The sequence below is a fragment of the Enterobacter sp. BIDMC92 genome (genome assembly GCF_001030225.1).
GTDB classification, from domain to species: domain Bacteria; phylum Pseudomonadota; class Gammaproteobacteria; order Enterobacterales; family Enterobacteriaceae; genus Enterobacter; species Enterobacter sichuanensis.
Genome location: NZ_KQ087598.1, coordinates 3,972,792 through 4,029,140, shown reverse-complemented (window position 1 = coordinate 4,029,140; position 56,349 = coordinate 3,972,792). Strand labels below are relative to the sequence as shown.

Annotated in this window: 53 protein-coding genes and 1 tRNA gene (2 of these 54 running past the window's edge); 30 read left to right on the top strand and 24 right to left on the bottom strand. The window is 56.2% G+C overall.

What is annotated here, in order from left to right; translation table 11 throughout:
• Positions 1-1,076: the 5' portion of a cystathionine beta-lyase gene (gene metC / locus SP99_RS18805; protein ID WP_025758478.1), read on the bottom strand. It extends 112 nt beyond the left edge of the window; only the first 1,076 of its 1,188 coding nucleotides appear in the window; its start codon is at positions 1,074-1,076; the stop codon falls past the left edge of the window.
• 251 nt (positions 1,077-1,327) lie between these two features.
• Between metC and exbB the strand changes: the two genes are divergently transcribed.
• From exbB to SP99_RS18790, 3 genes are all read left to right on the top strand, one after another.
• Positions 1,328-2,059, top strand: a complete 732-nt coding sequence (gene exbB / locus SP99_RS18800; protein WP_025758477.1) for a tol-pal system-associated acyl-CoA thioesterase — start codon at positions 1,328-1,330, stop codon at positions 2,057-2,059.
• Positions 2,060-2,063: 4 nt separating this feature from the next.
• Positions 2,064-2,489: a TonB system transport protein ExbD gene (gene exbD, locus SP99_RS18795; protein ID WP_025758475.1), complete on the top strand. Its 426-nt coding sequence runs from the start codon at positions 2,064-2,066 to the stop codon at positions 2,487-2,489.
• A gap of 178 nt (positions 2,490-2,667) precedes the next feature.
• Positions 2,668-3,861, top strand: a complete 1,194-nt coding sequence (locus SP99_RS18790) for a methyl-accepting chemotaxis protein (RefSeq protein ID WP_231584292.1) — start codon at positions 2,668-2,670, stop codon at positions 3,859-3,861.
• Here the strand turns inward: SP99_RS18790 and SP99_RS18785 are convergent.
• Together SP99_RS18785 and SP99_RS18780 are read right to left on the bottom strand one after the other, a co-directional pair.
• The gene (locus tag SP99_RS18785; RefSeq protein WP_045285891.1) at positions 3,858-4,304 is read right to left on the bottom strand and encodes a hypothetical protein; all 447 of its coding nucleotides are present in this window, start codon (positions 4,302-4,304) and stop codon (positions 3,858-3,860) included. The two genes, SP99_RS18790 and SP99_RS18785, sit on opposite strands and share 4 nt — an antisense overlap.
• Position 4,305: 1 nt before the next feature.
• Positions 4,306-4,710: a hypothetical protein gene (locus tag SP99_RS18780; RefSeq protein ID WP_025758471.1), complete on the bottom strand. Its 405-nt coding sequence runs from the start codon at positions 4,708-4,710 to the stop codon at positions 4,306-4,308.
• Positions 4,711-4,813: 103 nt separating this feature from the next.
• On the opposite strand from SP99_RS18780, the gene SP99_RS18775 reads away from it, so the two are divergent.
• Positions 4,814-5,317 (top strand): ESA_00282 family adhesion-associated protein, encoded by a 504-nt coding sequence (locus SP99_RS18775; protein ID WP_025758470.1) that lies wholly within the window; start codon positions 4,814-4,816, stop codon positions 5,315-5,317.
• 81 nt (positions 5,318-5,398) lie between these two features.
• On the top strand, positions 5,399-5,887 hold the full coding sequence (locus SP99_RS18770) for a TIGR00645 family protein (protein WP_014171606.1): 489 nt from the start codon (positions 5,399-5,401) through the stop codon (positions 5,885-5,887).
• A 93-nt stretch (positions 5,888-5,980) separates the two neighbouring features.
• Here SP99_RS18770 and SP99_RS18765 read toward each other — a convergent pair whose 3' ends face one another.
• Entirely contained in the window at positions 5,981-7,021 is a 1,041-nt protein-coding gene (locus SP99_RS18765) for an aldo/keto reductase (protein WP_047959468.1), read from the bottom strand.
• Between the two features lie 220 nt (positions 7,022-7,241).
• On the opposite strand from SP99_RS18765, the gene SP99_RS18760 reads away from it, so the two are divergent.
• Entirely contained in the window at positions 7,242-8,789 is a 1,548-nt protein-coding gene (locus SP99_RS18760) for a methyl-accepting chemotaxis protein (protein ID WP_025759773.1), read from the top strand.
• Positions 8,790-8,821: 32 nt separating this feature from the next.
• Here SP99_RS18760 and SP99_RS18755 read toward each other — a convergent pair whose 3' ends face one another.
• The 3 genes from SP99_RS18755 to SP99_RS18745 form a co-directional block, all read right to left on the bottom strand.
• Positions 8,822-9,148, bottom strand: a complete 327-nt coding sequence (locus SP99_RS18755; protein WP_032672665.1) for a helix-turn-helix domain-containing transcriptional regulator — start codon at positions 9,146-9,148, stop codon at positions 8,822-8,824.
• A gap of 12 nt (positions 9,149-9,160) precedes the next feature.
• Positions 9,161-9,493, bottom strand: coding sequence for a type II toxin-antitoxin system RelE/ParE family toxin (locus SP99_RS18750; protein ID WP_025759776.1), 333 nt, complete (start codon positions 9,491-9,493; stop codon positions 9,161-9,163).
• Positions 9,494-9,650: 157 nt separating this feature from the next.
• Positions 9,651-10,241 (bottom strand): TetR/AcrR family transcriptional regulator, encoded by a 591-nt coding sequence (locus SP99_RS18745; RefSeq protein WP_047959467.1) that lies wholly within the window; start codon positions 10,239-10,241, stop codon positions 9,651-9,653.
• 141 nt (positions 10,242-10,382) lie between these two features.
• Between SP99_RS18745 and SP99_RS18740 the strand changes: the two genes are divergently transcribed.
• Genes SP99_RS18740 through SP99_RS18730 form a run of 3 tightly spaced genes read left to right on the top strand, consistent with a single transcriptional unit; the run spans position 10,383 to position 13,251 of the window.
• On the top strand, positions 10,383-11,438 hold the full coding sequence (locus SP99_RS18740) for a sugar phosphate isomerase/epimerase family protein (RefSeq protein ID WP_047959466.1): 1,056 nt from the start codon (positions 10,383-10,385) through the stop codon (positions 11,436-11,438).
• Between the two features lie 24 nt (positions 11,439-11,462).
• A complete protein-coding gene (locus SP99_RS18735) occupies positions 11,463-12,359 on the top strand; it encodes an alpha/beta fold hydrolase (RefSeq protein WP_025759780.1) in 897 nt (298 codons plus the stop codon).
• Positions 12,349-13,251, top strand: coding sequence for an alpha/beta hydrolase (locus SP99_RS18730; protein WP_047959465.1), 903 nt, complete (start codon positions 12,349-12,351; stop codon positions 13,249-13,251). Before SP99_RS18735 ends, SP99_RS18730 begins: the two co-directional genes overlap by 11 nt.
• A gap of 46 nt (positions 13,252-13,297) precedes the next feature.
• On the opposite strand, the gene SP99_RS18725 is transcribed toward SP99_RS18730, so the two are convergent.
• The 3 genes from SP99_RS18725 to yghU all read right to left on the bottom strand — a co-directional run bounded on the left by SP99_RS18725 (position 13,298) and on the right by yghU (position 15,106).
• On the bottom strand, positions 13,298-13,621 hold the full coding sequence (locus SP99_RS18725; protein ID WP_047959856.1) for a hypothetical protein: 324 nt from the start codon (positions 13,619-13,621) through the stop codon (positions 13,298-13,300).
• 125 nt (positions 13,622-13,746) lie between these two features.
• The gene (locus tag SP99_RS18720) at positions 13,747-14,079 is read right to left on the bottom strand and encodes a glycine zipper domain-containing protein (RefSeq protein ID WP_045286656.1); all 333 of its coding nucleotides are present in this window, start codon (positions 14,077-14,079) and stop codon (positions 13,747-13,749) included.
• 160 nt (positions 14,080-14,239) lie between these two features.
• Positions 14,240-15,106: a glutathione-dependent disulfide-bond oxidoreductase gene (yghU, locus tag SP99_RS18715; RefSeq protein ID WP_047959464.1), complete on the bottom strand. Its 867-nt coding sequence runs from the start codon at positions 15,104-15,106 to the stop codon at positions 14,240-14,242.
• Between the two features lie 245 nt (positions 15,107-15,351).
• Between yghU and SP99_RS18710 the strand changes: the two genes are divergently transcribed.
• The 6 genes from SP99_RS18710 (at position 15,352) to gss (ending at position 22,711) form a co-directional block, all read left to right on the top strand.
• Positions 15,352-16,941 carry an ABC transporter substrate-binding protein gene (locus SP99_RS18710; protein ID WP_047959463.1) on the top strand — a complete coding sequence of 530 codons (1,590 nt, stop codon included), beginning with the start codon at positions 15,352-15,354 and terminating at the stop codon, positions 16,939-16,941.
• A 45-nt stretch (positions 16,942-16,986) separates the two neighbouring features.
• On the top strand, positions 16,987-17,940 hold the full coding sequence (locus SP99_RS18705) for an ABC transporter permease (protein WP_082137921.1): 954 nt from the start codon (positions 16,987-16,989) through the stop codon (positions 17,938-17,940).
• 5 nt (positions 17,941-17,945) lie between these two features.
• Positions 17,946-18,791 carry an ABC transporter permease gene (locus SP99_RS18700; protein ID WP_025759790.1) on the top strand — a complete coding sequence of 282 codons (846 nt, stop codon included), beginning with the start codon at positions 17,946-17,948 and terminating at the stop codon, positions 18,789-18,791.
• Positions 18,784-19,761, top strand: coding sequence for an ABC transporter ATP-binding protein (locus tag SP99_RS18695; RefSeq protein ID WP_047959462.1), 978 nt, complete (start codon positions 18,784-18,786; stop codon positions 19,759-19,761). The genes SP99_RS18700 and SP99_RS18695 overlap by 8 nt, the downstream gene beginning before the upstream one ends.
• On the top strand, positions 19,758-20,735 hold the full coding sequence (locus SP99_RS18690) for an ABC transporter ATP-binding protein (protein ID WP_047959461.1): 978 nt from the start codon (positions 19,758-19,760) through the stop codon (positions 20,733-20,735). The genes SP99_RS18695 and SP99_RS18690 overlap by 4 nt, the downstream gene beginning before the upstream one ends.
• 110 nt (positions 20,736-20,845) lie before the next feature.
• Entirely contained in the window at positions 20,846-22,711 is a 1,866-nt protein-coding gene (gene gss / locus SP99_RS18685) for a bifunctional glutathionylspermidine amidase/synthase (protein ID WP_047959460.1), read from the top strand.
• 178 nt (positions 22,712-22,889) lie between these two features.
• On the opposite strand, the gene pgaD is transcribed toward gss, so the two are convergent.
• Genes pgaD through pgaA form a run of 4 tightly spaced genes read right to left on the bottom strand, consistent with a single transcriptional unit; the run spans position 22,890 to position 29,038 of the window.
• A complete protein-coding gene (gene pgaD / locus SP99_RS18680; RefSeq protein WP_047959459.1) occupies positions 22,890-23,321 on the bottom strand; it encodes a poly-beta-1,6-N-acetyl-D-glucosamine biosynthesis protein PgaD in 432 nt (143 codons plus the stop codon).
• Complete coding sequence (gene pgaC / locus SP99_RS18675) at positions 23,318-24,649, bottom strand: poly-beta-1,6-N-acetyl-D-glucosamine synthase (RefSeq protein ID WP_047959458.1); 1,332 nt, start codon at positions 24,647-24,649, stop codon at positions 23,318-23,320. The genes pgaD and pgaC overlap by 4 nt, the downstream gene beginning before the upstream one ends.
• Complete coding sequence (gene pgaB / locus SP99_RS18670; RefSeq protein WP_047959457.1) at positions 24,642-26,591, bottom strand: poly-beta-1,6-N-acetyl-D-glucosamine N-deacetylase PgaB; 1,950 nt, start codon at positions 26,589-26,591, stop codon at positions 24,642-24,644. The genes pgaC and pgaB overlap by 8 nt, the downstream gene beginning before the upstream one ends.
• A gap of 8 nt (positions 26,592-26,599) precedes the next feature.
• The gene (pgaA, locus tag SP99_RS18665) at positions 26,600-29,038 is read right to left on the bottom strand and encodes a poly-beta-1,6 N-acetyl-D-glucosamine export porin PgaA (protein ID WP_047959456.1); all 2,439 of its coding nucleotides are present in this window, start codon (positions 29,036-29,038) and stop codon (positions 26,600-26,602) included.
• A 672-nt stretch (positions 29,039-29,710) separates the two neighbouring features.
• Between pgaA and SP99_RS25255 the strand changes: the two genes are divergently transcribed.
• Positions 29,711-30,238, top strand: a complete 528-nt coding sequence (locus SP99_RS25255) for a helix-turn-helix transcriptional regulator (RefSeq protein WP_047959455.1) — start codon at positions 29,711-29,713, stop codon at positions 30,236-30,238.
• Positions 30,239-30,299: 61 nt separating this feature from the next.
• Here the strand turns inward: SP99_RS25255 and SP99_RS18655 are convergent, their stop codons facing one another.
• Together SP99_RS18655 and SP99_RS18650 are read right to left on the bottom strand one after the other, a co-directional pair.
• The gene (locus tag SP99_RS18655) at positions 30,300-33,347 is read right to left on the bottom strand and encodes an autotransporter outer membrane beta-barrel domain-containing protein (RefSeq protein WP_047959454.1); all 3,048 of its coding nucleotides are present in this window, start codon (positions 33,345-33,347) and stop codon (positions 30,300-30,302) included.
• A 116-nt stretch (positions 33,348-33,463) separates the two neighbouring features.
• Positions 33,464-33,778 (bottom strand): lipoprotein, encoded by a 315-nt coding sequence (locus SP99_RS18650; RefSeq protein WP_045286548.1) that lies wholly within the window; start codon positions 33,776-33,778, stop codon positions 33,464-33,466.
• 175 nt (positions 33,779-33,953) lie between these two features.
• Between SP99_RS18650 and SP99_RS18645 the strand changes: the two genes are divergently transcribed.
• From SP99_RS18645 to SP99_RS18635, 3 genes are all read left to right on the top strand, one after another.
• Positions 33,954-34,586, top strand: coding sequence for a response regulator transcription factor (locus SP99_RS18645; RefSeq protein ID WP_047959453.1), 633 nt, complete (start codon positions 33,954-33,956; stop codon positions 34,584-34,586).
• Positions 34,583-36,382, top strand: coding sequence for a hybrid sensor histidine kinase/response regulator (locus SP99_RS18640; RefSeq protein WP_047959452.1), 1,800 nt, complete (start codon positions 34,583-34,585; stop codon positions 36,380-36,382). Before SP99_RS18645 ends, SP99_RS18640 begins: the two co-directional genes overlap by 4 nt.
• 124 nt (positions 36,383-36,506) lie before the next feature.
• Positions 36,507-36,833 (top strand): hypothetical protein, encoded by a 327-nt coding sequence (locus SP99_RS18635; protein ID WP_047959451.1) that lies wholly within the window; start codon positions 36,507-36,509, stop codon positions 36,831-36,833.
• Between the two features lie 226 nt (positions 36,834-37,059).
• Here SP99_RS18635 and SP99_RS18630 read toward each other — a convergent pair.
• Both SP99_RS18630 and SP99_RS18625 read right to left on the bottom strand, forming a co-directional pair.
• Positions 37,060-37,135: transfer RNA gene (locus SP99_RS18630), tRNA-Phe, on the bottom strand.
• A 95-nt stretch (positions 37,136-37,230) separates the two neighbouring features.
• Entirely contained in the window at positions 37,231-37,944 is a 714-nt protein-coding gene (locus tag SP99_RS18625; protein WP_047959450.1) for a DUF554 domain-containing protein, read from the bottom strand.
• 180 nt (positions 37,945-38,124) lie between these two features.
• Between SP99_RS18625 and speF the strand changes: the two genes are divergently transcribed.
• Both speF and SP99_RS18615 read left to right on the top strand, forming a co-directional pair.
• Complete coding sequence (gene speF / locus SP99_RS18620; RefSeq protein ID WP_047959449.1) at positions 38,125-40,260, top strand: ornithine decarboxylase SpeF; 2,136 nt, start codon at positions 38,125-38,127, stop codon at positions 40,258-40,260.
• Between the two features lie 167 nt (positions 40,261-40,427).
• Positions 40,428-41,570, top strand: a complete 1,143-nt coding sequence (locus SP99_RS18615; protein WP_047959448.1) for an IS481 family transposase — start codon at positions 40,428-40,430, stop codon at positions 41,568-41,570.
• A gap of 79 nt (positions 41,571-41,649) precedes the next feature.
• Here SP99_RS18615 and SP99_RS18610 read toward each other — a convergent pair whose 3' ends face one another.
• The gene (locus SP99_RS18610; RefSeq protein ID WP_047959447.1) at positions 41,650-42,342 is read right to left on the bottom strand and encodes a response regulator; all 693 of its coding nucleotides are present in this window, start codon (positions 42,340-42,342) and stop codon (positions 41,650-41,652) included.
• Entirely contained in the window at positions 42,332-43,957 is a 1,626-nt protein-coding gene (locus SP99_RS18605; RefSeq protein WP_047959446.1) for an ATP-binding protein, read from the bottom strand. The genes SP99_RS18610 and SP99_RS18605 overlap by 11 nt, the downstream gene beginning before the upstream one ends.
• A 345-nt stretch (positions 43,958-44,302) precedes the next feature.
• Between SP99_RS18605 and SP99_RS18600 the strand changes: the two genes are divergently transcribed.
• From SP99_RS18600 to citG, 8 genes are read left to right on the top strand one after another with little or no spacing between them, the layout of a single operon-like run.
• Complete coding sequence (locus SP99_RS18600) at positions 44,303-45,664, top strand: 2-hydroxycarboxylate transporter family protein (protein ID WP_047959445.1); 1,362 nt, start codon at positions 44,303-44,305, stop codon at positions 45,662-45,664.
• A gap of 17 nt (positions 45,665-45,681) precedes the next feature.
• Complete coding sequence (locus SP99_RS18595) at positions 45,682-46,545, top strand: fumarylacetoacetate hydrolase family protein (RefSeq protein WP_047959444.1); 864 nt, start codon at positions 45,682-45,684, stop codon at positions 46,543-46,545.
• A 13-nt stretch (positions 46,546-46,558) separates the two neighbouring features.
• On the top strand, positions 46,559-47,581 hold the full coding sequence (citC, locus tag SP99_RS18590) for a [citrate (pro-3S)-lyase] ligase (protein ID WP_047959443.1): 1,023 nt from the start codon (positions 46,559-46,561) through the stop codon (positions 47,579-47,581).
• Between the two features lie 16 nt (positions 47,582-47,597).
• The gene (citD, locus tag SP99_RS18585; protein ID WP_045286752.1) at positions 47,598-47,891 is read left to right on the top strand and encodes a citrate lyase acyl carrier protein; all 294 of its coding nucleotides are present in this window, start codon (positions 47,598-47,600) and stop codon (positions 47,889-47,891) included.
• Positions 47,888-48,763, top strand: a complete 876-nt coding sequence (citE, locus tag SP99_RS18580; protein ID WP_047959442.1) for a citrate (pro-3S)-lyase subunit beta — start codon at positions 47,888-47,890, stop codon at positions 48,761-48,763. The genes citD and citE overlap by 4 nt, the downstream gene beginning before the upstream one ends.
• 10 nt (positions 48,764-48,773) lie before the next feature.
• Positions 48,774-50,297, top strand: coding sequence for a citrate lyase subunit alpha (citF, locus tag SP99_RS18575; protein WP_047959441.1), 1,524 nt, complete (start codon positions 48,774-48,776; stop codon positions 50,295-50,297).
• On the top strand, positions 50,294-50,833 hold the full coding sequence (gene citX / locus SP99_RS18570; protein WP_047959440.1) for a citrate lyase holo-[acyl-carrier protein] synthase: 540 nt from the start codon (positions 50,294-50,296) through the stop codon (positions 50,831-50,833). The genes citF and citX overlap by 4 nt, the downstream gene beginning before the upstream one ends.
• Positions 50,811-51,614, top strand: coding sequence for a triphosphoribosyl-dephospho-CoA synthase CitG (gene citG, locus SP99_RS18565; protein ID WP_047959439.1), 804 nt, complete (start codon positions 50,811-50,813; stop codon positions 51,612-51,614). The genes citX and citG overlap by 23 nt, the downstream gene beginning before the upstream one ends.
• Before the next feature lie 82 nt (positions 51,615-51,696).
• On the opposite strand, the gene SP99_RS18560 is transcribed toward citG, so the two are convergent.
• The 4 genes from SP99_RS18560 to mutY form a co-directional block, all read right to left on the bottom strand.
• Positions 51,697-52,953, bottom strand: a complete 1,257-nt coding sequence (locus SP99_RS18560) for a nucleoside permease (RefSeq protein WP_025760238.1) — start codon at positions 52,951-52,953, stop codon at positions 51,697-51,699.
• A gap of 285 nt (positions 52,954-53,238) precedes the next feature.
• Positions 53,239-54,315 (bottom strand): membrane-bound lytic murein transglycosylase MltC, encoded by a 1,077-nt coding sequence (gene mltC / locus SP99_RS18555; protein ID WP_045286756.1) that lies wholly within the window; start codon positions 54,313-54,315, stop codon positions 53,239-53,241.
• Between the two features lie 124 nt (positions 54,316-54,439).
• The gene (locus SP99_RS18550) at positions 54,440-54,712 is read right to left on the bottom strand and encodes an oxidative damage protection protein (protein ID WP_023309138.1); all 273 of its coding nucleotides are present in this window, start codon (positions 54,710-54,712) and stop codon (positions 54,440-54,442) included.
• A 25-nt stretch (positions 54,713-54,737) separates the two neighbouring features.
• The gene (gene mutY, locus SP99_RS18545) at positions 54,738-55,790 is read right to left on the bottom strand and encodes an A/G-specific adenine glycosylase (protein WP_141237272.1); all 1,053 of its coding nucleotides are present in this window, start codon (positions 55,788-55,790) and stop codon (positions 54,738-54,740) included.
• A gap of 144 nt (positions 55,791-55,934) precedes the next feature.
• On the opposite strand from mutY, the gene trmB reads away from it, so the two are divergent.
• Positions 55,935-56,349: the 5' portion of a tRNA (guanosine(46)-N7)-methyltransferase TrmB gene (gene trmB, locus SP99_RS18540; RefSeq protein WP_047959438.1), read on the top strand. It continues 305 nt past the right edge of the window; only the first 415 of its 720 coding nucleotides appear in the window; it begins with the start codon at positions 55,935-55,937; its stop codon lies beyond the right edge, outside the window.

The following is a 56,349-nucleotide window of genomic DNA, read 5'->3' as shown; positions in this document are numbered from 1 at the left end:
CGCAGCGCCGCAATCTGTTCCGGCTGGTTAGGCAGGATCAGGGACTCAAATCCGCCCCAGGAGTAGGCCATGCTGAAGAGGGTAAAGTTATCCAGATAGTTTGCCAGCTCGTCATGGGTCAGGCGTTTTTTCAGAACGAACGAGAACAAACCGCTGCTGCCCGTAAAGTCACGTTGCCAGAATTCATGTCCCTTACTGCCTGGTAGCGCCGGATGATTAACGCGCTCAACCTGCGGGTGCTGTGCCAGCCATTCGGCCACTTTCAGGCTGCTTTCATGGTGCTGGCGCAGACGAACCCCCAGCGTGCGAATACCACGGCTGGTCATATAGGCCGTGTCGGCATCCACCATCTGACCCATCAGGTAGGCATTTTCACGCAGCTGATCCCAGCAGCGGGCGTTAGAGACCGCCGTGCCAATCATGCCATCAGAGTGGCCAATCAGGTACTTGGTTGCCGCCTGAATCGAGATATCAATGTCGAATTCCAGCGCCTTAAACAGCACACCAGCCGCCCAGGTGTTGTCGATCATGATAATCGCTTCTGGCGCTTTACTGCGCACGGCTTTCACGATGGCCGGCACGTCGTGCACTTCCATGGTGAGCGATCCTGGTGATTCCAGGAACACAATGCGCGTGTTTGGCTGAATAAGCTCGGCAATGCCTTCACCAATTAGCGGATCGAACCAGCCGGTGGTGACGCCGAGCTTGCTGAGGATTTTGGTGCAGAAGTCCTGGCTGGGTTCATAGGCGGTGTTGGTCATCAGGATATGGTCGCCCTGTTCCACAAACGCCAGAATGGTATTGGCGACCGCCGCGGCGCCGCACGGGAACAGCGCGCAGCCGGCACCGCCTTCCAGCTCGCACATCGCTTCCTGCAGAGAAAAATGGGTTAGCGTGCCACGACGGCCATAAAACAGCCCGCCTTTCGCGCGGTTACGCGTGGCGTTTTTTTTCTCCTCCACGGTATCAAACACCAGCGAGGAGGCGCGTTGAATCACGCTGTTGACCGAGCCCTGGGTATATTTCTTGCTGCGTCCTGCCTGTACCAGCGTGGTATCAAGATGCTTCTTAGTCATGTTCGCTAACCCTGTTTTTATACGTCTGGACGTCCAGACTACCACGATTGTAAAAATCTGCACCCTGAGGCTTATCGAATAAGCAGAAAATATTAGCAAAAAACCGCATAAGAAATTTTTACTGCGTAAGCGCAAAGAAAGTGAGCAAAAATTGCGGCACTATGTAAATAGTAATGAGAACGACTATCAATTCGACGACGTTTTGATATTATTATGCTCAGATTTTGTGATTTGCGTCCTGGAGATACAGAGTGGGTAATAATTTGATGCAGACGGATCTCTCCGTTTGGGGCATGTATCAACATGCTGACATCGTGGTTAAGATTGTGATGATCGGCCTGATTCTGGCGTCCGTGATCACGTGGGCTATCTTCTTTAGCAAGAGCGCCGAACTCATTTCTCAGAAGCGTCGCCTCAAGCGGGAGCAGCTGCAGTTAGCCGAAGCCCGCTCGCTGGATCAGGCTTCTGACATGACCTCATCCTTCCACGCGAAAAGCCTGACCACCCTGTTAGTTAACGAAGCGCAAAACGAGCTGGAACTCTCCGCTGGCAGTGAAGATAACGAAGGCATCAAAGAGCGTACCGGCTTCCGTCTGGAGCGTCGCGTTGCGGCCGTTGGCCGACATATGGGACGTGGTAACGGGTATCTGGCGACCATCGGCGCAATTTCGCCGTTCATCGGTCTTTTCGGTACGGTCTGGGGCATCATGAACAGCTTCATCGGTATCGCCCAGACCCAAACCACCAACCTGGCGGTGGTGGCACCGGGTATCGCAGAAGCGCTGCTGGCGACGGCAATCGGTCTGGTAGCGGCCATCCCGGCGGTGGTTATCTACAACATCTTCGCGCGGATGATTGGCAGCTACAAAGCCACGCTTGGTGACGTTGCCGCGCAGGTTCTGCTGCTGCAAAGCCGCGATCTCGACCTTAATGCCAGCTCGGTTAAGCCGGTGCATGCGGCGTCCAAACTGCGCGTAGGTTAATGCGATGGCGATGCGTCTAAACGAAAACCTGGACGATAACGGCGAAATGCATGAAATCAACGTGACGCCGTTTATCGACGTTATGCTGGTTCTGCTGATTATCTTCATGGTGGCTGCGCCGCTGGCGACGGTTGACGTGAAGGTCAATCTGCCGGCCTCTTCCAGCCAGCCACAGCCGCGTCCGGAGAAGCCTGTTTATCTGTCCGTGAAGGCGGATAAATCGATGTTCCTCGGTAACGACCCGGTAACGACTGACTCTGTCATCCCGGCGCTGGAGCAGCTTACTGGCGGTAAGAAAGATACCACGGTCTTCTTCAGGGCGGATAAAACCGTTGATTATGAAACCATGATGAAGGTAATGGACACGCTGCATCAGGCGGGTTACCTGAAGATTGGACTGGTCGGCGAAGAAAAAGCGGCTAAAAAATAAGATAAAAGCTGGCGAAAGCCGGCTTTTTTGTTTTCTCTAAGGCCAAATCGTTATTATTTTCTGCTGTATCTCCTCACACATCATATTTATTTATCAATAAAGCCATCATTAATAATCTCTTGATTGTTAAGCAAATATCAATATTCGGCTGCGTCATTTAACGCTATCTTTTGTTGTGATGGCCTTTTCCGCGCTGCTGATCCATCTGGGGCACGGGGAAACCGAATATCACTTCTCTGTTTTTGTCCTCCTCTCCGCGCTGCTTACCTGGCGCGACTGGCGACCGCTGTTGATGGGGGCTGCGGTCATCGCCATACACCATCTGGTCTTTAACTATTTGCAGGAACACGACCTGTATGGCGTGGTGGTGTTTATGCACACCGGTTTTCATATGGTGGTTTTTCACGCCCTGTTTGTGGTAGTCCAGACGGCGATCCTGATCCTGCTGGCGGTGCGCATGGAGCAGGACGCCCGCTCGGCGAGCGAGGTGGCCGCACTCGCCGGGGTCATTAACCGCGAGCCGGGTTATCTGACGCTCGCCGTCGATGCCGCGCCCACCGGGTCGCCCTTCGCCCGTACCTTTAGCCTGACGCTGGGCACCATGCGCGCCACGCTTGAGCAGGTCAGCGCCAATATTGGCCAGTTGCTGGAAGCTTCCCGCACATTAGGCCAGCGTAACAGTGCGCTGTCAGAGCGTACCGATCACCAGGCAAACTCGCTGGCAACGGCGGCCAGCGCGATGGAACAGCTACGGGCTGTCGCCACCCTGACCAGTGAAAAAGCCAGCCAGGTCAGAGAGGTGGCATTCAGCACCAGCCACGTGGCGGAGCAGGGGGGAAATAACGTACGGCAGGCGATGGCGGCAATGGAGCAGATTCGCGAGGAGTCGCAGCGTATTTACGCCATTCTGGAACTGATCGACGGCATTGCCTTCCAGACCAATATTTTGTCGCTTAACGCCTCGGTCGAGGCTGCCAGAGCGGGCGAGCATGGCAAAGGTTTCGCGGTGGTCGCCTCCGAAGTGCGCGTCCTGGCGCAACGTAGCGAAGAGGCCGCAAAAGAGATCCGCCAGCTGCTGACGGCGGCGCAGGCGACCACTCAGCACGGGGTCGAGCAGGTTGAGCACGCGGGGCTAACGATGAAGTCGATCATTGAGAGTATCGAAGGGCTTCGCTCTTTGCTGGAAGAGCTCTCACAGATGAGTGAGCAGCAGCGGGCGAGCATCGCACAAATGAACGACAGCATTGCCAGCATTGATGCCAGCGTACAGGAGAATGTGCGCCACGTTGCGCAGACCCTGCAGGTGGCTGAAGCACAGAGGCAGCAGACAAGTCAGTTAAAAGAGGCGATTGCCGTATTCAGATTTAATTAGCGTGGAGGTTCGGTGGGGGCGCTGCTGCCAGACGCCAGCGCGTCCTCATCAAGCGCAACGCAGGTCACGTTTGAGGTGCGGTACTCGCCGTCTGCCAGTTTGCGCGTCAGGCGCAGGGTGGCGATTTCTCTGGCAAGCAAATACTGATAGTTGGCTTCAAGGCGTCCAAGAAGCTTCTCTTTGAGCTCCGGTCGCTGTTCGATAATGGCATTCATCACCGCACCGTAAATCTCTTCCTTTACCTGTAACGGATAAATATCGCGCCGGTTCTGCCATTTCAGTCGAACCAGTGCTGCCGGGATCGAGACCAGGTCTTGCGTAATACGTGTCATCTCGTCATTTTTTGATTTTCTCAGCGCATCGAGATTTTGCTTTAAGATAAATTCATCACTTTTTTTATCATCTAAAGTCAAATAAACGTCATTGTTCTTAATTTCTTTCACGTTAATCTTCCCCCAGGGTATAAAAAATAGGGTTGTTTTTTTCGCGTGTAATTAGATTAAGCCAAATTTCATTGCCCGCTTCATTAATTGCTTTGGTTTTCTCGGCCATTATCTGGCTTAATTTTTGGGCATCTATTTCACCTTCGGCCTGCAGGTCATTCAGTAGATGGACGAAGGCTTCAATTTTCATGGCACGAAATAAGCGGTCTTTTATATGGCGATCGTGCTCTTCCAGCAACATATTACGGGATTTGCCGCTGTCGGAAACACCAATTAATATATCAGGCTCGAAATCAGAGAGCTTTCTTTTCCCCTGAGTGAAACTGGCCTCTTTTTCTGCTTCCATCGGTTGCTGTTCCACAGGCGTAATGTGGTACTTAGCCGGGACGAGATAGTCGGGCAGCATTTTTAATTTCCTTTAATTTCAACAGGGTGGGGTTGGTAAAGGCGTGAGATTCGTTGACAATATCATGAGGCAAATTTAAAATCAAAAAAAATGGAGCCAACCCATGAACAGCATCTTTTTTACGGTCATCACATTACTATTACTGACCGCTGGTGTTCTTTTATTGATGCAGGAGTTCAATAAAACGAAAGTGTCGAACGACACCAGTGAACCCCCGCAACCGGAACGCATGACAAAAGAGGAAGGTGAAGACCATTTCTCTGTTTTGATGAACTCTGTTACGCCTGTCTGGTACTGGCGGGTCAACCATGAATATATCGATTTTTTACACGCAACAATTAAGCGTATGAAAATGTCGGAAATTAATGACACGCCCGGACTGTTTGAGGCTCAGCGTCGCTGTAGCGACCTCAATTCAGCCGTGTATAAATATTACGACAATATCAAAAAGCGCTGCCTTAACGGTGAGAAGGTCTCTTATTCCGACCTGGACGTATTAAATTTGCGCCAGTGTTTTCGTGAGTTCAGTCTGGAAGCCTACCCGGAGCTGGTGGCACTGGTCTGGCCGGAATATGCCCGTCCTGAGGTTAACCCCGACAACGTCTGAGTGACGTTCTGGTTAGCTATTGCAAACAGTCAGCGCCGTTGAGCTATACTGGGCGCTGGTTTCTTTTGCAAACAGGACTTTATGGAACGCTTTTTTGAAAACGCCATGTACGCCTCTCGCTGGATACTGGCCCCCGTCTATTTTGGCCTTTCGCTGGCCCTTATCGCGCTGACGATTAAGTTCTTTCAGGAAATCCTGCATGTTCTGCCGAACATTTTTTCCATCGCCGAAGCAGATTTAATTCTGGTTCTGCTGTCGCTGGTGGACATGACGCTGGTGGGTGGACTGCTGGTGATGGTGATGTTCTCCGGCTATGAAAATTTCGTCTCTCAGCTGGATATCGATGAGCGAAAAGAAAAACTGAACTGGCTGGGCAAAATGGATGCCTCGTCGTTGAAGAATAAAGTGGCCGCCTCGATTGTGGCGATCTCCTCTATCCACCTGTTACGCGTGTTTATGGACGCAAAGAACGTCCCGGATAACAAACTGATGTGGTATGTGATTATCCATCTGACGTTTGTACTGTCGGCGTTTGTGATGGGGTATCTGGATAAGATCAGTAAGAAGTAATGACCCCTCACCCTAACCCTCTCCCACAGGGAGAGGGGATAGTTAGCTCCCTCTCCCTGTGGGAGAGGGCCGGGGTGAGGGCATCAGACCGCACTATTTCTCCGACGACGCCTGCCAAAGATTCAACTCCCCATCTGCAACATGCCGATCAATTCTTTCCAGCTCATCCGGGCTAAAGTGCAGATTATCCAGCGCCCGCACGTTCTCCTCTATCTGCTCCGGACGGCTTGCGCCAATGAGTACGGACGTCACGCGTTCATCTTTCAGCAGCCAGCTCAGCGCCATCTGCGCCATTGTCTGACCGCGCGCCTGCGCCATCTCATTCAGCAAGCGCAGGCTGTTCAGATTGGCTTCGGTCAGCATCTTCTGCGTCAGTCCGCGTACTTTGTTTCCTTCGCGCTGCATGCGTGAACCGTCAGGAATACCGTTCAGGTATTTTCCGGTGAGTAGCCCCTGTGCCAGCGGGGTAAATGCGATACAGCCCGTCCCGTTTTTCTCAAGCGTATCCAGCAGGCCAGTATGATCGACCCAGCGGTTGAGCAGGTTATAGGAGGGCTGATGAATAAGCAGCGGGATTTTCCACTCGCGAAGCAGGTCAGCCATTTTCCGGGTGCGCTCGGTTGAATAGGACGAAATCCCGACGTACAGCGCTTTACCGCTCTGCACGGCATGGGCCAGCGCAGCGGCAGTCTCTTCCATCGGCGTGTTTTCATCCACCCGGTGGGAGTAGAAAAAGTCCACATACTCCACGCCCATCCGCTTCAGGCTTTGGTCGAGACTGGCGAGCAGATACTTGCGCGAACCGCCCGAACCGTAAGGGCCCGGCCACATGTCGTAACCCGCCTTGGTGGAGATAATCAGCTCGTCGCGATACGCGGCGAAATCCTCACGCAGCAGACGGCCAAAATTTTCTTCCGCACTGCCCGCCGGTGGGCCGTAGTTGTTGGCGAGATCGAAATGGGTAATGCCGAGGTCGAAGGCTTTGCGCAGCAGCGCGCGCTGGGCATCAAGAGGCTGTACGTGGCCGAAGCTATGCCACAGCCCCAGCGACAGCGCTGGAAGGCGCAGGCCGCTCTTGCCGCAGTGGCGGTAGAGCATCGTTTCATAGCGGGCAGCGTCAGGGTACCAGGTCATGATGTCTCCTTTTCTTATCGATAATTTTTTTGAAACGTCGTTTTCATTCTGAACTTATCACATCGCTCCTCGCGAAGATAAGGGTTAACGGTGGCTGTGTGACCAGTGAAGCCACGCTAATTAAAAATGATCACAAAACGTTATAATTTCCCTCTTTCCTGCCGATAACGAGAGAAGCACTCGCCTCTGGGCGAATTCACCCTCACGGCAAGGAAGACTTATGAATATGCTCCGTAATTTCACAATACGTTTCGTCATGCTGACGATCCTCGGGATCTTTTGTGTAATGTGGGCGGGGGTTGGGCTGTACAGCACCTGGTCCCTTTCCCGCGTTTCCGATGGCAATGACGTGGACCGCCAGTTGGTTAAACAGATGACGGTACTCAGCCAGGGTAACGATCAGTATTTCCGCTTCGTGACCCGTCTGAGCCGCGCAATGGAAGTCAAAGCCGCAGGCGGCACGCCGGATCTGGCCTCTGCCCAACAGGCGCTGGATAACATGGGCAAGAAACTGGCCGAGATGAAAGCCATATCCCCAGGCCCGATGGATGAGCAGGTCTCATCCCGGGTGATTGGCGCCTGGCAGGCGCTGCTCGAACAGGGGGTGACCCCGCAAATGCAGCAGGCGAAACAGGGCGCGCTGGACGGCTATCGTCAGCAGGCGAATAATGTCACCCCACCGCTGAGCCGCGCGTTCGGTGCGGCGGCTGAGGCATTCAACACTGCCGCCGCAACGTCGCTCGACAGCACCCGTGTGGTGGTGGACGGCCTGACCAGCATGACCCGGACGGTGATTATCGTCGCCACGATTATCGGCCTGCTGATCCTCCTCTTCACCGACCGTTATCTGGTGGCAATGCTGGTCAAACCGCTGGATCGCATTCGCCAGCAGTTCCGCCAGATTGCCCAGGGCGATCTCAGCCAGCCCATTGAGCCGTTTGGCCGCAACTGTGTGGGACAGCTGGTGCCGCTGCTGAGCGCCATGCAGGACAGCCTGCGCGAAGCGGTCAGCACCATCCGCTCCGGCAGTGAGAATATCTGGCGTGGGGCGACGGAGATTTCCAGCGGTAACAACGATCTCTCTTCGCGTACCGAAGAGCAGGCGGCGGCGCTGGAAGAGACGGCGGCCAGCATGGAGCAACTGACCGCCACGGTGAAACTGAACGCCGAAAGCGCGCGTCAGGCGAGCCAGCTGGCCGATGTGGCCTCGACCACCGCCAGCCGCGGCGGCTCGCTGGTGGAAGAGGTGGTCACCACCATGAGCGGGATCTCGGAAAGCTCGAAGAAAATTGCGGAAATCACCAACGTCATTAACAGCATCGCCTTCCAGACCAATATCCTGGCGCTTAACGCCGCGGTTGAAGCGGCGCGCGCGGGCGAGCAGGGGCGTGGTTTTGCCGTGGTAGCTGGCGAAGTCCGCAATCTGGCCAGCCGCAGCGCCAACGCGGCGAAAGAGATTGAGGGGCTGATTGCCGATTCGGTTTCCCGCGTGGAGCAGGGGGCGCAGCTGGTGAGCGACACGGGCACGACCATGGATGCGATTTTGCGTGACGTGACAGAGGTCACCACCATCATGAAGCAGATTGCGTCGGCTTCAGAGGAGCAAAGCAAAGGCATTTCTCAGGTCGGTATCGCCATCACCCAGATGGACGGCGTTACCCAGCAAAACGCCTCGCTGGTGGAAGAGGTTTCCGCGGCGGCGGCGGCGCTGGAGCGCCAGACCGAAGATCTTCAGCGTTCGGTGCAGAAGTTCCGCCTGACGGCTTAACGCGCAAAGGCCGCACAGGGCGGCCTTTCTTTTCACGCGGGAGTGTTTAACCCTGCTGATGCAATTCGGGAAATCGGGTATCCCGTTGCAGATGCCACTTCGGCGATACGCTTAAATGAGGGATTACCGTTTGGTGAAAGTGATTTGTAGAGTGATTCGCGGGAAATACCTGCACGTTTTGCAATGACAGTCATCCCGCCCGAGGCTTCAATCACATGACGTAAAGCCAGCATGAACGCCTCATAACCTCCGGGCTCGTCAATTTCTATAAAAGCCTGATGAAGATATACGGGCGCGAAATCCGGAGAATCTTTCAGGAGTTGTACCATTGCGTCATCATGGAGTACTGATTTAGCCATTCCGATTTCCTCTTATATCCTGCGCTTGTAGTCGTTGAGGTACTCAACGGCTCTTTCAATATCTGCATTTTGCTTTTTTTTCGTTCCAGTCAATAGCACCAGGCTTACTGCGCCATCTGCCGGATCGGAGACTTCGCTGAAATAGACTCGGTAACCCGGCCCCTGGTTAATTCTGAGCTCTGAAACGCTCTCTCTGCATGGTTTACAATCACCATAGTTACCCGTTGACATTCTGGCGACACGCGTAGCAATCATGGCTTTTGCTATGGGATCTTTCACACTTCTCAGATATGCATCAAATGGGTCGTATCCGTCAGCTGTGATGTAGTGTTTAACCTTAGCCATTATTGTAGCCTGTAGTTTACGATAAGCAAATGCATTGTAATCTTCAGGCTACGACAGGCAACGGTTTACAGGGTTGTGACAGTGGGGAAGATGTGATTTCTGAAAGCGGATCGCAAAAATACGAAACCGTTGTGCTCTGCCTTTCTCAGCCTCTTACTCAGGAATGCGGCAGCAGGCTAAGCGCCTGTTTAACCGCCGCCTGCAAACGTGATTCCGGCACTCCGTCCCGGGCCTGCACCGACAAACCATGTAAAAAGACGGCAAAATAGTCTCCCAGACTCTCGGCATCGGTCGACGCCGGCAATTCACCGTTACGCACTGCCAGATGGAGACGGTCGATGATCTGCTGTGTACGCTGCAGGCGATGCTGTGCCAGCCAGGTTTTGAGCGTCTCATTTTCCGCACTGACGCTGGCTGCAGAGGCCACCACCATACATCCTTGCGGCAATTCCGGATGGCAGTAAAGATGAACCGCATCCATTAACAGCGTCTGGAGGGTATCCCGCACGCTGCCCCCGGCGGCTAAGGCCCGATCCGCAAAACCGCCTTCCTGTTTTTCGTAATCGGCGATAGCTTCCCGAAAGAGCTGCTCTTTTGAACCGAACGCCTTGTAAATACGTGCCGATGCAATCCCCAGTTCTGCCACCAGGTCTGACATTGAGGTGCCTTCATAACCCTGTCGCCAGAACAGGTTACGCGCTTTGATAAGCGCCTGGTCACGATCGAACTGGCGCGGTCTGCCTGCCATTTTGTTGCTCCGGTTGGTCCTGAATTCTGTGCAACAGGATCGCCTAAATCATCTGGATTACCAACGAATTTATAATTTTCGCTTGCGGTTATCCGGCTTTACTCCTATTGTTTGCCAATCGACAAACAATAGGAGTATACGATGAAAACCCTCAAAGGTCCCTCTCTCCATCTGGCTCAGTTCAGCGATGATGCGGCCCCCTTTAATAATTTGCCCGCGATCGCCCGGTGGGCGGCGCAAACGGGTTTTAGCGCTCTGCAAATTCCGGCATGGGACCGCCGTCTCTTCGACGTGGCGACGGCGGCAGAAAGCCAGACCTACTGCGACGATCTGACCGGTATGCTGGCGGAGCATGGTCTGGTGGTAAGTGAACTGACCAGCCATATCTTCGGCCAACTGATGGCGGTACATCCCGCTTACGACAGCTTATGCGACAGCTTTGCGCCGGTGGAAGTACACGGCAACCCACAAGCCCGCGGCGAATGGGCAAGGCAGCAGCTACTCCTGGCGGTCAAGGCCTCCGCCCGACTTGGCCTCAGCGATCTGGGTACCTTCTCTGGCTCGCTGGCGTGGCCCTATCTGTTCCCGTTCCCGCAGCGTCCGGAAGGGTTAATTGAAACCGCCTTTGACGAGCTGGCCAGACGCTGGATGCCGGTGCTCAATGCCTGTGACGAGCAGGGCATAAACCTCTGCTATGAGATCCACCCGAGTGAAGATCTGCATGATGGGATAACGTTTGAAATGTTTTATCAGCGGGTGAAAGAACATCCTCGCTGCCGGATACTTTTCGACCCCAGCCACATGGTGCTCCAGCAGCTTAACTACCTGGAGTTCATTGATATCTATAAGGACCTGATCAACATGTTCCACGTCAAAGACGCTGAATTCAATCCGACCGGTCGTCAGGGGATTTATGGTGGCTATCAGTCATGGGTTGATCGTGCAGGACGTTTTCGCTCACTGGGTGACGGGCAGGTGGATTTCAGGGCTATTTTCTCAAAGCTGACCCAATACGATTATGCCGGCTGGGCAACCCTCGAGTGGGAATGCTGTCTGAAAAATCCCCAGGACGGTGCCAGAGAAGGGGCTGCGTTCATCCGCGACCATATTATTCACATCACCGATAAAGTCTTCGATGATTTCGCCGGTGCGCCGGTGAACCCTCAGCAAATCAACGCGTTACTCGGCATTCGCTAAGCCACGACATTACAGGGAGTCCCCATGGAACAACAATACGGTGAGATCGCGCATGCGGATCTCAGGGCAGAACACGTCTATACGAAAGTGAACGGACAGCGCATCCATTGCGTCGTGGCGGGAGAAGGTCAACCGGTATTACTGATACCGGGCTGGCCGCAGACCTGGTATACCTGGCGCTATGTCATGCGCGCGCTGGCAGCGGCAGGTTTTAAGGCTATCGCGGTTGATCCACCAGGCATGGGGGAATCAGACAAACCGCGCGACGGCTATGACACCGGACGTGTTGGTGCCACGCTGCATACGATGATGGCGCAACTGGGGCATTCACATTACAGCATCGTGGGCCATGATATCGGCATGTGGGTGGGTTATGCCATGGCGAGCGATTTTCCACAGGCGATAGAACGGCTTGTGCTGACAGAAGCGGTTATCCCTGGACTGGCACCGCCACCGCCAATTTTTGTCGCACCGGAAGAGAATATCTTTCTCTGGCACTTCATGTTCAATCAGCTGGCGGATTTACCCGAAACCCTGACCAGCGGGCGCGAATCACAGTATCTCAGCTATATTTTTGACCGCTGGTCGCATCGCCGTGAACGGGTCGCAGCAGAGGTGTATATCACCGCCTATTCGACGCCCGGCGGGCTGCGTGCGGGTTTCGACTATTATCGCGCTATCCCGGAGACCATCCGGCAGAACCAGCGTCGCGCGCAAACGCCTTTAACCATGCCGGTGTTAACGGTGGGGGCCGAACATGCCACGCGCGACGCACCACTGATAACCCTGCAGGGCAATGCCCGTGATCTGCGTGGTGAGACGGTGGCCGATTGCGGGCATTTTATTACCGAAGAGTGTCACGAGGCGTTTATTGGGCTGATCGTGCCATTCCTCTCAGAGGATGCACATCATGCCGCTTGATAAACATATAGCTGATTTTCTGGCTGCGTCATCGGGCGCGCCGCAGCCGGCGTCATTAGCCGAACTGCGTGCCGCCACCGACGTGGATTTGCTGCAGCTACAGGGCGAGGAGGAAACGGGTGGCGCCATTCAACATCACGTTGTGATTGCCGATGATGGCTACGAGATTGAACTTCGCGTCTATACCCCTGCCGCCTCGAAGGCAGAAATCGCGCAGCCTGCAATGCTGTTTGCTCATGGCGGCGGATGGTGCCTGGGGTCGTTGTCGCTGTACGATCGACCCTGTCAGGCATTGGCGAATGCTACTGGCCGGAAAATACTCTCCGTGGATTACCGTCTGGCGCCGGAGTTCCCCTTCCCGAGGCCGTTAGAAGATGTTTATCAGGCATTGTGCTGGTCCAGTGAACAGGCCGCGCTTCTGGGTATTGATGCCACTCGTCTGGCGGTGGGCGGCGACAGTGCAGGCGGAAACCTCGCTGCAGCGACAACGCTGCTGGCCCGGGATCGCGGTGGACCTCATATAGAGCATCAGTTGCTGCTCTACCCGGCGTTAAGTCGCGATATGTCGACCGAAAGCTATTGTGAATTTGCTGAAGGTTATTTTTTAACGCGTGATGCGATGGCGTTTTGCTGGGAAAACTATCTGGGAGACCGTCGTCATCCTTATGCCGAGCCGCTGCGTATGACCTCGCTGAGGGGGGTACCGCCAGCAACCATCCTGAGTTGTGAGTATGATCCCCTGCGCGATGAGGCTGAAGCGTATGCGCGGCGGCTTGAGGAGGCGGGGGTGCCAGTACGCTGTGAACGGCTGCCGGGCATGGTGCATGCCTGTATTCATATGTCAGGGCTAACGCCTGCCGCGCGTCGGTTGTTTGAACGGGCTCGTATATAGTTCAGGGTGGGGCTTCGTTTTCCAAACGTGGCGCTTGATTTGCTGACTATCGAGCCTTCCGGGTAAGAGTCCTCTGCAGGCGGAATGCTTTCCAGCCCAGAGCGGGTGGAAAGGTCACCCAGGCAATGATCAGGATAATGAGGGAACTCATGCTCCCGGAAAGAATGTGTGTCCGGCTACCCGCGATGAGGGTGACCAGCATAACCAGAACCAGCGCGACCGTGAGCCATACCGAAACCTGGAAGCGCCGTGAGAGCGCATCGATGAGATGCTGCAGGGTGCCTCCAGCTGCTGAGAGTCGGGCCTGTAAATTGTCTACTTCGCTTTGGCTGAAACCTGCCTCAAGCAAGTCTTTCTCACTGATAGCCATCACGTCCTCCCTAATCAGGCGAAAGTATACTGTATTAAAACAATAATGAGAGAAGACAAAAAACCCAGCGTAATAGCTGGGTTTCTTCATCATGCCGGTTCGAAAAGGGAGAATTACGGCGTTTATCAGTGCGTCGCTTCACCGATCAGCGCGCCGGAACCGGCGCCGACAGCTGCGCCTTTCAGCACGCTATTGCCCGTCACGGCAGCTGCGCCAGCACCCACAACAGCACCAACGGCACCGCCTTTACGTGCGGCTTTGCCTTTGTCGCCGTTTTTGAACATGGCACCGGTGCCTGCGCCCACCACGGCACCGCCAACGGTTGATTTCAGATCTTTACCCGTGGCCGCGCCAATTGCCGCGCCTGCTACCGCGCCAGCGGCGGTTTTATCGATAGCCATTCCCGAGGCGGAAAAAATGAGGGCGCTGATAACCAGCGTTGTTTTAATCAGTTTCATAACAGATCCTTTGTGACTGCTGTCGGTTGATACGTCATTTCTCACCGTCTGGCGGAAGAAACACGCCCGGATAGTGCCAGCAATACCTGCCCAACCCTTAGGCTAATCATGCCCTGAACAGGGATCTGTTCTGCCGGGCGGTAAACCGCCCGGCCACTCGTCATGCCTGACGCTTGTCTTCGGTATTCGTATCAAAGTCACTCGCCGCGTGACGTTCGTGGAGCTGCTCGTTCAGCTCGCCGCTGGTGCGGTTGACAATCCGTCCACGCTTCACGGCATGGCGGTTTGCCACGTCTTTCGCCCAGCGCTGGACGTTGGTGTACTTCTCTGCGTCCAGGAACTCGGCGGCGTTATAGACGCTACCCAGCGCCACGCAGCCGAACCATGGCCAGATCGCCATATCCGCAATGGTGTACTCCTCACCCGCGACGTAACGACCGCGAGCCAGCTGTTTATCCAGCACGTCGAACAGGCGTTTGGCTTCCATCGTGAAGCGGTCGATCGCGTACTCAATCTTCACTGGCGCATAGTTGTAGAAGTGGCCAAAACCACCGCCGAGGAACGGCGCCGCGCCCTGAAGCCAGAACAGCCAGTTCAGCGTCTCGGTGCGTCCCGCCGGATCTTTTGGCAGGAAATGACCAAATTTCTCTGCCAGATAGAGCAGGATATTGCCGGATTCAAATACGCGCGTTGGCGGATTCGTGGAGTGGTCGCGAAGCGCCGGTATTTTCGAGTTCGGGTTCACCTCAACGAAGCCGCTGGAGAACTGATCGCCCTCGCCGATGCGGATCAACCACGCGTCGTACTCCGCGCCCGTCACGCCCAGCGCCAGCAGCTCTTCGAGCATGATGGTGACTTTCTGGCCGTTAGGTGTCCCCAGCGAGTAGAGCTGCAGCGGGTGAGAGCCGACAGGTAGATCTTTCTCATGCGTTGCGCCGGAAATGGGACGGTTGATATTGGCGAATGCGCCGCCGTTGTTCTTTTTCCATTCCCACACTTTGGGTGGCTGATAGGTGTTGTCTGACATGTTGGCCTGCCTTTTTTGTGATTTGTTGAGGCAGTGTAGCAGGAGATTTGTGAAGCGTTTAACGAACTGAGCGTAATCGATCTGCCGCTATTCCTTCCGGCGCTTATATATATCAAATCCGGCATAAGCTTAATCGAAAATCGCATTTTCATAATTAATGCGTAAACAGATAAAGCTGCATATGATGCTTCAACATAAATAAAAGATGCAGTCATAAACACTTTATAAGGCAAGGAGTTAGTGAGATGCGTAAGCTTCTGTTATCGGCCATGGTCGTTTCGCTCGCGTTAGGCCTGGCGGGCTGTGATGATGCGAAAAATAAAGAGACAAATACGTCCCCCGCGGCAAAAAACGACGCGCCAAAAGAGGGCGGTTCGCTTATTATCGGCATAACCTCCGGCGACCCGCTAGCCGTTAATCCGCTCTATGCCAGTGACCGCACAACATTAACCATCATGCAGGCGCTGTATGCTCCGCTGTACAGCTTTAATAACGGCAAAATTGAGTGGGGCCTGGCGGAAAGCCTGACGCCTTCTGCCGATAACCTGAGCTACACCCTCACGTTAAAACCCAACCTGAAATGGCAGGACGGGCAGCCGCTGACGGCGGACGACGTGGTCTTTACGTTCAATAAGCTGCTGGATGCCAAACAGCACAGCTTCTTCCGCAGCATGTTCACTTACGGCGATAAGCCGGTGCAGGTAAGCAAGGTTGACGACCGCACCGTTAAATTCACCTTACCGCAGGTCAGCGCGGCTTTTACCGGCACCCTGGTGCAGATCTACCCGATCCCGCAGCACGTGTTCGCCGGTGAAGGCGATCTGGAAAAGAGCAGCAAAAACGATGCGCCGGTGGGTTCTGGCCCGTTCAAATTCAAAGAGTACCGCGCCGGACAGTATTACGCCCTGACCCGTTTTGACGATTACTGGAACGGCAAAGCGAAGCTTGATTCCGTGACTTACCGTTTCGCCAAAGACAGCAATGCCGCGAATCTTGCCCTGCAAAACGGTGAAATCAACCTCAAGATGGTGGACCCGCAGGATGTGAACCGCCTGAAAAATACCGGTAAGTTTGACTTCGTGGTCTATCCGGAAGGGCGTCTGGCCTACATGACCTTCAACCAGAACGTGCCGGTGATGAAGAGCAAGGCGCTGCGTCAGGCCATTGCTTACGCCATCAACAAAGATGAGCTGACCCAGACCGCGTTTACCTCGCTGGACTACGCCAAACCGGCGACCTCGTTCCTGACGCCAGATACGCTTTACAAGACGGACGATGTTGAACAGTACAAATTCGATCTGCAAAAAGCCAAAGACCTGCTGAAGACATCCGGCGCGCCGGACAACCTCAGGCTGCGCCTGGCGTATGTGAACACCAACAAAACCCAGGAGAGCATGGCGCTCTACATTCAGCAGGCGCTGAAGGGCATTGGGGTGAACGTGGAGCTGATGCCGCTGGACTCTAACGCCATGTCTCAGCGCAGTCTCGACATGAACAACACCGCCTGGGAGCTGAACCTGGGCGGCTACATCATGGGTTCAGAGCCGGACGGTTACAAATCACTGTTCATGAGCAACGAGGCCTATAACTACGCGCATTATAAAAACCCGCAGTTCGATGCCCTGTGGGATAAAGGTGCCGTGGAAACCGACGCCGCGAAACGGGCTGATATCTACAAGCAAATTCAGCAGACCGTGGCAAACGACATGACCTACTACCCGATTGCCTATACCAATGCGACCGTCGCGGTGGACAAGCGTTTCGGCGGCACCCAGGAAGCAGAGCCGAAGCCGGTCTACCTGTTCCAGGATCTGTCAAAAATCTATCAGAAATAAGTCACTGCCCCGGCCGTCAGGCCGGGGTCTGAGTAAGGGCATGTCGTGAACACACTTCTCACGCGTCGGCTGCTGCAACTGTTCCCGATGCTGTTCTTTATTTCACTGGTGGCATTTTTGCTGGTCAAACTCGCCCCCGGCGATCCGGTGGCGGCGTACATCACGCCGCGTATGGCTCCGGAAGATATCGAACGTATTCGCCAGAGCCTGGGGCTGGATAAGCCGCTGGTTACGCAGTACGTCCTGTGGCTGAAAAACGTCCTGCAGGGCGATCTCGGCTATTCGCTGATCTACCACCGCCCGGTGCTGGAGATGATCGGCGAACGCATTCCGGCCACGCTGGGGCTGATGGGGGCGTCGCTGCTGCTGGCGATCGTACTGGCTATTCCGCTCGGCCTGCTGGCGGGAGCATTTAAGCACCGCTGGCTGGATCACGTGCTGAACCTGTTCGCCTATATCGGCATCTCGGTGCCGATTTTCTGGTTCGGCATTTTGCTTATCACTGTCTTTGCCGTGCAGCTTAACTGGTTCCCCAGCATGGGGATGCGCACCATCGGCATGGACGATAACGCGCTGGATGTATTGCGCCACGGCGTGCTGCCGTGCATTGCGCTGACGTTCTACAACCTCTCCAGCTACGTGCGCTACATCCGCTCCAACACCATCTCGCAACTCTCCGCCGACTACGTACAGACCCAGCTGGCCTACGGCGCGACGCGCGCCAGTATTCTGTTCCGCCATGTGCTGAAAAACGTGCTGCTGCCGGTGATCACCCTGTTTGGCCTGTCGTTCGGGGAGCTGATTGTAGGGGCCTATGTGACGGAGAGCGTCTTTTCCTGGCCGGGGATGGGGCTGCTCGGGATCCAGTCGATCGCCTCGCTGGACTACCCGCTGATCATGGCGATCATCATGCTTTCGTCGATGATGCTGATCGTCGGTAACCTGATCGCCGATCTGCTTTATCGCTTCGCCGATCCCCGCATTCGTACGCTGAGGTAACCCGGATGAGCAGACGCTGGCAGCAGGTTCGTCACCAGCTGCGCCGCAACCGTCCGGCGCAGTTCTCTCTGTTTGTGCTTTTTATTTTCGTTGTCGCCGCGCTTTGCGCCGGCTTAAGTCCGTACGATCCGGATCGGATGGCGCTCGGCGCACGCACGCTACCGCCGGATGCCGCGCACTGGTTCGGTACCGATGAATACGGACGCGATTACTTCACCCGTGCGCTGTATGGCGGCCAGATCTCGTTAATGGTCGGTTTTCTCGCCATGCTCTTCTCCACGCTTATCGGCACGGTGGTGGGAACGGTGAGCGGCTATTTTGGCGGCTGGCTGGATAACCTGATGATGCGCGCCGTGGATATCCTGATGGCCATTCCGGCCTTCTTCCTGCTGCTGGTGGTGAATGCTTACCTCAAGCCGGGCGTGGATAACATCATCCTGATCATCAGCCTGCTGACGTGGATGAACATGTCGCGGCTGGTGCGTGCCGAAACGCTGTCGGTGAAAGAGCGCGAGTATGTGCTCTATGCCCGCGCGTCGGGAGAACATCCGCTGCGCATTATCGTGCGCCACATTATTCCTGGTGTGCTGCCGACCATTATCGTGGCCGCCACGCTCAATATCGCCTCGGCGATTTTGATGGAATCAACGCTCAGCTTCTTAGGGCTGGGCGTGCAGGCCCCTGCGGCGTCGTGGGGAAGTATGCTGAACAACGCGCAGTCCTATATTGGCGAAGCGTCGTGGCTGGCAATGTTCCCCGGTATTTTGATCCTGCTGACGGTGTTCAGCTTTAACGTGCTGGGCGATGTGTTCCGTACCGCCTTTGAGCCGGGAGCCAGTCGCGATGAGTAGCTTATTAGAACTCGATGACCTGCATACCACGTTCCGCACCCGGGAGGGGGAAATGCATGCGGTGCGCGGCGTGAGCTTTCAGGTTCAGCCGGGAGAACTGGTGGGTATCGTTGGCGAATCGGGCTGCGGCAAGAGCGTCACCTGTAAGTCGATTATCCAGCTTCTCGGGAGCAACGGCCGGATAACGGGCGGCAGCATCCGCTTTCAGAACGAGGACCTGGCGCAGAAAACCCCGGCGCAGATGCGCGCCATTCGCGGCAACGAGATCGCGATGATTTTCCAGGATCCGATGACCGCCCTCAACCCGGTGCTGACCATCGGCAAGCAGATGGCGGAGATCCTGATGCGCAATAAAGGGCTCAGCAAAAAAGCGGCTAAAGCGGCGGCGATCGCCATGCTGCAACAGGTGGGCATTGCTGAGGCGGAACGCCGGTACGACCAGTATCCCCACGAGTTCAGCGGCGGGATGCGCCAGCGGGTGATGATCGCCATTGCGCTTTCCTGTAATCCGAAGCTTCTTATTGCTGATGAACCGACTACCGCGCTGGACGTGACCATTCAGGCGCAGATCCTGCGCCTGCTGAAAAGCCTGCAGCAGCAGACCCAAACCGCGATTTTGCTGATCACCCACGATCTCGGCGTGGTGGCGCAGGTCTGCAGCCGCGTGGTGGTGATGTACGGCGGGCTGGTGATGGAGGAGGGGAGCGTGGAGGACATTTTTTATCGCCCTGCGCATCCTTACACCCGGGGGCTGCTGGCCTCGCTGCCGCGTCCGGATGAGGAGAATCAACGGTTGTCGCCGATAGAAGGTTCGCCGCCAGGCCTGCTTAATCCGCCGCCGGGTTGCCCGTTTGCCGAACGCTGTCCGAAGCGTATGCCGCAGTGTGAGCGGCAGCCCGCGTTTTATTCCGTCGGAGAGGGCCATCGCGCCGCCTGCTGGCTATGGGCCGATAAGGAGATTCAGGCATGAGTGAACAACAGACGCCTTTAGTGCGCGTACGGGACCTGCACAAACACTATCAACTTAACGGCGGTTTGCTGCGTAAAGGCGTGGCCGTGAAAGCGGTCGATGGCGTGAGCTTTGATATCCAGCCCGGCGAGACGTTTGGCCTGGTCGGGGAGTCCGGCTGCGGGAAATCGACCCTCGGGCGCGCCATTCTGCGTCTTTTCGATATCACCTCGGGCGAGATCCACTTTGCCGGACAGGCGATCGCCCACGCCCGTGAAAAAGAGCTGAAGCCGCTGCGTAAAAGAATGCAGGCGATTTTTCAGGATCCCTGGTCCTCGCTTAACCCGGGGATGACCGTGCGACAGCTGGTGGCCGAGCCGATGCAAATCCACGGCTACAGCCGGGAAGCGCAGCAGGAGCGTACGGAAACGCTGCTCTATAAAGTCGGGCTGAAGCAGGAACACCTTGAACGGTTCCCGCACGAGTTCAGCGGCGGGCAGCGCCAGCGCATCAGTATTGCCCGCGCGTTGTCCGTGAATCCGGAGTTTGTGCTGTGCGATGAACCGCTCTCGGCGCTGGACGTCTCGGTGCAGGCGCAGGTGGTGAATATTCTGCAGGACCTGCAGCAGGAGCTGGGGCTGACCTATCTGTTTATCGCCCACGATCTCTCCATGGTGCGCCATATCTCCAGCCGAATTGGGGTGATGTATCTCGGTAAGCTGGTGGAGGTGGCCCCGGCGAATGCGCTGTATCAGCATCCGGCGCACCCATACACCCGCGCACTGCTGGCGGCGGTTCCCCGTCCCGACCCGCGCATTCGTCACCTCGACGACGCTACCCTGCGCGGCGATATTCCAGGCCCCACGTCCGCGCTGCCTGGCTGTAAGTTCTGCAGCCGCTGCCCGCATGCCATGCCGGTTTGCCAGACGCAGGAGCCGGCGATGCAGGAGATTGCGCCAGGGCATTTTGCAGCATGCTGGTTGTTTAACGTGTAATTAATGCGCCACGCAGGTGTATGATAAATCCTCCTCTGTCAGGTTAATTACAACGTGCAGACGACGACAACCCTTAAAAAATTGCCGCCTGCCTGTTTTAGGTTGGATACATGCGTAAAGGAACGTTAAGCAGTGATGCGCCATTCGGGACATTGTTAGGCTATGCGCCCGGTGGCGTGGCGATTTACTCTTCAAATTACGGCAGTCTGGACCCGCGAAATTACCCGGAAGATGCGGATTTCCGCAGCTATATTGGCAACGAATACATGGGCCACAAGTGGCAGTGCGTTGAGTTCGCCCGCCGTTTTCTGTTTCTCAACTATGGCTTTGTGTTTACCGATGTCGGCATGGCGTGGGAGATCTTCTCTCTGCGCTTTTTGCGTCAGGTGGTGAACGATAACATTCTGCCCCTTCAGGCCTTTGCCAACGGCTCGAAGCGCGCGCCGCGCGCCGGGGCGCTGCTGATCTGGCAAAAAGGCGGCGAGTTTCACGAGACCGGCCACGTGGCGGTGATCACCCAGCTTCTGGACGATAAGGTGCGTATCGCGGAGCAGAACGTCATTCACGCGCCGCTGCCGCTCGGGCAGCAGTGGACGCGCGAGCTGCGCCTTTGTGTTGAGAACGGCAGTTACACGATCCACGACACCTTTACTGACACCGAAATCCTCGGCTGGATGATCCAGACTGACGACACAGAACACAGCATTCCGCAGCCGGAAATCGACGGCGAACTGCTGAAAATCAGCGGTGCGCGGCTGAAAAACAGACGTCAGTTTGACGGGAAGTGGCTCAACGAAAATGACCCCCTGCAACAGGCGTATATCCGCGCCAACGGACACTTTATCAATAAAGATCCCTGCCAGTACTTCACCATTACCGAAAGCGCCGAGCAGGAGCTGATCAAAGCCACCAACGAGCTGCACCTGATGTACCTGCACGCGACCGATAAGGTGCTGAAAGATGACAACTTACTGGCGCTTTTCGACATACCGAAAATCCTCTGGCCGCGCCTGCGCCTCTCCTGGCAGTGGCGCCGCCACCATATGATCACCGGTCGTATGGATTTCTGCATGGATGAGCGCGGGATTAAGGTGTATGAGTACAACGCCGACTCCGCCTCCTGCCACACGGAAGGCGGGTTGATCCTCGAAGAGTGGGTCAAAAATGGCTATCGCGGCAACGGGCACAACCCGGCGGAAGGGTTACTGGAAGAGCTGACCGGGGCGTGGAAGCACAGCCACGCGCGTCCGTTCGTGCATATCATGCAGGACAACGATGTCGAAGAGGACTATCACGCGCTCTTTATCCAGCGCTCACTGCTGCAGGCCGGGTTTGAAACTAAAATTCTGCACGGGCTTGGCGCCCTGAGCTGGGATGCCGCCGGGCAGTTGATTGACGACGAAGGCCGTCACGTCAACTGCGTGTGGAAAACCTGGGCGTGGGAGACGGCGATAGAGCAGATCCGCGAGGTGAGTGAAACCGAGTATGCCGCGGTACCGATTCGCACAGGCCACCCGGCTGGGGAAGTACGGCTGATTGACGTCCTGCTGCGCCCGGAAGTGCTGGTCTTCGAACCGCTGTGGACGGTGATCCCCGGCAATAAGGCGATCCTCCCGGTGCTGTGGCAACTGTTCCCGAACCACCGCTACCTGCTCGATACTGATTTTGAGGTTAACGACCTGCTGAAACAGACCGGCTATGCCGTTAAGCCCATCGCCGGGCGCTGCGGCAGCAATATCGATCTGATCAGCGCTGAGGATGAACTGCTGGACAAATCCAGCGGCAAGTTTGTTGACCGCAAAAATATCTATCAGCAGCTGTGGTGCCTGCCAAACGTTGATGGCAAGCATATTCAGGTTTGCACCTTTACCGTGGGCGGAAACTACGGCGGAACCTGTCTGCGCGGTGATGACTCGCTGGTGGTGAAAAAAGAGAGTGATATTGAGCCGCTGATTGTGGTAAGGGACTCACTATAAAATATTACCTGCACGGACGACTCCCTCTCCATTGAGGGAGAGGGTTGGGGTGAGGGGGAACATACGGCTCTGGTGGTCATTCCGTTCACTTTATGTTCCTTGCTACTCTGCAACGACATGGCCTGTGAACGTGCCAGGGTGGCTCAGTCTGCAGGGTATCCTGCGGGGCTTGTTGTTATTATTCTTCCTCTTCCTGCTGCCCGCTGACCTTCAAATCAATAATCCGGCCAATCTGGTCATGATAGACCGTCAGCAGGTTGTACTGGCTCATCTCAGAGATGATCTGCGGTGAGACATTAAAGCTGCGGGCAAGCTCCTCCTCCGGCAAATAACCCGGCTGACGCCGTCTCACCTGAGCCCGGCGGCGGTTGTACTGATACCACAAAATCAGCAGCCAGCCGTTGAGCGCGGCGAACAGTAAATAGATCAGCACCGTATTAAAGGACGCAACGATCGCGCCCCAGCGGTAGTCGCTCTCATCGGTTAGCTGCATCCAGAGTCGGGCGTACAGGAAAAAGAAAAACCCTCCCCACGCGACCAGCGTTAACGCGGCATCAAAAAGACGTGGCAAGAGCCGATGTTCAGTCAAAATTAAGGTATTTTCGTTCATTGCAGGCTTCCTTTTCCCCGGTCCGGACTGATCCAGCGCGCGCGGGCACGCTGGCGTTTAAGCATCACTTTTGGAAAGGCGACGAGGGTAGTGAACAGGCCAATCATCCAGTACACCATCGGGAACCAAATCACCCAGAAAAGCGCGCTGGCCACGTTTCGCTCATAGCGCCGCTCGATGTACAGGCTGACCAGGAATTGCAGCAGGCACATGACCCCCAGCAGCAGCCCGGTAAACGCCGGGGGAAAGAGGCTCTCGACGGTCAGGTTCGCGGGAAGCGGGGCGACATGGCTGAAGACGAACAGCAGCACCGTCAGCGCGTAGGCGAAGGCCCACAGCGTTGACAGCGCGTACTCCATAAACAGCGGCCACATGCGGTGGTGCTCCCAGCGCACGATCTTACGCAGGTTGACCAGAAACACCTCAGCACCGCCCTGGGCCCAGCGCAGACGCTGTTTCCACAGGCCTTTTAGCGTCTCCGGCATCAGGATCCAGCACAGCGCGCGCGGCTCGAAAAAAATATCCCAGTGGCGAAGCTGAAGCTTCCAGCTGATGTCGATGTCCTCGGTGATCATGTCCGGGCTCCAGTACCCGACATCCGCCAGCGCCTGCCGGCGAAAGGCGGCGATGACGCCGGAGACGGTAAAGACCCGACCGTAAATCCGCTGCGTCCGCTTGATGAGCCCAATGATGGAGGAGAACTCGCCCACCTGTATGCGGCCAATCAGCGTGGAGCGCGTGCGAATACGCGGGTTGCCGGTCACCGCCCCGACATGGGGGTACTGGATCAGCGGCGCCACCAGATAAGCCGCGGTATCGCGATCGAGCAGCGCGTCGCCGTCAATACAGACCAGCAGATCGCCCCGGGCCGCCGCCGCCCCGGCTTTGAGCGCCAGCGCTTTGCCCTGATTTTCCGCGAGGTTGATCACCCGCAGGCGCGGCTGTTCCAGCGCCAGCTCCTGCAGCACCTGCGCAGTGTTGTCAGACGAGCCGTCGTTAATGGCGATCACTTCTATGTTCTCATACCGCTGAGCCAGCGCGGCGCTGATGGTCTCTCTGGCGTTCCTTTCCTCATTGAAACAGGGGATCAGAATGGAAATGAGCGGCTCGCCGGCGAGCGTGGGGGCCGGTGTGTCGTGATCCCATGACCAGTGTCGTTCAAGCTGAAACCAGAAATAGAGCCCGCCGGTTATCCAGAGCACGGACATAAACAGCGGCCAGAAGAAGACAAAATCCAGAATCAGTTCGCCGGTAAAGAGGGCGGCCACGCCTAACGGCAACCCGAATACCAGACATAAAATAGAGAAGGCGATAAGGCGATCAGTCATTGTCAGGGTACCAGTACGATGAAAATTCAGGCCTGATACGGGAAATATCAGGTTGGTTATTGAGAAAGTCGTCGGGGTAGTAGCCGTAGTTTTTAATGCCGTTCAGCTGGAGCACCTGCATCCACGCCACAAGCTGGCTATCGGAAACGGCACGGGGCGGTTTCTGCCCCCAGTCCCTGGCCTGCAGCTCAAAAATGGTTTTATTGCGCGCGCCGGGGCGTTCGGCGACGGCCTTAACCAGACGCGTCAGCCAGGCATCGCTTTCGTCTACCGGGACGGACTCCATCAACGGCATGGCCATCGGCACCGTCCAGTCATACTCCGCCAGAAAGTCATCGAGATTCTGCGCAAACCACGCCTCGCTTTCGGGCTGCAGGATGGGTAAGGCAAACAGATTACGGGCGGTTTGTATCTGCGGACCGCGAATGTGCTTCACCGCTAGGCCGAGGGCGTGAGTGAAACCGATCAGAAGCCGGCTTTTCTGGCGCGGGGGGTTCTGCGAGGCCGCCTGTCCGGCGTCGTCCACGTCCGTCAGTACCGCATCGTCATGAAACAGGATCCCATTGAAGCTGGCATAGCGGGCCAGATCCTCATAGATGTCCGTCACCTGCTGACGCACCTGCGGATCCCACGGGGAGAGCCGGATATAAGGCTCGGTGGCGTCGCTTAACCGGCCGGTTTGCCGATCCCGGCGCTGGACGCGCGGCAGGGAAGGGGAGAGATCGAACGAGAGTACCGGCATCCATGCGAAGACTTTTACCCCCGCGCGGGTTTGCAGCTGCCAGGAGACAAAATTAAACAGATCGGCCCGGACCGGAAGCCGTCGGTTGGGGAAATAGAGCGCCTTGATCCTGCCATCGCCCTGCGGATCGGCAAACGCCTGCAGGAAAACATGGCTGATTTTCATGTCGTAAACCCGCTGGATCAGCCGGTTGATATTTTGGGTTTGCTGAGCCGGGTCGGGATCGTAAACGTAGTCGAGATCGACATGCATGACGCGCACCGGTTCAGGCTCCTGAACCTGGCTAACCGTGCTGGCAAAGGCTTTGAGCGAGGGATTCCCGGCGATCAGCAGACGGGGAATGCTGCCGAGATTGCGCACGTCACCCAGCCCGTCCTCAAGGGTAAAGGCCAGCTGATAGCCCTGTTTTTTGGCAATCCCGAGCGACGTGCCGTTGGCGGCGCCATAGGGCCAGACCCAGGCACGCGGAGCTTTGCCGGTCACCTGGGTGATTTTTTCGGTGACTTTGCGCACGTCATCGCCGATCCGCTGGCTGAACTCAAGGTCCGTTTCATAGCGGCCCGTTGCGTTATCATAAAAGCGATTGGCGATCGCCGGTTCGCGGCTGCCCTGCGGGTTGGCCGGAATGCCGTAGTGCGAGGCCCAGGTATGCGAGCCGATCTCAATCAGCGGGGAGTGGCTGAGCTCGCGCACCATGTCCCACGTCGCGAAGCGATCGCGGGGCGTCATCAGGCCGCCGAAGTTAACCTTTTGATCTGCCGGCGTATCCACCCAGCTGCCCACCGGCGCCCACAGCGCAGGAACGTTCCATGCCTGAAGCAGCGGCCAGACGCGGGTGTAAAAACTGCTGTAGCCGTCGTCAAAACTGAGTAATACGGCTTTCGGCGGCAGCGTTTTTTTCCCGTCATGGGCATCCAGAATGTCCTGCACGCTGATGGCGTGATAGCCGTTGTGCACAAGCCAGCTAATCTGCTCGTTCAGCGCGCTGGTGCGAACGGAGAGGTAGCGCTGATCGGCGGCATCATCTTCTACGTCGTGGTAGGCCAGGACCAGAAACTGGTTCGTCGGCCAGGGTTTGCTCGCCTCCAGCTGCGGTCGCGCTTTGGGGGCAATAAATGAGAAAGCCTGTGCACAGGCGCTCGCGCTCAGGCAGAGCCAGCCGAAGAGGAGCAGGCTCACGGAAAGACGTGTATTCAGCATATTCATCCTTAAAAGCGTAAAGTCGCATCAAACGTGACGGAGAGATTGCTCTCGCGCTTGCCGTCGTAAGGGCGTTTATCCCAGTTCAGCATCACGCCGGTATCAATGACGTTGTTCCACTGGATGCGTTGTCCATAACCCACCAGGGTGATGGCCCCGGCGGACTGATTTTTCTGCCAGTACCTGCCGCCTCCCGCCACGATCTGCTGGCTCCAGAGGGTGTCGTAATGGCGATACATCTCATGATCGACGGACAGGGCAGCCGTCACGGACAGGTCCCGCGCCGGGTTGTAATAGAGCGTGTTCCGCTGGCTGTTTTTACTGGCGGCGATCTCCGGTTCGAGATCCAGCGTCAGGGACGGCGCCTGCCAGAGACGCTCTTTCCCCGTGAGGGTGTATTCCTGTCGGCGGTTATGGTCTGAAAAGTGACTGACGGCGGCGCTGAACTGGTACTCACGCCGCTCGTTTTGATACCAGCGCACGCCGCCTTCACCCCGGTTAGCACTGATCCCGTTGCGTAACGCCCGCAGAGGCGTGGTGCGGGACAGGCGTTCGAGGCTGCCGCTGACCTGCCAGTTATCCGTGAGGCTGTAGGTGGTTGAGAGGCGAGCCCCGGGCTTGTTGGCCCCGTGATAGCGGTTTCCGGAGAGTTCGGCTTCGAGCTGGAGGTCACGAGGCCGCCATTCGACGCCGCCCGACAAATGACGGCTGGAACCTTTGCCTTCATCGAAATTACCCTCTGCGTAGCGGGTGCCCGCAAACAGCCGCCAGTTATCTGCCATCGGCGGACCATAGAGCGTGGCGTCCCAGTTCATGTCGTGGGTACCGCTAACGGGGTTATCGGAGTGCAAGCCTTTTCCCGCATTGAGACGCAGCTCGGACAGGTGGTGGACCGCTCTGAGCCTGTCCAGACGCCGGGCGCTGCGATCGACGGGTGCGCGGGCAAGCACGTCGTCGGCCAGTAAGTCCATCTGTCGCCACTCCTGCAGATCCATCGCGACGTAGGCCTGCTGCAGTTCAAGCTCCAGATTCGACGGTTCGAGCGCCTCCGCCATTTTCAGCTTCCGCTCGGCTGCGCGCGGCAGACCCCGGGCCTGAAGCAGGGAGGCATAGTCAATCTGTAATCCCTGGTTGCCGGGCGCCGTTGCGGCCATACGCTGAGCCAGCTTTTCGGCTTCCGGCTCGGCGTGGGTCGCCAGTAAATAGTTAAAGCGCAGCGACTGTCCGGTAAGCCATCGATCGTTCGGCTGAGGGGTAGGGGAACCGAAATCGTAACGACTCCAGGGGACGTTGCGGGTCTGGCGCTCAGCATACTGGCGGGCGGCCTGATACTGCCCGGTATCCAGCCAGGCATAGAACAGCGCATGCTCCTCGTCCTGCGGATCGGACGCATATTGTGGATAGCGTTGCAGAAGTGAAAAGGCGGCAGCGGCGTTTTTCTCCTGCAGATACGCGGAGATAACCCAGCCGATTGCCCAGCCCGGGACCGGATGCTGTGCGGCCGTCAGCGCCTGATACTCGCGGATGACCTGCGGATAATCGCCATGCGCATACAGCGCACCAAGCCTGTCGATACGGGCAAGGATAATGTCGTCCGCCGCCTGAGGATCGTTTTGCCAGCGAGCAAACAGGGTGTCGTAACGATTCAGTGCATGTTGCGCAAGAAGCAGGCGCTCTTTTTCTGTCCTGGCGGGCACATCAGCAAGGCGAACGGTTTCGGCAGCGGCATTCAGCTCAAGACGGCGACGCTGCGCCGGAGTCAGCGCCACCCGTTGTGAACGTTGAAGCGCGGGGGTATTCACCCGGTTATCCGTAAGCGCGTCGATGAAGTCTCTCTGCAGCGCGTTATTCTCTGGCGCGATATTCAACGCGCGCGTGTCCGCTAAAAGCCGATCGCTGTTTTTTCCCTGCATTAACCAGACATACGCGAGCGTCTGAAGATGGGCCTGCGAGGGATTTTCAGCCACCAGCTGCCGGGCTTCCTGCAGCGCAAGGGTATCCATGCGGGCATCGGCAAGGGTTTTGATGTAGCCGATACGGTAATCGTCATTCTCTGGAGCAAGGCTACGCGCTTCATTCCAGAGCGATAACGCGGGCTGCCACGCTTTCTGATTTCGCCTGGACTGCGCGACGGCCGCAACGCCCCGGGCGGGAAGCGGCATATAAATACCATAACGCCGCCAGACCTGAATCACCTCGTCATCGCGACCTGCCCATCCTGCTACCTGTAGCCAGTCCGCAACGTTCTCAGGCGTCAGGGCATGCTGTTGCTGATAACGCTGAACATAATCGAGAAACGGTGTGTAATTACCGTTACGCGCCTGCTGAATCTCTTGCTCATAAACGGATCCCGTAGCCTGAACCAGAACAGGAAAGAGTAATAACAGGAACAATAATGTTGGGATGCGATAAAAGAATAACGTATTGAAGCGAAGTGAACTTTCCATATCTATTTGCCATTTGTTTATCATGAATCCATTGCATAACACGGCCGCCTTTAAACTCAGCGTTAAAGGCCATAAATGAGAACATTAAATCTGAATGCAGTGATGTTACGGGGTACTTACTTAAAGGTAATTATGGATCCTTATCTCAGTCGATGGGATGGAAGATAATGTACACCTGATATCTTGCCGGATAAATATGCTGAAAAGCGGCTATGCTGTTTTGAGATAATTCTGGGATGAGCCGGTTTTAGCGATTATTTGGAAGGGGTTGGTTAATTCTAACTATTTGAAATTAAATTCATTTATTTTTATTGTGACAAGAATGTTTATATTTTTAATGCCGATTATCTGCGTCAATTAAAGTAGTTTCTGGTGCATGTTTGGGAAGTTTCATGACAAAAATTCTTAATGTTCAGAGAAGTGACTTTTCTGCGATTGTTTTTTATTTATAATTAATGGCAGCCATTGAATGAGAGTCTACAGGAAGTCTCACTCATCAATGTCTGAATTGAGGGATGTCCAAAGCCAGAATACATTTATCGTTAATATGACAGCGCTATAAAACGAAGGCGGTTTTCTTTCCGCAGGATCGTTCTTGCTTTAATCTAAAAGGGATTGTTAGTGGCAACTTCAATAGTGTTAGTGACTCAGGATCGCTACCTTGTCAGGGGGATGAGGCTATTTTTCCCGGATATTATCCTGCTCGACTCGGTTGACAGAAACATATTTGATAACGGTGCAGATGAATATTCTGTATTGATTGATAGTCGTTCTCCGCTCCGTTTATATGATTACCTGATACGCCATCCGGCCAGAACGAAAAAAACGATCTGCTGCGTTATGCTCGATATGCGCCATCGCGAGGAGAATCTGCTCAGTATGAAATTGTTTACCAACATGTCGCACACCGCGGCGGATATGGCCTCGCTGTTTAATCTGGTGCTGAATATGAAGGGCAGGCGTCTGACCACGAAGTGGCTGCTTAACCTGCGGCTAAGCATGCACGAAGCGATCATGTTGCGGTTGCTGCGGGCAGGCATGTCGATGGAGGAGGTGGCAAGCGAGCTGGGGATGTCGGTTAAAAGCCTCTACCGCAAACGCACGGCGCTCTCGGAACGGCTGGGGGCTGAGAACTTTAATGAGGCGTGTTTGTTTATCTTTAAAAACAAACTGCTGGACGCAGGTGGGAACGATCCCTAACGTTGCCGAAATCCAAAAGCAAAAACCCGCCTCAAGGGCGGGTTCTTTAAAGGGAAATGATTCAGAACGACCAGCGCAGATTCGCGTTAACCGAGTTGACGCGGGTATCCGCACCGTATTGTCCCTGATACCCCACATCCAGCGTCGCAGCCCGCGACAGTTGTACGCTCACGCCGATATCACCCACCATCACGTCCTCATCCACGGCTTGTCCCTGAGTAATGAACGCGTCGCTGCCCGCAAACGCCATGCGCGAAGACGTATTCTTATCGCCATAGGCGTGCTGCCAGCCCAGCGAACCATAGAGGTTAACGTTCTTCGGCAACTCGGTCACGCCGCGCACCCCGAGGGTGGAATAGAAGGTGTTCATCGTTTCATTACGTACGCTCAGCGCGGCGGCACCGCCGTCTTCCCTGAAGCTGTCGGTATGCAGTCGGATCCAGGAAAAATTAATAAAGGGTTCGACATTCATCTCTGGCTGGCCGAAACGGTAGCCCGCTTCGGTGAACGCCAGCAGCGAGTTGGCGTCGTAATCCGACTTCAGCCGATCCGAGAAGCCGCTGAAATCCACATTGCGCTCGCCTTCAATCTTGTGCCAGGTGTAACCCAGCGCGCCACGAAGGGAGAACGCATCCTGTTGGCCAGCCGCATACAGGCCAAGGTGGTAGTTGTCGGTATCCGTTGAGGAACGACGGCTGTCGACGTCGTAATCCCCCCGGCTATAGCCGAAGTAGCCACCGACACGCACGTTATGGTCCGCCAGCTTGCGATCTGCCCCCAGCAGGAAGCCGGTGGTGTTGCCGTCCAGCTTGCCTACGTTACCATCGCCGCTGTTTCGGCTCCAGGAGCTGAAGGTCTGGCCCCAGACGCCATTGTTTTGCGGCTCCGGCTGCTGCACCAGCGACATCGCTAACGGTGGTATCGGCAGGGTGTCGTTATCAAACGCGCGCTGCATCCGCTGGTTTAACACATTAAACACCTGCGTGCTGCCGGCAATCAGGTTGGACTGCATTGACGGATAAACTTCACCGGATAGCTGGTTAAACGCCTCGCGTGCTTCCGGTGCGCTCAGCACCAGTAGCGAGTTATACAATGCCAGCGACGGGCCGCTTTGCGTCAGCGTGGAGAGCGCGCCGGCAGTGTTCCACTGGTTGCTGCTTTTGGCCACGGTCTGGAAAATCCCCGGCTTGCCGCTGCCGGGGTTTTCACCGCCAGGATTCTCACCGCCCGGGTTTTCGCCTCCTGGGTTTTCTCCTCCTGGATTCTCACCTCCTGGATTCTCACCTCCTGGGTTTTCTCCTCCCGGGTTCTCACCACCCGGGTTTTCGCCTCCAGGATTCTCGCCTCCAGTCTCTTTCTGGGCGATGGTCAGATCGACGGCGTTGGTGCCCTGCCTGAGCGCCACGTCCAGGAAGGCAGATTTGGAAATCGCTCCGGCGAACTGACCGTCAATTCCCCCGTCCGAGGTTAATATGCGATAGCTTTGGCCCGTTTTGTAACTGGTTTGCGGGTCCAGCGCGGTGACCTGTACTTTAGCCAGATCGCTGATAGTCGTTTTGCCCGATACCAGCAGCTGGTCGCTGCGGCCATCTCCTGCGATATCGACGTCATAGAAGGACTCGCCCACAAAATTCAGATAGCGTTTCAGCGTCAGCGTGCCGATATCGCCATCCCCTGGTGAGATATGCCCACCGGACAGGATCTCGGTCTGGCCCAGCGTGCCGTTGCCGCCCAGCGTGCCGCCGGCCTTGATTGACGCGGCGCTGCTGTAACCCAGTCCATTGCTGACGTCTGAACCCGCCGTCGCGTTGAGGATCAGCGTGCCGCCGTTCTCGGCGCTAAGGGTCTGAATGTCAAAGATATCGTCTTCTGCCTGGGTGTTGATGTTGCTGGCAATAATGACTTTGCCTCCGCGCGCGGTCACGTTCGCCTGAAGGGCTGAAAGATCGCCGTTCAGCGTTGTCTGTCCGGAGGTATTGATCACCTCACCTTCGCCGCTCATCGTGTTGCTGAAGACGTAATTTTCGTCGGTATGGTTGAAGTAGACATAGCTGCCGAACAGCCCGCCACGCAGGCTGATTGCCGTCTTCGTATCGAGGGCACCCGCACCGCCCGCCTTACCAAGCGTTGGTTCAGTTATACCCGTGCCGGTGTCCATGTTGCCGCGGCTGCCGATAATTAGCGCACCCCGGTTCGAACCGGAACCCGATGTCCCCACGATCAGCGCATTGCTGCCAGCGGAAAATGAACCGTCGTCAATAACCGACAGCACGCCGTTGCCATAATCGCCCACGCTAACGCTGCTCTCGCTGGTAAAACGTGAGTCTTTGCCCGCAATAACCAGCTCAGCGGTTTTCCTTGCCCCGGAGACGCCAGCCACCTGCACGCCGCCAACGTTAACCGCTCCGCCGTTCAGTACGTCCAGGTCGCCATTAAGCGTCAACGTACGGCCAACATTCCACTGTGAGCCGCTCCCCGTAACGGTGGCTTTTGGGCTCAGCGTGTCGGTTTCATCCGGCCCGGTTCCATTGCCGATGCGCGCATCGTAGGCGGTATTGAGCGCCGCACCGTCTTCAATCGCCAGCGTGGAGCGTGCGCCCAGATCGGTGCCTACGCTAAGAAAATTACTGGTCACGCGAGAGCCAGCACCCGTGGCGATAAGGTGACTGTCATAGCCACGCGTGGTGCCGACAACGATCTCCTTAGCGCTTGCCAGCGCGCCCTCTTCGACTCGAAGGGTGCCCAGGCCAAGATTCAGGTCGCCGTGCAGGACGTATTGATCGTTCACCGCGTTTAGCTCCGCATTTGGCCCACGGACCGTGACCACGCTTTCATAAATTTGGCCGTCGAACAGCCGACCGATATTGATGTTATAGGCGGTGATTTTGCCATTATCGATCAGCAGGTTTCCGCGTTGATTACGTCCTACGTAAACATCTCCGGTGTAACCCAGCGTTTCGGTAATACGCGAGTCACCATCAAAAATAGCATCGGCTGCACGCGCGAAATCAGCAGGTGAAAGCAGTAACAGCGGCGCGGAAAATAGAGCGAGGTAAAGTCTGGAAAGCGGTGTCTTAACCGCTAAAGAATGCGATGTAGAGTTATTCACGGGCTATCTCCGTACTCATTAGCGTGATGTCGGGAAAATCGTTTTTATATGAAAACTCAGATACGTCAGATAACGTAAAAGGCGTTATTTCAGTACGCCTTTTAATGTGGTGTTAATTATTTATGGGTGACAACAGGTGTACAGGTTGGCGCGCTCAGCGTCGGTGCGGATCCTAAAATCCCTGGCATCATCATCGATGAACAATCGAAAATACGCCCTTTTTCCGTCGTCGCGCGATAAGAGAGTTTTTGTCCTCCCAGTGCGTCTGGCTGGGCGCCATTAACGTTAGTCACCGTTATTTCATCCGATGAGCCCAGCCCCAGCATTTTAGCGGTCTCCGCCTGCAGGAGTGGAATAGCCTGATCGGTTTTTAGCGTGGAACAACCGGCTAGCATCAACGTAACGGTTAAAAAGATTAGTGGTTTTCTCATAAATTACCCTTTATATCCAATCAGTTAATTTCACTGATTGTATTTATGTTTACAGTTACCCAAATCAGCAAATAATATATTTCCCTTTCCTAATCGAAAAAACCCTCCTAAAGTAGGGTGGGTAGAAAATAATTCATCCGTACTCTTAGATATGCGAAGGTAAAAGGAGGACCCTTTGGGACAGAATTATGCGTTGGTCGTTGATGACCATCCATTGGTAGCAAGCGGCATCGCCAATTTTCTGATTACACACTGCCAGTTTAAGCAGGCGTATGTGGTGACGAATGAGGATGATTGCTACCGACAAATTAGGGACAATGGCCCACCACGCTTGCTGGTAATCGATTTTTGGCTCTCGTCCGGAACGGCCTTGAGTTTACTCAAGGAAATAAAACAACTTTACCCACAGGTACGACTCCTGGTGGTCAGTGGGGATGACAATAATGCTATCTGGCGGAAAGTTCATACCGCCGGGGGGCACGGTTTTGTATTAAAAAGCGAGCCGCCTGAAATGTTCTCACGGGCCGTTTTCGCACTCACCGATAATCTGACATGGTTTCCTGAGGGAAACGAACTTTCCATCGAGTCGAATAATGAGAAATTAAGTAAATTTAACTTAACGCCGCGGCAAATTGACGTGTTAAATATGATTATGCGTGGTCTGCCAAATAAAAGAATCGCCGCGCAACTTTCAATTTCCGAGCCCACAGTAAAAGAACATATTAGTAATATTTTGAAAAAGATAGGCGTTAATAGCCGGGTCGAGGCCATTACACTACTGCATGGCAAGCAGGAACCGTCGGAATGAGGTTTTTTCAGAGTTTACAGAACGATGGGATCTCCGCTCCAGCGCAGATCCGTTTGCTAAACAACACCTTTTTACGGTTGGTGTTCAGCTTTAGCGCGGTGCCCTTTGTCGGTATTCCTTTCGCCATCTGGATTTATATGCTTGGGGACGACCTTGGTCCAACGATTACCTGGATAATCATTTATCTGCTATGTGCTGTGGCGATAAGAATATTGCACCGACGTTATCAGCGCGAAGCGAAAGAAGACGTTGAAAAAGACGTCCTGAGACGCTGGCTTCCGCGTATTAATAATATCGCCTTTATTCACGGGCTGGGAATCTCATCACTCTATTTAATTACCCCGCAGACGCAGAACTTTGACTTTTTCCTGCTGCTGAATATCAGCATCGCCGCCATCGTCGCCGCCAATGCGACGCATCTGACGCCTGTCATCAGCACCTTTACGCGGTTTTTCTTCGCCTCCTGGGGGATGCTGAACCTCGGTATTATCTGGCGGCTGGATGAGCTGATGTTTATTGTGCTTATGCTGAATCTGCTTTACGGCTTCGCGATTTACCGCCATGCGTTAACGTCACATGCATTCTTTATTCAGCAAGCGTTGCTTGAGGAAAAAAGCTCACGGCTGGCGGAACAGTTTCGTCAGGCCAAAGAGGATGCGGAGCAGGCGCTGCTGGATAAAAATCAATTTCTGACCACCGCCAGCCACGATCTGCGCCAGCCCGTGCACGCGATGGGCTTTTTGATCGAGGCCATTCTCCACCGAAACCGGGACGTTAGCCTGATGCCACAGCTTCTTGACCTGCAGCAGAGCGTTCGCTCGGTACATTTGATGCTCAATTCTCTGCTCGATCTCAGCAAAATAGAATCCGGGAATGTACTTTCTGCCCCTGGCAAAGTGGATATCGGTGCTCTGCTCGACTCGGTCATCACGCTGTTTCGCGAAGAGGCCAACAGCCGCGCACTTAGGCTATGTACCCGGCGGCCCAAACGCCGCATCTACGTGCTGGGCGATCCGCTGCTGGTGCGACAATCTCTGATTAACCTGATTCAAAACGCCCTTCGCTACACGCTCCAGGGCGGCGTGCTGGTCGCCATCCGACCACGCGGCGAGGAGTGTATGGTGGAGGTGTGGGACACGGGGGTCGGTATCGCCGATGACGAGAAGGGCAAAATCTTCTCGCCTTACTACCGTCCCGAGCTGGCATGGAAGATCGACAGCGCCGGACACGGGCTGGGACTGGCCGTAGTGGCCCGTTGTGCCAAGCTGATGAAGGTGAAGTACGGGATGCAATCCATTGAAGGTAAAGGCTCACGCTTCTGGATGCGCTTCACCCAATATACTGGCGAAGACATCGCGCCGGATATTTCGCCCACCTGTGACAACACTGCCACGCCGGTACGCTATGCGCTGCTGCACGGTTCCTGCCTGGTCGTCGATGACGATCCGCTGGTAACGTCTGCCTGGGAGAGCCTGATGAGCATCTGGGGAATCAACGTGCGCTGTGCGGCCTCTGCTGAAGAAGCGTTCGCCATTATCGACGACGGCTTCACGCCGTTTGCCGTGCTGTGCGACCAGCGCCTGCGATCCGGCGAAAGCGGCTTCGATATCCTGAAAGCGCTTTTTGAACGTCTCCCGGATATGAGCGGCGCGATAGTCAGCGGCGAATTTAATTCACCGGTTCTGCTGGAAGCGGAGCAGGAGGGGTACCTGGTGCTTCGCAAGCCTCTCGAACCGGCTAAACTGCATGCGCTGCTGACGCAGTGGTCGGGGTGTCGTGGATATGGAAATAGATAACAGCAGCAGTGAAGCTCTGAAGTGGGCAATAATGTCAGTTTTCGAGGGTATAGATATCTTCAACTATTTAATATAAATATAAATTTAATCAAAAATTTCGGTGGGTTATGGGGCGGATAACGGAATGGTCAGCGAAGAAGCACTTTTAAAATCAGGTTTTAGTAAACGAGATCTTCAAAAGCTAAAAAACAATATTGAGAATTACGGTGGTTCGTTGGATAGCGTAACTCATGATCTGTCCAATCGTTTTAAAGCAATGAAGTGGATAACGATTATTGCCTTCATCATACTGGCTTTAACTCTTTTACTTGCCTCCAGGGATACAAGTCTTAACCTTGCGCTCACATTATTGATTTTACTCCCTTTTATTTGGTATATAACGCCAGCAAAACTTGGCTATAAATCCTGGCGTTATCGTAAAATGCTGACTAATTCTGGGACGGGTCGCTGACGGACAACAGATTGTCTCCGAGTGTGACCCTAAACGTAGCGCCTGAGGAAACACTTTTCGGATGTAGAAGGTACCGTTTCGGTCTTTGGTAGGCTTTATCATAATGCCCATGTTGCACCACCGGGAAGCGGGGCCGGAGGAAAGATAAGGGCGTTAACTACTGATAAAACAAAAATTGCTGATTCAGAAAGCAAAAACCCCCGCCTAAGCGAGGGTTCAAAATAAGTGGTGCCCGGACTCGGAATCGAACCAAGGACACGGGGATTTTCAATCCCCTGCTCTACCGACTGAGCTATCCGGGCAACGGGGCGCATTAAACCCGATCTGCCCTCTGTCGTCAACGAAAAATGTTGTTTTCGTTACAGACTGCGCAATCTCTCGCCATTTCGCCGCATCTTTAGGCGAAAAAGTGCGTCCAGAGCGCAGAGAGCGGCATGGCGAGCAGCAGTGCCGGTAGCATGTTGACCACGGCAAACATCTTGATCCCGCAAATGCGCAAGCCTGTCGCCAGCAGCAGCAGGCCACCGACGGCGGTGAAATCTGCCATCATCTCTGGCGTGGTCAGCGGGAGAATCAAGGTGGCGCAGGTGGCGAGTGCCAGCTGGATAAGCAGCATCGGGACGCAAATCGCCGCCACTGCGACGCCAAGGGTGGTGGCGAAAATGGTGGCGGTGAAGAAATCGAGAAACGCCTTCGCAATTAAGATGCTCGGGTCACCGGTCATCCCTTCCTGCATCGAACCGAAAATCCCCGTGCCGCTGGCGCAAAACAGAATAATGATGGCGACATAGTTCTGAATAAAGGACTCATGCGTGCCGTGCTTCGCTTTGCCCGGCCGGGCAATCAGGTTTTTGGCTTTACTGACTGCGCTGTTAATGCCTTTTTCCAGATAACAGAACTCACCAATGAGCGCGCCGAGCAGGGTGGCCAGCACCATCACGGGCAGATTGGCGCATTTGATGACTAAAAGAATACCGATCCCTAGCGACGCCAGGCCGAATATGGAGGGCATAGAGGTGCGAATACGCTCCGGTAACCGCTGGCTCAGCACTGCGCCGAGTACGCCGCCCAGCAATACGGCGCCGGCGTTGATAAATGGCCCGATAACCACGCTTAACTCCTGTTACTTACTCATTGGTATTGCATGATTATGACATGCTTCTGCTTTCCGGCCGTAAGCATTGGGTGATTAAATGCATAAGGATTGCTTGTTGCAGCTAAAAATAAAAGGTGACATTATTGCGCGAATTTTCTCCTCCTGTCTCACCGTTCGGTGAGGGTAACTGCGCTTATGAAAACCATGAAAATCGCCGTCAGCCGCGAGCTGCTCTCTACTGTGTCTACGCACCGCGAAAAGGTGACGCTGGATAACACGGATTTCACCGATGTGGCCGCCGTCGTCCTGACGACGACAGACAGTCGCAGCGGCATTCTTGCGCTACTGAAACGCACGGGATTTCAGCTGCCGGTGTTCATTTTCTCGCAGGAGCCCACGGAAGCGCCCGACGGCGTCAGCGCGGTCATCTCGGGTAAAGCTCAGGAGTTTCTGGAGCTGGAGACCGCAGCCAGCCGTTACGAAGAGACGCTATTGCCGCCGTTTTTCGACACCCTGAGTCAGTATGTGGAAATGGGCAACAGCACCTTTGCTTGTCCGGGTCACCAGCACGGCGCCTTTTTCAAAAAACACCCGGCCGGGCGGCAGTTCTATGATTTCTTCGGTGAGAACGTCTTCCGCGCCGACATGTGCAATGCCGACGTGAAGCTGGGCGATCTGCTGATCCACGAAGGGTCCGCCAAGCATGCGCAAAAGTTTGCGGCAAAGGTGTTCAACGCGGATAAAACCTACTTTGTGCTGAACGGTACGTCGGCGGCCAACAAGGTGGTGACTAACGCACTGCTCACCCGTGGCGATCTGGTGCTGTTTGACCGTAACAACCATAAATCCAACCACCACGGGGCGCTGATCCAGGCGGGCGCCACGCCGGTGTATCTTGAGGCCGCGCGTAACCCGTTTGGCTTTATTGGCGGAATTGACGAGCACTGCTTTGACGAGGCGTATCTCCGGGAGCTGATTCGCGAGACGGCGCCGGAAAAGGCCGACGAAGCACGGCCATTCCGCCTGGCGATCATTCAGCTTGGCACCTACGACGGGACGATCTACAACGCCCGTCAGGTGATCGACAAGATCGGCCATCTGTGCGATTACATTCTCTTTGACTCCGCATGGGTGGGCTACGAGCAGTTTATCCCGATGATGGCGGAGACGTCCCCGCTATTGCTGGAACTGAACGAGAACGATCCGGGCATCTTTGTGACCCAGTCGGTGCATAAACAGCAGGCCGGGTTCTCGCAAACTTCGCAGATCCATAAAAAGGATAACCACATCCGCGGTCAGGCGCGTTTCTGCCCGCACAAGCGTCTTAACAATGCGTTTATGCTGCATGCTTCCACCAGCCCTTTCTATCCGCTGTTCGCGGCGCTGGATGTGAACGCGAAAATCCACGAAGGGGAAAGCGGGCGCAGGCTGTGGGCGGAGTGCGTTGAGCTGGGCATTGAGGCGCGTAAGGCGATCATTGCCAATTGCCATATGATCAAACCGTTTATCCCACCGGTGGTGGCAGGGCGGCCGTGGCAGGATCATCCCACCCACGCCATCGCCAGCGAGCTTCGCTTCTTCAGCTTTGAGCCCGGTGCTAAATGGCACGGGTTTGAGGGCTATGCCCGCGAGCAGTACTTTGTCGACCCGTGCAAGCTGCTGCTGACCACGCCGGGCATTGATGCCGAAACGGGGGAATATACGGATTTCGGTATTCCGGCGACGATTCTGGCGCACTATCTGCGCGAAAACGGCATTGTGCCGGAGAAGTGCGACCTTAACTCGATCCTGTTCCTGCTGACGCCTGCTGAAAGCAGCGACAAGCTGGCTCAGCTGGTGGCGATGCTGGGGCAGTTTGAACAGCATATTGAAGACGATACGCCGCTGGCGGACGTGCTGCCGACTATCTTCCAGAAATACCCGGTGCGCTACCGGGACTATACGCTCCGCCAGTTATGTCAGGAGATGCACGATCTCTACGTCAGCTTTGACGTGAAAGATCTGCAGAAGGCGATGTTCCGCAAGGAGAGCCTGCCGGAGGTGGTGATGAACCCGCAGGATGCCAATCAGGCGTATATTCGCGGGAACGTGGAGCTGGTGCGTATTCGGGATGCTGAGGGGCGGATCGCTGCTGAAGGGGCGTTGCCTTATCCGCCGGGCGTGCTGTGCGTGGTGCCGGGTGAAGTCTGGGGCGGGGCGGTGCAGCGTTACTTCCTGGCGCTGGAGGAGGGCATCAACCTGCTGCCGGGCTTCTCGCCGGAGCTGCAGGGGGTCTACAGCGAGAAGGATGCCGACGGGATTAAGCGGCTGTATGGGTATGTATTGAAGTAGTCCCCCTCACCCTAACCCTCTCCCCAAAGGGGAGAGGGGATTGCACGGAGCCGTCTTTTCACCCTCGCCCCTTTGGGGTGTACGGTCCGGGGACATAGTGAACGCTTGTTCGGGGACATGGTAGACACTTACAACTAAGGCATAAGAACCCGTTTATGGAGTCGCTTATGCCCTGGGATGCGAGAGATACCATGTCATTACGTACCGAGTTTGTTTTGTTCGCCTCGCAGGACGGAGCGAACATCCGTTCCCTCTGCCGTCGCTTCGGCATTTCACCTGCCACCGGCTACAAGTGGCTTCGTCGCTGGACGGAGGAAGGGGCCTCCGGCCTTCAGGACCGCCCGCGCATACCGCACCATTCCCCGAACCGCTCATCTGACGACATTACTGCCCTGCTGCGCATGGCCCATGACCGTCATCAACGCTGGGGAGCCCGCAAGATTAAGCGCTGGCTGGAAGACCAGGGGCACACCATGCCCGCCTTCAGCACCGTTCATACCCTGATGGCCCGTCACGGCCTGCTGCCGGGCACTTCACCGGGCATTCCCGCCACGGGACGGTTCGAACATGACGCGCCCAACCGGCTCTGGCAGATGGATTTTAAGGGCCACTTTCCCTTTGGCGGTGGCCGCTGCCATCCGCTCACCCTGCTGGACGACCACTCCCGTTTTTCCCTGTGCCTGGTGCACTGTAACGATGAACGTCGTGAGACCGTGCAGCAGCAGCTGGTCAGCGTGTTTGAACGCTACGGCCTGCCGGACAGGATGACGATGGATAACGGCTCACCGTGGGGAGACACCACCGGCACCTGGACGGCGCTGGAGCTGTGGCTGATGCGCCAGGGTATCCGGGTGGGGCACTCCCGGCCGTATCATCCGCAGACGCAGGGCAAGCTGGAGCGTTTTCACCGCAGCCTGAAGGCGGAAGTGCTGCAGGGGAAGTGGTTCGCGGACAGCGGTGAACTGCAGCGCGCCTTCGACCACTGGCGGACGGTCTATAACCTTGAACGCCCGCATGAGGCGCTGGATATGGCGGTACCGGGCTCGCGGTATCAGCCGTCATCGCGACGGTACAGCGGCAACACAACGCTCCCGGAATACGACGAGGGCGTGATGGTCAGGAAAGTGGATATCAGCGGAAAGCTGAGCGTGAAAGGGGTAAGTCTGAGCGCGGGTAAAGCGTTCAGGGGAGAGCGGGTCGGACTGAAGGAGACGCAGGAGGATGGCTGCTATGAAGTGTGGTGGTACAGCACGAAAGTGGGGGTGATCGACCTGAAGAAAAAGTCGATCACCATGGGTAAAGGATGTTAAAAAGTGTTCACCATGTCCCCGAACACCTGTCTACCATGTCCCCGGACTGTACATGGGGAGAGGGCCGGGGTGAGGGGTATTAAGCCGCACTACGCTTGTACATCCTCCTCGGATGCCCAATCTTGCCGTACAGCATCTCCACCGTCAGAAAACCCGCCTCCACGCAATGCTCCAGATAGCGTCGGGTGGTGGTTTTACTCAGCCCCGTCTCGCTCACGACCTCATCCACGGTAAAGCAGTGCGTTGCCCGGGCGTTAAACAGCGACTGCACCCGCGCCAGCGTATTTTCCTCAATGCCTTTGCTGCCGTTGTCCTGACGGTAGTTTTTCGCCTGTAGCTGATAGAGCGAATCGACGTTCTGCTGGTCGACAATCTTCCAGACGCGCTGCTGTTCGGCAAACTGCACAAACCGCTCCAGCGACTGGCTGAGCCGCTTCCAGGAGACCGGTTTAAGAATATAGTCGAACGCGCCGTTGCGGATCGCCTGGCTGCAGGTGTCCATATCACTGGCGGCCGTAATAAAAATCACCGAGCAGTTGGCGCGCGCCAGCATGGGGTTAGTGATAAGCGAGATCCCTTTGCCGTCAGGCAGATAGTTATCCAGCAGCACCAGCTGTGGCTGTTTACTTTCAAGCTCAGCCTGGGCCGCAGCCAGTGACGAGGCAATGCCCACCAGCCTCAGACGCGGATGCTTACCTATCAGCTCCGCGTGCAGCTGCGCCAGCTCGTTCTCGTCTTCAACAATCAGTACGTCGATAAGTTCATGTTGCATAGTCGGTGTCTTCCAGTTGCCGGGCGGCTCCAGTCGCAGGGATAAACAGTGAGAAAATGGCGCCGCGCGGCGTGTTATCGGCAACTTCAATTGTGCCGCCTGCCTGTGTGACATAGCTTTCAATCAGATACAGGCCAATCCCATGATCGCCGCGTGTTTTGGTGGTGATGCCGCGCTCAAAGATCCTGTCACGGATCGCAGGGGTAATGCCAACGCCCTGGTCGGCCACTTCAACGATCAGCTCCTGTTCGCTGAGTTTGATCAGCACCTCCACCGGCGCGTGGGGAAGCGGCGACCGTTGCGTCGCTTCGATGGCGTTATCCAGCAGGTTGCCAATAATCGAAATCAGCTCTTGTTCCCCCAGCGGCAGGAACGGTTTGTCCAGCCGACAGGCCGGGTCGAAACTGAGCTCGACCCCTTTCTCCCGTGCGCGGGCGGCTTTCCCCAGCAGCAGGCCGCACAGCGTCGGGGAGCTGAAGCGCGACGAGATAAAGTCCAGCAGCTCCTGGGCATGTTCCGATTGCGCCTGAATGTAGCCAATAGCCTCCTCATAGCGGCCCATATGCAGCAGCCCGGAGAGGGTGGTCATCCGGTTCAGTTGCTCGTGGCGCATGATGCGCAGATTATCGACATAGCGTTTGACCTGGCTGAGCTGGGCGCTCAGCGAGTCGATCTCGTTGCGATCGCGGAAGGTGATCACCCAGCCCTGCAGCGCCCCCTCAAGCATGATGTGTACCCGGCTGGCAATGACCGTGAGGTCGTTAAAACGGCAAATCTCGTCATGGGTATCTTTCGCCAGCATAGTTTGCGTGTCGAAGAACGGCACCGGCTCAATCACCTGGCTTATCAGCTGCCCGCGCAGTTCCCGGGCCGGCTGGCTCAGACCCAGCAGCTTGCGCGCCGCCTGGTTGATCACCTCTATGCGTCGTTCGTTATCAATGGCGATCACGCCTTCGTAGATGGACTCCATCATCGCCTTCTGCTGGCGCACCAGCAGACCGATCTCTCGCGGCTCGAGGGAGAAGATCTGCTTCTTAATGCTGCGGGTAAAGAACCAGGAGAAAACAAAGAGGGCGATCAGCAGCAGCACGGCGGCAATCAGGATATTGACTACCTTACTGACGGTAATGGTATCCAGATAGCTGGTGAGATAGCCTACCGAAACAATACCGACCACCTGTCCGGCATTGTTAAAGATGGGCGCTTTACTGCGCAGCGAAATGCCCAGCCCGCCTTTGCGGATCGTGGTGATACTTTTCCCCTGTAAAACGGCTTCATTGTCACCGCCGACCAGCGTGGTCCCCACTCTGTCGGCAAAGACGGAGTGAAAAAGGTGCAGCCCCTTATTATCACCAATCACAATAAAGCTGGCGTCACTAAGCGCAGAAATCTTCTGCATAAAATCATGAATGGCGTTGATATTCTTTTGTTCAACTTCATCACGTAATGTCGGAATAAGTGCTATCTCTTCAGCCTGTATTTTGGCGCGCGCGCTCATTTCCTGATAAAGCTGTTTACCAACATCGACATAATAATATCCGCCCAGTAAGGTAAAAAGTACTGAGAAAAAGGCAACCAGCGAAATAAACAGCTTAATCTGGAAAGAGACTTTCATAACTATCACGCGAGGTAGCGACAAAGATCGCCAATATATCATCTTTTTTCGTGCGGATGCCCGCTTTGCCGAAAACTTGTGATCCCTTGCACAGCAGGGGCTGTAAAAGCATAGCCTTGAAGGAGGGCAGACTTCAGGCTGCCGCAATAAATGTTATTTGTTTGTTCAATTCGGAAAAGAAACCATAAAAACCACGGGAATAAATACGGTATAAATCACAGTAAATAAAAGAAACCATTAAAACCATAGCGGCCATTAAAACTTCGCTTTTAATATGCCTTCCCTCACATAAAGTAAGCCTTTGTGACTCTAAGCTGAACGCACAAAATAACCAAGGGGCTTATTATGAGCACAACTGACGATTCTTTCTCTGTTACCCACGACCCGATTGAAATTCAGCGACCTTCGCTCAAAGAGCGCTGGTGGCATATTATGGATACCTGGAAAATTGGGATTATTCCTCTGCCGCTGTTCGTTCTGGCGGGTGCGCTGATTGCAATTGATTGCCTGGGCGGAAAATTGCCGAGTGATATCGTGGTGATGGTGGCGACGCTGGCCTTCTTCGGCTTTGCCTGCGGTGAGTTTGGCAAACGCCTGCCGGTTGTCGGCAAGCTCGGTGCGGCGGCGATTTGCGCCACCTTTATCCCTTCCGCGCTGGTCTACTACGGCCTGCTGCCGGACGTGGTGGTCGAGTCCACCACTAAGTTCTACAAATCCACCAACATTCTCTATCTCTACATCTGCTGCATCATCGTTGGCAGCATAATGAGCATGAACCGCACGGTGCTGATTCAGGGCTTCCTGCGCATCTTCTTCCCGATGCTGTGCGGCGAAATCGTCGGCATGCTGGTGGGGATGGGCGTCGGCCTGGCGCTGGGTCTTGAGCCGTTCCAGATCTTCTTCTTCATCATTCTGCCGATTATGGCGGGCGGCGTAGGAGAAGGGGCGATCCCGCTTTCCATCGGCTATGCCACCCTGCTGCATATGGACCAGGGCGTTGCGCTCGGACGCGTGCTGCCGATGGTGATGCTCGGCGGTCTGACGGCAATCATTATCTCCGGGTGCCTGAACCAGCTCGGCAAACGCTATCCGCACCTGACCGGTGAAGGCCAGCTGATGCCGAACCGCGCGAATGCGGATGCCACCGTCTCTCAGCCCGCGTTCTCCGGTAAAGCGGACGTGACCACTATCGCCTCCGGCGCGCTGCTGGCGGTGCTGCTCTACATGCTGGGCATGCTCGGCCACAAGCTGATTGGCCTGCCTGCGCCAGTGGGCATGCTGTTTATGGCGGTGCTGGTGAAGCTCTGCAACGGCGCTTCTCCACGTCTGCTGGAAGGCTCGCAGGTGGTGTACAAGTTCTTCCAGACCTCCGTGACCTACCCGATTCTCTTTGCCGTTGGCGTGGCCATCACCCCGTGGCATGAACTGGTGGCGGCCTTCACGCTGACCAACCTGCTGGTGATCATCAGCACCGTCTCCGCGCTAGTGGCGACCGGGTTCTTCGTCGGCAAAAAGATTGGTATGCACCCGATTGATGTCGCCATCGTCTCATGCTGCCAGAGCGGCCAGGGCGGAACCGGCGACGTGGCGATCCTGACCGCAGGCAACCGCATGAGCCTGATGCCGTTCGCCCAGATTGCTACCCGAATTGGCGGCGCGATTAACGTCTCTGTCTCACTGCTGATTCTGGGCAACTTCCTCGTTTAAGTTTTCAGGAAAGAACAATGAAACTCGCAAGCTTTTTATACCAGGGAAAACGCAGCTACGGCATCGTGCAGGCCGACGGCGTGATTGATTTAGGTCGCCGTCTGGGCGACCGCTACAGCGACCTTAAAGCGCTGCTGCAGGGCAACGGGCTGGCACTGGCCACCCGTTACCTGAATGACGCAGTGGACGTGCCGATGAGCGCCATCACCTTCTTACCGGTGATTGAGCAGCCGGAAAAAATCCTCTGCGTGGGCATGAACTACGCCGACAAGCGCAAGGAGTTTGACCAGCATAACCCGGCTCCAACGCTGTTTGTCCGCTTCCCGGATTCCCAGACCGGCCACAACGAGCCGGTGCTGAAGCCGCGCCACTCCAGCGAATTCGACTACGAAGGCGAGCTGGCGGTGATCATCGGTAAAGGCGGGGAGAATATCCGCCGCGACGACGCCCTGCGCCACGTGGCGGGCTACAGCTGCTACATGGACGGTTCCGCCCGTGACTGGCAGCACACCTGGTTTACCGCCGGTAAAAACTGGCGCAAAACCGGCGCGTTTGGCCCGTGGATGGCGACGGCGGATGAGATCCCGGACCCGCACCAGCTTGCGATCCGCACCTGGCTGAACGGTCGTATGGTGCAGGAAGACAATACCAGCAGCATGATCCACAAAGTCGCCGAGCTTATCGAGTACATCAGCACCTTTACCCGCTTGAGCCCGGGTGACGTGATCATCACCGGATCCCCGGGCGGAGTGGGTAAAAAGCGTAACCCGCCGCTGTTTATGAAAGAGGGCGATCGCATTGAGGTGGAGATCGAGCATATCGGTCATCTGAGTAACGTGATCGTGGAAGCGCCAGCCGTCGGGCTCACGGCAGCACACTGAGTAAGGCGGTAACATGCACTCGCAACCCATCGATTTTCGCCACACGCTGGTGGCGAAGCACCCGGAACGCTTAAGCCAGATCCGTTACCTGCTGGCGGACAGCGGCCTGGGCCTGGACAACGACATCACGCTGTTTGTCGAAGCCTGGTCCGGCCCGCAGCTGGTGGGTTGCGCAGGGCTTGCCGCCAACGTCATCAAATGCGTGGCGGTCAACGAGCAACTTCGCGGCGAGAACCTCAGCGCACGGCTGCTGGCGGAGGTGCAAAATGCGGCGCTGGAGCGCGGCCATTTTCACCTCTTCCTCTGCACCCGTCCGTGCAACAAGGCGCGTTTCGCCCGCAGCGGTTTCTGGCCGATTGCCGAGAGCGGGAACAACGCGGTACTGATGGAGAACACCCCGCAGGGGATTGATCGTTATTGCCGTTCTCTGCGCGCGAACCGCAAGAGCGGGGAGAAAATTGGCGCCATTGTTATGAACGCCAATCCGTTCACTCTCGGCCACCGCCATCTGGTGGAACAGGCGGCTATGCAGTGTGATGCCCTGCATCTGTTCGTGGTGCGTGAAGATGCCTCGTTTTTCCCGTTCAGCGCGCGTCTTGAGATGGTGCGCGCGGGTGTGGCGCATCTGCCGAACGTGGTGGTGCATGAAGGCTCGCAGTACATCATCTCCCGCGCCACGTTTCCGGCCTACTTCCTGAAGGAGACCGGCAAAGTGCAGCAGGCGTGGAGCGAAATCGATGTGCTGATCTTCCGGGATTTCATTGCCCCGGCGCTGGGCATCACGCACCGCTTCATCGGCTCGGAGCCGTTTTGCGACATCACCCGCCAGTACAACCAGACGCTGCACGACCTGCTGGCCTCGCATATCGAGGTGGTGGAAATGCCGCGCATCAAGGCCACCGGTAACGCCATTTCAGCGTCCGAAGTGCGCCGCTTACTAAAGACACAGCAGTTTTCCCGGATCCGGGAGATTGTCCCGGACTCCACCTTCGCGCACCTCGAAACACACTATCGGGCGAGTGCGGAAGTCGCTTAACTACCAGGAATTTATCATGAAAATTGTAAGGGAGGCGCTGGCCGGAACGCAGGAGTCCAGCGACCTGATGGTGAAAATCGCTCCCGCTCACGGCGAGCTGGAGGTAGTCATCCACAGCGAAGTGATTAAGCAGTTTGGCGAGCAAATTCGCCAGGTGGTCAACGACACATTGCGCGCCATGAACGTGCACCAGGGACTCATCATTATTGAAGACAAAGGGGCGCTGGACTGTGTGATCCGCGCCCGCCTGCAAAGCGCGCTGATGCGTGCCGCCGATGAACAGGCCATCAACTGGGGGGCGCTGAAATGAGCAAACTCCGCCGCAGCATGCTGTTCCTCCCGGGTGCCAACGCCGCCATGCTCTCCACCGCGTTTATCTACCGCCCGGACTCCATCATGTTTGACCTGGAAGACGCCGTTGCCCTGCGCGAGAAAGACACCGCACGCATGCTGGTGTTTCATGCGCTGCAGCATCCGATGTATCAGGATATCGAAACCGTGGTGCGCATTAACCCGCTGAGCACGCCGTTTGGCCTGCTGGATCTGGAGGCCGCCGTACGGGCCGGCGTGGACGTGATCCGTCTGCCGAAAACCGATACGCCGGATGACATCTATGAGCTGGAAGGCCACCTGGTGCGCATTGAGCAAGAGTGTGGTCGCGAGGTTGGTTCTACCCGCGTGATGGCGGCGATTGAGTCGGCCGTTGGCGTGATTAACGCCGTGGCGATTGCCCGCAGCTCGCCGCGCTTAATCGGCATCGCGCTGGCCGCCTTTGACTATGTCATGGACATGCAGACTGAACGCGGCGACGGCACCGAGCTGTTCTACGCCCGTTGTGCCGTGCTGCACGCCGCGCGTGCCGCAGGCATCGACGCCTTCGACGTGGTGTGGTCAGACGTTAACGACGAGGCCGGGTTCCTGCGCGAGGTCGATCTGATCCGCAAGATGGGCTTTAACGGTAAATCGCTGATCAACCCGCGCCAGATCGATCTCCTGCATAACGCCTATGCCCCGACCCAGGAAGAGGTGGATCACGCCAAAAGGGTGGTTGAAGCGGCAGAAGAGGGCGAGCGTAACGGCCTGGGCGTGGTGTCGCTCAACGGCAAAATGGTGGATGCACCAATTATTAACCACGCGCAGGTGGTGCTGGAGCGCGCGGCGGCCTCCGGCGTGCGTCGGTAAGGATGAGATAATGAATCAGACTGAACTTCTCCATGTCAATTTTCCCCATCTGCGGGACTTAAAACCGTTTGATACCGCCCACAGCGCGACGCCGTGGCTGGCGGACAGCGACGCGAAGCACAACCGCAAACTGTGCGCCTCTGTCGAAGAGGCGGTTAAGCGCTGCGGTCTGCAGGACGGGATGACCATCTCCTTCCACCACGCGTTTCGTGAAGGCGACCGGGTGATTAACACTGTAGTGGCGCTGCTGGCGCGGATGGGCTTCAAAAACCTGACCCTGGCCTCCAGCTCGCTGATGACCTGCAACGACGCGCTGATTGAGCACATTGAAAGCGGGGTGATCACCCGGATTTACACCTCCGGGATGCGCGGCAGGCTGGCAGAGGCCATCTCCCACGGGCTGATGGACGAGCCGGTGCAAATTCACTCCCACGGCGGGCGGGTGAAACTGCTCCAGGACGGCGAGCTGAATATCGACGTGGCGTTTCTTGGCGTGCCGTGCAGCGATGAGTTTGGCAACGCCAACGGCACGCACGGCAAATCGTGCTGCGGCTCGCTGGGCTACGCCATGGTGGACGCGCACTTTGCCCACAAGGTGGTGCTGCTGACTGAAGAACTGGTGCCGTTCCCCAATATGCCCGCCAGCCTGGTGCAGGACCAGGTGGACTACATCGTGCAGGTTGAGAGCGTGGGCGATCCGGCGAAAATCAGCGTCGGCGCAGCGCGCGTCACCAGCAACCCGCGCGAGCTGATGATTGCCCGCTATGCGGCGGACGTCATTGAGCACTCCGGCTATTTCAAACCGGGCTTCTCGATGCAGACCGGCTCCGGCGCGGCGGCCACCGCCTGCACCCGCTTTATGGAAGAGAAGATGGAGCGCAGCGGCGTGAAGGCACGCTTTGCGCTCGGCGGCATCACCGGCAGCCTGGTGGATCTGCATGAAAAGGGGCTTATTGAAAAGCTGCTCGATACCCAGTGCTTTGACGGCCAGGCGGCGGCCTCGCTGGCGCGCAACCCGAACCACGTGGAGATCTCCACCAACGTCTACGCCAACCCTGGCAGTAAGGCGGCAAGCTGCGACCAGCTTGACGTGGTGATCCTCAGCGCCCTGGAAATTGACGTCGATTTCAACGTCAACGTCATCACCGGCTCTGACGGCGTAATGCGCGGCGCGTCCGGCGGACACTGCGACGTGGCCGCCGCGGCGAACCTGACCATCGTCGTTGCGCCGCTGCTGCGTAGCCGCATTCCGACGGTGGTGAAGCGGGTTACCACGCGCCTCACGCCGGGGGAGAGCATTGACGTACTGGTTACCGATCACGGTATTGCGGTCAACCCGGCGCGCCCGGAGATCCGCGAGCGGCTGCTGAAGGCGGGGCTCAAGGTTGTGGACATCACTGCGCTGTACGAGCGGGCGATCTCCCTGACTGGCGTCCCCAAACCAATCGCGTTTACCGACAAAATCGTCGGGGTGATCCGCTACCGCGACGGCAGCGTGATCGACACCGTGCGACAGGTGAAGGAGGACGTATGATTTCAGCGACACCCGTGCGGGCGGGTGTCAGCCTGGACGAACTGCTGGCGGCGAAAGAGCGCCGCGCAGGGCGTCAGGCTGACATGCTTGAGCACTATCAACAACCGGTCATTTCCCTCACCCTGGTGACGCCAGGGGAGGCCAAAGACAGCCTGCGCTATCGCAACACCATGGGCGTGGCGCTGCATATGTGCGACCAGCTGCTGTGGGAAAACCGCTGGCAGGTGCTGGACCGCCAGGTACTGTGGCTCCCGACCGGGCCGGAAGCCCTGTGGTGCGTGGCCCATCCGGCGGCAGAAATCAAAGCGCACTGTGCGGAACTGGAGCAGACGCATCCGCTCGGCAGGCTGTGGGATCTGGATGTGATCTGCCCTCAGCACGGCCACGTCGGGCGACAGTCGCTGGGGACGAATCTCAGACGCTGCCTGATCTGCGACGAGCCGGCGCATGCCTGTTCCCGTTCGCGCGCGCATCCAGTGGAGCAGGTTGTGGCTCGCGTGGAGAAGATGATCGATGACTGGTTTGCTCGCGACTAAACTGCGCCCGGCTGACGTGCCCGCGCTTGCCGAAGCGGCGTTGTGGCAGGAGCTGGAGCTGACGCCCAAGCCGGGGCTGGTGGACAAACTCAATAACGGCGCCCATCGCGATATGAACCACGCGCTGTTTGTCCGCAGCATTGCGGCGATTACGCCGTGGTTTTCGCGCTTTGCTGAACTGGGCAGCGCGCATGCCGATAAACCCGCTGACGAACAGTTACGGGTTCTCCGCCCGATGGGGATGGCCTGCGAGCAGGCGATGTATGCCGCAACGAACGGGGTGAACACCCACAAAGGCGGTATTTTTGCCCTCGGTTTGCTGTGCTTTGCTGCCGGGCGTGTGAAAAGGGTTTCCGCAGACAGCCTCTGTTGTGAGGTTAGTAACCTCTGCAGCGGGCTGGTCTCGCGGGAGCTGGCCGCACGCAGCGGGCAGGCGACGGCGGGCGAGCGGCAGTATCACCTGTATGGCTTAACCGGCGCGCGCGGAGAGGCCGAAAGCGGTTTTGCTACGGTGCGTAAGGCGCTGGCGCAGTGGAGCGGGCATTCACTTCACGACCTGCTGTTACGCCTGATGTCAGTCAATCAGGACAGCAATCTGGTGTCGCGCGGCGGCATTGAGGGGCTACGCTTCGTTCAGGGTTATGCGCGGAAACTGCTGGCTGCAGGCTGGGACCGCGAGGCGTTGCTCAGAATGGATAACGCATTGATTGAACGGAACCTGAGTCCCGGAGGCAGCGCGGATTTACTGTCGGTGGGGTGGGTGCTTGCTGCAATAAAATAGCCGGGTGGCGGCTTCGCCTTGCCCGGCTTACGAACGGTGTTTTTGTAGGCCCGGTAAGCGTTAGCGCCACCGGGCACAACAATCAATGCGCGACTGGCTGCGCACCATTCGGCACGCGAACGTGTTTGTACTTGAACAGCACGATAAACGCGAAGAACAGCACCAGTGAGTACGCGGCGAAGATCAGCCACACCGGCTGCCAGTTGGTGATGCCGTTGGTGGTGTACATCTCAACCACTTTGCCGCTCACCACGCCGCCCAGAATACAGCCGAAGCCGTTGGTCATCATCAGGAACATACCCTGTGCACTGGCGCGGATTTCAGGTTTCACCTCTTTTTCCACAAACACGGAACCCGAGATGTTGAAGAAGTCGAAGGCGCAGCCGTAAACAATCATCGACAGAACCAGCAGCACGGTACCGAACGGGCTTGGGTCGCCATAGGCGAAGAGACCGAAGCGCAACATCCATGCCGCGATACTGATCAGCATGACGTTCTTGATGCCGTAGCGGCTCAGGAAGAACGGAATGGTCAGGATGAACAGCGTCTCAGAGATCTGCGAGATGGACATCATCACCGACGCATGTTCAACGATAAAGCTGCCGGAGAACAGCGGGTTGTTATCGAAGCTGTGCAGGAAGGTGTTGCCGAACATGTTGGTGATCTGCAGTTCCGCGCCCAGCAGCATGGAGAAGATAAAGAAGATCGCCATGCGTTTGTTTTTAAACAGCGCGAAGGCGTCCAGGCCGAGCATGGTGCTCCAGCTCTGGTTTTTCTGCTGGTTAGAGACCGGAATGGTTGGCAGCGTCAGGGTGAACAGCGCCAGCAGCACGGAGAGTGCAGCGCCGATGTAAAGCTGCATATGGCTCAGTTCGAAGCCCGCGAAGCTCACGCCCCACATCGCCATGATAAAGCCGATAGTGCCCCAGATACGGATTGGCGGGAAATCGGTCACGATGTCCATATCCGCGGATTTCAGGCGATAGTAGGAGATGGTGTTGATCAACCCAAGCGTTGGCATGTAGGCCAGCGAGTTAAGCAGGATCACCATGAACATCGCCCCCGGTGTGGTCACCTGGGCTGCCATAAACAGCGTCCCCGCGCCCACCAGGTGGCAAAGCATGTACAGCCATTTGGCACTCAGCCATTTATCCGCCACGATCCCCAGCAGCGTTGGCATGAAGACCGCCGCAATACCGAGCGAACTGTATACGGCACCGATTGACGCACCATCGAACTTGAGCGTCACAAACATATAGGAGCCGAGTGTAGTCAGCCAGCTACCCCACAGGCAGAACTGCAGAAACGACAATATTTTAAGCTGCAGCTTAAGGTTCATGTTACTTTCCTCACAAGTGAGCGGGAGATATGTTGTTATAGGAACATTCAGGGTTGTTATTTGATGCAATTCTATCAGTTGGCAACGATATGTTTTGTTACCTCCCGCAAAAAAATGCAATCCACATTAATTTGCAGTTTGGATTGTGATGCAAATAACATTTTCGTATGGGTGAGGGATTAGGTGCGGCCTGATGTCCCCTCACCCTAACCCTCTCCCCAAAGGGGAGAGGGAACTTGAACACCCTCTCCCCTTTGGGGAGAGGGCAGGGTGAGGGGGGGGGTTCTATCGACGACGGTAGTTCTTCTGCGCCGTATTCACTTTATACAGATAACGACGGGATTCCGCGGACGGATGGCGGGTGGTCAGGGTTGCGTAGACATCTCCCGGCGCCATGCTGTTGATGATGTTTGCGGCCTGCACTTTGTCATTCGAGAAGACACGTAGCACGCTGCCCGCACCGCCGTTATAGGCGGTGATCACCGCGTAGCGGCGCGAGGTCGGGTTATCAATCCCGCCCAGGTAGACATTGTTCAGCATCGCCAGATAGGCGGTGCCGGTATCAATGTTGCTCTGCGGATCGAACAGATAGCTGCGGCTCGGCGTTCCGGATTTCCCCTGCGCGCGGAAGACGTCTTTACCGGCGCTGTGCTGTACAACCTGCATCAGCCCCAGGGCGTCGGAACGGCTCACCGCGTAAGGGTTAAACGACGATTCGGTCTGCATAATCGCCAGGATCAGCGACTCATCCACGCCGTACTTGCGTGAGGCCTGACGCACCATGCCTAAGTACTTATGCGCACGCTTGTCGAGGTGGTTCGGAACAAGGTTGATGGTGACGCTATAGATAATCTTCAGGCCGTTCGAGCGGCTTTTCAGGCGCGTCTGCAGCAGGTAGTCGGCAAATTTCGTGGCGCGGCCTTCCCAGCGAATGGGCTGGCCGGTCTGATCGACGACCTGACCGTACAGGAACGGCTCTTTGGATATCGTGATGTCGTCGGCATCGGAGTAGAGATCGATTGAGCCCGGATCGTCACCCATCAGCAGGGTTTTGATGATTGCCTGACGGAGCCGAGCGGCAGGGTCTGTGCCGGCAATGGTTTCAATCGTGATCGTACCCTCATCAAAGTTGATGTGGCTACGGGTCAGATAGGCGTCGGTGTACTTAACGTAGTCCTTAGGTCCGGCAATAAGAACTTCGTTAAATCCCCATATATTCTCGATGTTATGGGCAAACTGACCCATCAAAATATCAAAACCGTTGGTGTCCTTGATCCAGGCTTCGTTGTACTCATCACCTTTTTTTGACGAACACGAGACAAGCAACGGCGCAACAAGGGCTAGCGCTAAAAGTTTTTTCATCATTCCGGGAGTGCGTGTTGTGTTTGCTTAGTCGTTGCTTTCGCCGGGTGGCGCTGCGCTTACCCGGCCTACGAAACCGTAGGCCCGTGCAAGCGTAGCGCCGCCGGGCAACAGCCGCTCGATATTATTTTTCCGGTGGCGTATAGCCTTCGATGTGCACGTCTTTACCTTCGAACAGGAAGCTCACCATCTCCTGCTCCAGCAGTTTGCGGTGTTCCGGGTTCATCATGCTGAGTTTCTTCTCGTTGATCAGCATGGTCTGCTTTTTCTGCCACTGCCCCCAGGCTTCTTTGGAAATCTCGTTATAAATGCGTTTACCCAGGTCGCCCGGATAAAGCTGGAAATCCTGGCCTTCAGCGTCACGCTGCAGGAAAGTACAAAAAATCGTTCTGGCCATACTCATTCCTCTTTTTTAGCCGATGCTAAACCATTGCACCGGCACGTAATTGCTGTAACAGGCGCTCCACGGGAGCCGCCAGCCCGACTGATGGCGGTTGCGCTAAGTTATACCAGAGAGCGGTGCCTTCATCCATGCACGAGGCGAAGGAGGACACGGGAAGCCACATCGGCACAATATCCAGATGGAAATGGCTGAAGGTGTGGCGAAACGCGGTCAGCTGCGTCAGGTTATCGGCAGCAATCCCGCGCTTTTTAAGCCATTCACGCAGCAAGTCTTCATCTTCAAACTGTGGGAAGCAGTATAGACCACCCCACAGACCGCTCGGTGGACGTTGGGCCAGGAACACTTCATCGCCGTGCTGCATCAGCAGCATATAGCCGGTGCGTTCCGGCAGCGTCTGTTTGGGTTTCTTACCGGGATACTGTGCCCACGACTGGTTGGCGTACGCCACGCAGAGATTATTCACCGGGCAGAGTTCGCATTTCGGTTTTGAGCGCGTGCAGACCATCGCGCCAAGATCCATCATCGCCTGGTTGAATCGCTCGACGCCGTTTGCCGGGGTGACCTCTTCACTTATTTCCCAAAGACGTTTTTCAACATCCTTCTTTCCCGGCCAGCCGTCGACGGCATAGCAGCGTGCCAGCACGCGCTTCACGTTGCCGTCGAGGATCGGAAAATGCTTGCCTAAAGAGAGGGAGAGAATGGCGCCGGCGGTTGAACGTCCGACGCCGGGTAAATCCGCTACCTCGTCAAAGGTTTCCGGGAAGCGTCCGTTGTGGCGCGTCGCGACCTGCTGTGCTGCTTTGTGCAGGTTACGCGCGCGGGCGTAGTAGCCAAGCCCGGTCCACAGGTGCAGCACCTCGTCCAGCGGAGCGTTAGCCAGATCGGTCACCGTCGGGAAGCGCGCCATAAAACGCTCAAAGTAAGGAATCACCGTCGCGACCTGCGTTTGTTGCAACATCACTTCGGAGAGCCATACTTTGTAAGGCGTTTTTTCAATTTGCCAGGGCAGGGTTTTACGCCCGTATTTGTCGTACCAGTCCAGCACCTGGGCTGAAAATTGAGAGGCTTGCATGGTCATCGATTCGTATAATCAGGGACGCCGATTGCAGCACAGCGTCAATCTGCTGTAAACCGGATCTTTCCCATGCTTGCATAGAAGCCTTAACTTTGGATAATGCCCGTTTCCCGAACATTCTCACAAGCAGACAACTCTTTTATGAAAAACGACGTCATTTCACCGGAATTTGATGAAAACGGTCGCCCGCTGCGCCGTATTCGCAGCTTTGTCCGCCGTCAGGGTCGCCTGACGAAAGGGCAGCAACATGCGCTGGACAACTACTGGCCGGTGATGGGCGTTGAGTTCAGCGAGCAGCCTCTGGATTTTAGCGAGCTGTTTGGCCGCGACGCGCCGGTAACCCTGGAAATTGGTTTCGGTATGGGCGCCTCGCTGGTGGCCATGGCCAAAGCCCGCCCGGAGCAGAACTTCCTCGGCATTGAAGTGCACTCCCCGGGTGTGGGCGCGTGTCTGGCTACGGCCCATGAAGAGGGCGTTGAGAACCTGCGCGTGATGTGTCATGACGCAGTGGAAGTGCTGCACAAAATGATTCCTGACAATTCTTTAACCATGGTTC

Excerpts from the sequence above, each read along its gene's own strand:
- exbD (WP_025758475.1), top strand. The coding sequence starts at position 2,064 with ATGGCGATGCGTCTAAACGAAAACCTGGACGATAACGGCGAAATGCAT.
- SP99_RS18790 (WP_231584292.1), top strand. The coding sequence starts at position 2,668 with ATGGCCTTTTCCGCGCTGCTGATCCATCTGGGGCACGGGGAAACCGAA.
- SP99_RS18780 (WP_025758471.1), bottom strand. The coding sequence starts at position 4,710 with ATGCTGCCCGACTATCTCGTCCCGGCTAAGTACCACATTACGCCTGTG.
- SP99_RS18775 (WP_025758470.1), top strand. The coding sequence starts at position 4,814 with ATGAACAGCATCTTTTTTACGGTCATCACATTACTATTACTGACCGCT.
- SP99_RS18770 (WP_014171606.1), top strand. The coding sequence starts at position 5,399 with ATGGAACGCTTTTTTGAAAACGCCATGTACGCCTCTCGCTGGATACTG.
- SP99_RS18765 (WP_047959468.1), bottom strand. The coding sequence starts at position 7,021 with ATGACCTGGTACCCTGACGCTGCCCGCTATGAAACGATGCTCTACCGC.
- SP99_RS18760 (WP_025759773.1), top strand. The coding sequence starts at position 7,242 with ATGAATATGCTCCGTAATTTCACAATACGTTTCGTCATGCTGACGATC.
- SP99_RS18755 (WP_032672665.1), bottom strand. The coding sequence starts at position 9,148 with ATGGCTAAATCAGTACTCCATGATGACGCAATGGTACAACTCCTGAAA.
- SP99_RS18750 (WP_025759776.1), bottom strand. The coding sequence starts at position 9,493 with ATGGCTAAGGTTAAACACTACATCACAGCTGACGGATACGACCCATTT.
- SP99_RS18745 (WP_047959467.1), bottom strand. The coding sequence starts at position 10,241 with ATGGCAGGCAGACCGCGCCAGTTCGATCGTGACCAGGCGCTTATCAAA.
- SP99_RS18740 (WP_047959466.1), top strand. The coding sequence starts at position 10,383 with ATGAAAACCCTCAAAGGTCCCTCTCTCCATCTGGCTCAGTTCAGCGAT.
- SP99_RS18735 (WP_025759780.1), top strand. The coding sequence starts at position 11,463 with ATGGAACAACAATACGGTGAGATCGCGCATGCGGATCTCAGGGCAGAA.
- SP99_RS18730 (WP_047959465.1), top strand. The coding sequence starts at position 12,349 with ATGCCGCTTGATAAACATATAGCTGATTTTCTGGCTGCGTCATCGGGC.
- SP99_RS18725 (WP_047959856.1), bottom strand. The coding sequence starts at position 13,621 with ATGGCTATCAGTGAGAAAGACTTGCTTGAGGCAGGTTTCAGCCAAAGC.
- SP99_RS18720 (WP_045286656.1), bottom strand. The coding sequence starts at position 14,079 with ATGAAACTGATTAAAACAACGCTGGTTATCAGCGCCCTCATTTTTTCC.
- yghU (WP_047959464.1), bottom strand. The coding sequence starts at position 15,106 with ATGTCAGACAACACCTATCAGCCACCCAAAGTGTGGGAATGGAAAAAG.
- SP99_RS18710 (WP_047959463.1), top strand. The coding sequence starts at position 15,352 with ATGCGTAAGCTTCTGTTATCGGCCATGGTCGTTTCGCTCGCGTTAGGC.
- SP99_RS18700 (WP_025759790.1), top strand. The coding sequence starts at position 17,946 with ATGAGCAGACGCTGGCAGCAGGTTCGTCACCAGCTGCGCCGCAACCGT.
- SP99_RS18695 (WP_047959462.1), top strand. The coding sequence starts at position 18,784 with ATGAGTAGCTTATTAGAACTCGATGACCTGCATACCACGTTCCGCACC.
- SP99_RS18690 (WP_047959461.1), top strand. The coding sequence starts at position 19,758 with ATGAGTGAACAACAGACGCCTTTAGTGCGCGTACGGGACCTGCACAAA.
- gss (WP_047959460.1), top strand. The coding sequence starts at position 20,846 with ATGCGTAAAGGAACGTTAAGCAGTGATGCGCCATTCGGGACATTGTTA.
- pgaD (WP_047959459.1), bottom strand. The coding sequence starts at position 23,321 with ATGAACGAAAATACCTTAATTTTGACTGAACATCGGCTCTTGCCACGT.
- pgaC (WP_047959458.1), bottom strand. The coding sequence starts at position 24,649 with ATGACTGATCGCCTTATCGCCTTCTCTATTTTATGTCTGGTATTCGGG.
- pgaB (WP_047959457.1), bottom strand. The coding sequence starts at position 26,591 with ATGCTGAATACACGTCTTTCCGTGAGCCTGCTCCTCTTCGGCTGGCTC.
- pgaA (WP_047959456.1), bottom strand. The coding sequence starts at position 29,038 with ATGGAAAGTTCACTTCGCTTCAATACGTTATTCTTTTATCGCATCCCA.
- SP99_RS25255 (WP_047959455.1), top strand. The coding sequence starts at position 29,711 with ATGAGGCTATTTTTCCCGGATATTATCCTGCTCGACTCGGTTGACAGA.
- SP99_RS18650 (WP_045286548.1), bottom strand. The coding sequence starts at position 33,778 with ATGAGAAAACCACTAATCTTTTTAACCGTTACGTTGATGCTAGCCGGT.
- SP99_RS18640 (WP_047959452.1), top strand. The coding sequence starts at position 34,583 with ATGAGGTTTTTTCAGAGTTTACAGAACGATGGGATCTCCGCTCCAGCG.
- SP99_RS18635 (WP_047959451.1), top strand. The coding sequence starts at position 36,507 with ATGGTCAGCGAAGAAGCACTTTTAAAATCAGGTTTTAGTAAACGAGAT.
- speF (WP_047959449.1), top strand. The coding sequence starts at position 38,125 with ATGAAAACCATGAAAATCGCCGTCAGCCGCGAGCTGCTCTCTACTGTG.
- SP99_RS18615 (WP_047959448.1), top strand. The coding sequence starts at position 40,428 with ATGCCCTGGGATGCGAGAGATACCATGTCATTACGTACCGAGTTTGTT.
- SP99_RS18610 (WP_047959447.1), bottom strand. The coding sequence starts at position 42,342 with ATGCAACATGAACTTATCGACGTACTGATTGTTGAAGACGAGAACGAG.
- SP99_RS18605 (WP_047959446.1), bottom strand. The coding sequence starts at position 43,957 with ATGAAAGTCTCTTTCCAGATTAAGCTGTTTATTTCGCTGGTTGCCTTT.
- SP99_RS18600 (WP_047959445.1), top strand. The coding sequence starts at position 44,303 with ATGAGCACAACTGACGATTCTTTCTCTGTTACCCACGACCCGATTGAA.
- SP99_RS18595 (WP_047959444.1), top strand. The coding sequence starts at position 45,682 with ATGAAACTCGCAAGCTTTTTATACCAGGGAAAACGCAGCTACGGCATC.
- citC (WP_047959443.1), top strand. The coding sequence starts at position 46,559 with ATGCACTCGCAACCCATCGATTTTCGCCACACGCTGGTGGCGAAGCAC.
- citD (WP_045286752.1), top strand. The coding sequence starts at position 47,598 with ATGAAAATTGTAAGGGAGGCGCTGGCCGGAACGCAGGAGTCCAGCGAC.
- citE (WP_047959442.1), top strand. The coding sequence starts at position 47,888 with ATGAGCAAACTCCGCCGCAGCATGCTGTTCCTCCCGGGTGCCAACGCC.
- citF (WP_047959441.1), top strand. The coding sequence starts at position 48,774 with ATGAATCAGACTGAACTTCTCCATGTCAATTTTCCCCATCTGCGGGAC.
- citX (WP_047959440.1), top strand. The coding sequence starts at position 50,294 with ATGATTTCAGCGACACCCGTGCGGGCGGGTGTCAGCCTGGACGAACTG.
- citG (WP_047959439.1), top strand. The coding sequence starts at position 50,811 with ATGACTGGTTTGCTCGCGACTAAACTGCGCCCGGCTGACGTGCCCGCG.
- SP99_RS18560 (WP_025760238.1), bottom strand. The coding sequence starts at position 52,953 with ATGAACCTTAAGCTGCAGCTTAAAATATTGTCGTTTCTGCAGTTCTGC.
- mltC (WP_045286756.1), bottom strand. The coding sequence starts at position 54,315 with ATGAAAAAACTTTTAGCGCTAGCCCTTGTTGCGCCGTTGCTTGTCTCG.
- SP99_RS18550 (WP_023309138.1), bottom strand. The coding sequence starts at position 54,712 with ATGGCCAGAACGATTTTTTGTACTTTCCTGCAGCGTGACGCTGAAGGC.
- mutY (WP_141237272.1), bottom strand. The coding sequence starts at position 55,790 with ATGCAAGCCTCTCAATTTTCAGCCCAGGTGCTGGACTGGTACGACAAA.